This is a genomic window from Caballeronia sp. LZ032 (genome assembly GCF_031451315.1).
Taxonomy (GTDB): domain Bacteria; phylum Pseudomonadota; class Gammaproteobacteria; order Burkholderiales; family Burkholderiaceae; genus Caballeronia.
The window spans coordinates 3,233,644-3,274,248 of record NZ_JARUXP010000001.1 but is presented as its reverse complement, the minus strand read 5'-3'; the positions used below and the strand labels follow the sequence as shown (position 1 = coordinate 3,274,248).

Here is a 40,605-nt window from a genome sequence, read left to right as displayed (position 1 = left end):
TAACGTCCTGCCAGACCGCGTCAGCATCATGCTCCGCGTGTCTCTAGGTGGGGGATTTTGAGGTGCCCAAAGGTGGGGGAATTTGCCCGCCCATCGGGGGTTGAAGTCGGTTATCCGTTGCGCCCGCGCAGAAGGATTTCGGAACGGAACACCTCGCCGATTTTCATCGTCGCGGTCATCCCATCTGACTCGATAATGCTTTTTCCCATCAGCTTGGTCCACGGCGCGCGATCTCTATCTGCCAGATCTTCAACCGTTGGCCGCTCCTCAAGCTCGGCCAAAGCATCACGATTTACCCCCTGCCTGATGACAACTTGCTTCACAGGTTCCTCGTCTACCCAGACTCCCCGCGGCAATTCAATGACAGTTTCCCGCCCTCGGAATCGCCCATCAAACACCTTTGGATGATCGACCTCGTCGCGAAGCTCATCTCGCGATCTTTGATCGCGTGCCTTCATTTCTTCCTGTCGTAGGCTTTCTGCTTTGGCCGACCTTGCACGCGTTGCATCCGCCCGGCGACCGAACGGTGAAGCAACCGTTTCTGCAGTCACCTCAAATCCGGCCATGCGAAGCGCTTTGGACATTACACCGCGACTTGCGGCATCATCAGCGAAGACGAGTTGGTTTGCAGCAATCTCGAATGGATCTTCTGGCTCCGGATCTACAATCCGGAGGACACCCTCCCGTCCACCTTCAACATCAATGTCCAGACCACAGACAAGTCGCTGGCCAGTGTGTCCAGCGGGAAACAGGATTGACCGCTTCTGAGCAACGCCGCCCTTAAGGACGGGCCCTTTTGACCCAAGCTGCTTAATGCTGTACTCTGGACCGGACTGCGTACCTTTACATTCAATAACATGCCATCTACCGGCTACATCTCGGGCAACGAAATCGGGAGTTTTATTCGGTCCTCGCTTTGCGGTTCGTTTCTGAGTCGCACCGATCGACGCTGCAATTTTCTGCATGAAATATCTACCGTCGACCACTTCTGTAAGCGATAGCTTATCGAACAGCCAGAGCATCGGCACCCCCATGCCGAAGTCGTCGCTCAAGATAGTCCGCTGATGTGCGTCGAGTTCCGCGAAGCTGCGGGTGAGACTAATGTGCGACTCGTTTGATATTGCGGCCAGATATCGTACCCATGCCCAAAACTCGCTCAGGGAAACGCCCGTCGACGAAGTCGGAGTCGTCAGATACCCGATCACCATCAGCATCGCAGGAATATTTAGGTCGTAACAACTCGTCCCATTGGTGAAATTTCTCGGAAATAGCGGCCGAATTCCCGGACCCGGCCATGTCGATCGATCAATTTTTACGGCAAGTTTTCTATCCATTTGCGAGAGTCGGTTAGTTAGCGATAAGCGGTTTATGGTAAAAATCTGTCTATTATCTCGATCTGGATGAAGAAGATCAGTCACATATGTAACTAGACCGCCCACGTGACGAGCACTACCAAAAGGCCAAGTGCCTGCAGATGGCGCCTGAATACCCGCGAAGCGAAATCATGTCGCTTCTTATCCACATGGAACTCAAGCCGGGATTTCACAAGCGCCCCCTCCGATTCGACTCTCCCACTTGGGCGCACGTGTGGAGTTTTTGTTGACAAGGCTCGCCGAGTACCGATAAAAAGTCTGCATACTCGGCAAGCCTGTCACATTCAGACGACTCAAGGCGGGCGTTGCCTCAGCTTTCGATACACTCGAAAGCGCAGTCGCAAGTCTCACGCAAATAAAGTTCGGTTAACCCCGCCGACTGGCGCCTCGGGAAGACCGATGGCGACCCTGAACGGTATTTGTAGTTGCTAGAGTCGCCTTCCAAAAGCGGTCGTTTAATAGTCTTGGTGCCGGTCTCGCCTCCCTGGAGGTCCGGCACAACATTTCTGAGCCTCTGCGTGGAAGCTGCTAGGCTGAAATTTCGGAGACCATTGGACCTTCGGCGCCGATGGCCTGGAAACGATAGAACTTCGCAGCCGGTCCCATGTGACGGAACTTGTGTCGAGCGAGCTGCAACAGCTTCTCGTCGCAAGTGGAGATGACAAACTGCCGCTCGCCCTCCGGAGAACTCTGCAACCCAAGAATCAGGTCGAGTAGAGCGTACGTGTTCAGGTCGTCAAAGTGGGTGACCGGGTCATCCATCATGATGGACGAGAAGCCCGACCAAGTCTGAGAGCTGCAGGCAGTGAGGAACAGACCTAGGATGAGGGTCTGTACCTGCGACTGGCTGAAGAAGTCCGTTGGCCTCAACGTCTCCCCATTACGATGGACACGGATGCCGATGGCCGAATCCTTGCTGGCGACCTCAATTTCTCCGAAGCCATAAACAGGACGTAGTCGCTGCTGAATGACGGCCGTCCTCGGTCCGTACTCGGAGATGAAGTGCTCTGTCGCGTAGGCTTGTTGCGTGCTAAGCATCTTCTTGATCTCAGTGAAATATCTGACCCAAGGGTTAATGTTCTGCGCGCGAGTGGTTGCTTCTTGAACTACTGCGTCGTTGGCGAGAATGCGCTGCCGGATGCTATCGAAAGCAGCGGAAGTGGCCGCGGTGTCAACGGCCACCTCCAGTTCCGCGACGCGATCTTGCAGACTCAACGCCGAAACTTCGCGTGCCGTAGCGACTTCTATCTCTTGACGGAGCTGCTCTTGAGATACCGTGCTGTCGAACTTTGCAGTTGTCAGCTCCGACAAGACCGACTGGACGCGTGCTTGATGTCCAATCCAAGCTTGATCCGCCTCTTGGTGGTTCATGCGAGCGGCAGTGACGGCTGCCTTTGCTGCCGCATTGACTGCTTTCTGGATGTCGACTTGCGCGTTTGCCGCTTGAGCGGCTGCGCTCGTCACGGCCCGCTGTTCTTCGATGGCGCGCTCAGCATCGGTCAGGGCTTGTAGGCCGCTCGTTAGGTCAATGGAGCGTTGACTTGCCTGATTGAGCAATTCGGTCAGGCGCTTCTGCACATCGTTCTGCACGGCAACGGTGGCCAGCCTCTTCTCGTCAAGCGCTTGATAGTCGGCCTGAGCTGATGCGAGCGCGGCTTCAGCCGTTTGAAGGATTTGCCTTGCTGAGCCGACGGCCCCTGCGGCATTCTGTTCATCCTCATGAACTTGAACGGCGAGACTCTGCATCTGCTGCGGCGTTTGACTGGTCAGCGAAATACCAACCGAGCTCAGCGATGCTTCGACGCTTGCGCGCTGTCGCTCCAGTTGCGACCGCCGCATCTGTGCTTGAGTGAGTTTCAACTCCTCCTGCTTAATTTGTTCGGCGAGTATCTCCCGCCGACCTAAAATCGTTTGGAGCGCCGCTCGCTGTTTAGCGGCAGCCTCGCTCAATTGCACAATGCGGTCGCCGTGTTGCATTCGCCGGTCGATAGCTGCCAGCAGGTCTGCCGTGCTTCCATGGTCGTGCCCGCACAATTGACAATTGGGCCCGTCCACATGGCCGCGAAGCTCCGAAACAAGCTCCTTGAGCCTTGAGTCGCTGCTTCTTGCCTCTCTAAGATCGCGCTCAGCCTGGACAACCAAAAGATCTTGTGCTTGTTCGGCCTGCTGGGCTTCATTTAGTTGCCTGCGAAGCTGCTCAATGGAGCCCCGCATTTGAGCCTCAGCGGTCTGCAACTCTATGAAGGTTGGTGCTGCCAATTCCCACGCTGCGGCTGCGTCCCTGACCGCTTGGAAGCGAACACGTTTCTCTGTTGCAGCTTTGAACGCGGTCTCGGCACGCTGGACCGACGCTGCGGCTTCGCGTTGAGCGATCTGCGCATTCTCCAGTGGCGCCCGATGTTGGTTCACATGTGAGGATAGTGCGGTCAGCATTGCCGCCAGACTCTCAGTCTCGCGCGTCAGCCGTTCATACTCGGGCTGGACCGATACCGCCCATGTAAGCCAGTCCCGTCGAATATGAAGGCTCTGTTCTTGCGACTTCAACTGTGCCAATTGGCTGGACAAGGCGGCCAAGCTTCCCGAAGAATCACTTCGGAGAATGTTGCTCCCCTCATGAGGTCTACGAGAGCGGATCGCAGTTCTGTCGGTAGGCTTAAGATCTCAGGAGAGCTTTGCATCGAGTGCCTTCATTAACTCGTTTTCGTTCGCCGCACTTTGGTACGCATCAAGCACTTCGCGATACCCGACGCGAATGATGGCGCTGGTCGGTTGCGTGATTTTCACCTCGGTGGATGCCTCGTCTGGGACTTGGTCATAGATGGACGTGAACCGTTTGTCCCACGGATTGTTGTCTTCGTCGCGGCTTACAACTATAAGTTGGCCCTTGTGGGCTGGCAGGCTGTCAAGAACATGCTTGTCGCAGTCCTCGTGGCTGGCTCCCATCACGGCAATGACTTCCAGACTGGCTTCACCCTTCATGATGGTTGCCTGCGCGCCGTTTCCATGGAATGTCGCAGGATATTGACCCACGTCGAGAATTGAGAAAGTATGAAGTAGATGCCTCACGGCATGGTCTTCACCAGCATTCCATTCGTCCGGCGTTCCGTTGCCAGCTGTCAGGCACGCGAATTTCACAGTATTACTGAGGGCTGTCGCCGCCAGCGTTCGTAGCTCATCAACCGTTCGCTGGTGAGCTGCAACGGCCGCCGCCGTCAAGGGTAAGTGCATGTACTTTGCAGCCAATGACTTTGAAGGTTCGTCCAACTGGTCGTTCACCCACTTAACGACAGCAGGCACAGCGCCGCCAGGCGCCCTTGGGTCATCCACGCCATTAAAAGGGTGCACGGTAGGCTCGCGCATGGCAAATCGACGGCCTGCGGAGCCTGGCGGCAGCGTTGATGGGTGGATAACCACGAACGAGTGAATGCATGCTCCGCGCTCGCGAAAAACGGCGTCCCGGAAATTCTCTAGAAAGTCGCCTCCTCGCTGCGCCGCGCCCCCATTGCCATAGGTTGGCATGCATCCCGGACGAGAAAAGCGGTTCTGCGTAACGATGACGGCGGACTGCCCGAACTTCTCAGCCTTGCCTGGCGAATCCTTACCGGCGACGTTCGCCATTACCAAGCAGGTCTCGTCCCGCGTGACTCTCGGAAATTGAGCCGGATCAAAGAAAGGCGCTACCTGACCCATGAACGAGGCGTGGGACGGGGCCGGATTGCATTGCGCTATGAACAACCAAGTTAGAGGAAGCATTCCGCCAAATTGCGCCGCCCGAATGCCGATGCCTTCAAGCAGCCACTCCCATATGCGCCTAGCATCGGTTGACCCAATCCAATCAAAGCAAAGCAGAGTGGCGAACTGATACGGAGCATCAGCGTTCGAGTGGACACCCTTGAACACGTAGATTGAGCGGCCTTGGTACATCGACAAGTATTCAACGTTCAGTTCCACCCAAGCAGGGGAGAGCTTGGGTTGCACCCAACTGTGAACGTCGCCCGTCGGAAGCTTTGCCCAAGTGACCACGCAGTTCACCCACTGATGTTCCTGCACCCGGTCAAGATGGTTTCCGACGGCGTCGTATGTGGTATTCGGCCTTTGAACGAGTTCAGTGAACTGCGCCTTGGTCAACCCATCCACCCCGCCGATTACGATCGTTTCGGTTGGCCAATCGACTGCTTGCATGGCGGTAGTAATCCGGTCGACGCCCTCCAATCCTGGAAGAGCGCACTCTGGGAAAACGGTAAAGTGCGTTTTTTCTGCCCCGTGCGGGCGACCACGTGAAACCGCCAAAGTGTCATCAATGCACTGAAGTGCCCGTTGCCGTTCTGCAGGAGCCCAAGTGAAGGGCTCTTGATGTACGAAAACTACGTGAGGCTGCGCGACGACCATCGCGACCTCTCCCCGTGGAAGGCGCACGCCAAGCAAACTCAAATCAACCTCGACAACCTCAACCATGCAATCTCCCACTTGTTTTGAGATGATTTTGACACGTTTGGTATTTGTCAGGGTCATTGACGCTCTGCGCGTTTCCTAAATGGCGGCCGCCTGCACAGTGCTCTTCTCACATTCGCTTGAGCCGGATCGCCGTAGAGCAGACTTTGGCGGTCGTCTGCGGACAGCCGATTACTGCTACTCATGCATCGACATGGGTGACCCGAATCCCCTGCAGTCGACCTGTAGTCGACCTGTAGTCGAGAGTCTGCGCATGCCGCCCTCAGCGGTGCTTTGAATAACCAATAATGGCCACCCAACATTGCGCCTCGTCCCGGCTAACTATGTTGCCGCCGTCTCACCGAGTCCTTGGGAGCTTCCACTTACCGGACGGTGCATTCCGTACCATGCCGTTGGCGAAACACCTTTCTTCGATTGGCTTGCGAAAACGATCGCATCCAACACGGCAAGGTTGGCAAGATCAGCACGTTGATCCTGCACACTCAGCAGCGCTTGTCGCAAGAGGTCTTCAATGCGGATGTAGCGCGCAAGCGTAAGCGCACTGTCCTCGGACACGATCCCGTCAAGGTATTTAAGCCAACGTGAGTCGAGTGGCACGACGTTGTGCGCCAAGCCACCATTCACGAGGATGTTTCGCAACTGCTTCGGACCAATTTGCACGAACGGTGCGGCGTTGAGGCTTCTGCTGAACACGGCCGATCCTGCAAGATCATGATCGTGCACTGTGCCACGCGCGAGTTCGCAAAAGATTTTGAGCTTCTCATCGCCGTCACAACGGTCAGCGAGTCGCTGGCTCTCCGTCCCGGCCTCGATAAAATGAGCATAATTGCCGATCACGAGGTCAGCCTTATTCTCAGAGAAGCGCAGCCCACGCCCACTAATTTCGGATAGCACCCATACCGGGTCGCAGCGGTTTGCTCGAATCTTGTCAAGGTGCAGCAGCGGACCGTCCGCGTGAAGAAAAGCCGCGAGCTTGCCGTCGTCTTCGGCGTTCTCCTGACTCGAGAAACCGCAAACAACGAAGAGCCTCCAGAGGTCACCGAGCGTCTGCACGGGCGACTGCTGCAGCTTCCGACGTTCTCGTCCGTTGGCGACCGTGTCGGCGAACGGTAGCTTGAGGAGCCGTTGTGCAATCAAGTCCACAGCGTTGGGTGGCAGGACGAACTCCACCCGGTTTCCGTCCCGTTCGCTTTTCTTGATCTTGGAGTTCGACGCACGGCCATTTTTCTTGACCGGCTTCTCCGGATCAAACGCGTAGGAACTTTCGGCAAGTACTTGATCACAGAGTTCTGTGACAGCCGGATTACGTGTGAGGCAATTTCCACGAAGAACGTTGACGCTTTCGCGCGTCAACGTTCTGATCCGCTCGATCGGCCATTCATTCTTCTCCCAAGTCTCACTCATTTTTTATTTCCGCGGTGGTGGCCCCAGCCTTCACTTCCCGGTCGACTGGCAGTTGAAGCGACATGATGAATCAAAATCGCTTGATGCACCACGCTCGCCGGCACGAGCTAGTGCTCTACGCGTCGATGGATAATTTATTTGCTCGAAACCACGGTTGCAGCGCCGGCTTTTCGCTTCTTTGCCGTCTCCGCGCTACGCTTCTCGATTGCTGCCCGCCATGGTTTTAGCACGGTGGCATAAGCCAGAAGCTCATCGCCGTGCAGTCTCGGTAGCCAGTCGCTTCGCAAACGCGCTCACGTCGACGATCGTCGAGCGACGACAACGAGTCATCAGCTACGATGCCGCTGTTGCTGCCGCTCGAGCGCCCCTCTTCGAGAAAAGCACTTGGCCCTTTCGCTGAGCAACTAGGTAGCCGTGGCGGAGCATCAAAGCGTGATTTGTCTGAGTCCCTTGAAAACTGTGATTTAGGGTCCATGTCAGGCTTCCGAAAAGCCGAAATGGAAAACAACCCATGATCTTAAACACAAGCATCCGTCAAGCAATTGACGCGCTGATTGGTGCCGATGCTCCGCGCCAAGTAGCTGGAGCGGACGGAATCATCAGCAGCATTCATTTCTCACCCAACGGCGTCCAGATGCGAAACGTACGCTTCGGCGAACTCAATCGAATTGCCGACCTGTTAAGCAGCCTTTCCGACCAGGATCTAGCGATAGTCATGGCGCTTGCAAGGTACGGCGCCGGAAACGCATCGTCCCCCGAGCAGGCTACATTGCAGGAGCTGCTTGACGACGCCCGTCAACAGCTGAATGACGCCGACGGACGCAATCGCACAATCATCAGCGTCAGCGGAAAACCACTGTCAAAGTATCTGCCGATCGCGCTAAAGCGTGCCGGACTCGACTGATCGCCGTCGCTGAAAATGACCATTGCACATCGCACATCACCCGGCAGAGACCCGTGAACGCAGTGTACGCGATGCCTTCCCATCCGCTTGAACTGCTTCGCGTGCGCATAGCGATTCAAGCTTTGGCGCTTCGCCGTTATAGTTCTGCCTAAGCTTCAGTGCGTGCCGCGTTGCGGCCGTCATCAGATGTTCGCGACACCGCTCAAGCGATCGTGAGTCGGTTGAGCGGGCGATCGCTTTCTCCATGACTGTGGGGTCAACTATCACGGGCCTCACGCTTGATGCCTTGATCACGCCTGCACGTTTGGCCAGTTCGATCGTCTCGGCCAGCAACTCTGCAACGCCGGCATCGCCCAAGCGCTTCCTCAGGCGCGTCAGCGCTCGACAGGTCAATCGGCGCTTCGTTCGTAAGTGGGCTTCGCCGGTCAGCACTTGCCAGTACGGGTTCTCCACCCACTGCCAGATCACCTCTTCGTCGGACAGGTCGAACGCATGGTGCAGATGCACCAACCCGGCAATCAGCTGCGTCGACGTCGCCGATCGCCCCCCTGTGCGACACGAAGCTCTTCAGTGGTTTACTGTCACTTCTTCAGTGCTCCATGTTTCTCGAAGTTTTTGCCATCGGCTTGTTCATCAGGCAGACGTCCGACCTATCTCAAGGAATCAGCCATTCCTGCCCTTCGTGAGCATCTTGGATTTCGCGAAAGGCTTCACACGCACCATTTGGCCATCGTCCTTCGCGAAGTATCGAATGATGTAAGTGCGCAACCTCTCGAACCGGGCCGGATCGCTGTCCAGAACCGGATCAAGCGACCAACGCCCTTCACGCCGTAACTTCGCCTCGTAGACTGGATGGTGGCAATCGAACACGTTACCTAGTCCGTTCGTCAGCCGCCTCCATCGGTCAGCTGCGATCCCCCTTATCCGGTCAAAGGTCTTCGCCTTCACTCGCTTCGCATCAAGCAACAAAAGAATGTGGACGTGATACGCGCCATGCTCCGCGCCTTGCTCGACCTTCGAGATGTAACCGACCAAGTGCTCGAACAGTTCACGATCCACGCCATTCTGGTTGTCAAAGAACGATTCCCGAAACTGCAAGGCCAGTGTCGGATCAATACGCGCACTCGTCTCCCATCCCGCACCCGATGACGGTTCCTTCGACGGCACCTGCGTCCAACGCCCTTCCTCATCTGTTTGCCAGCTCATCCGAGGTATCGCATCGCTCTCGACAGCAACGGTCTTCACGAAACTGAAGTCTGCCCGCATGGCAATGATGTCGGGTTGATCGAAATGCAGGTTATCGAGATACTCCCCAATCGAAGCCTCCTGATGATCGAGACCGCGTCTCCAGTCTGACAGTTTCTTCGCTACGCATCTCGCTCGTGCTTGCTCACGCATATACGCGACAAACGCATTGAATCGTTCCGCGAGGATCGTTCCGTCCGGGTAGACCGTATTCGGGTGATTGCAAGCTGCATCACCAGTGCTCCGCCAAATAGGCGCTGCACGATAACATTCGAAGAATAGTTTCAAATCGGCGCTGAAATACCGGCTAGGCCAGTGCAAATCCATGAATGCATGACACCGTCGCAAATGGCGTGTGAGTGTAGGTCTGCTGGCTACCGCGTATTTGACTCCACAGCGATGTCGAATCTCGTAAGGAATATGTGGGTTGCTCAATACGCTGCCCATGAATTCAACGAGATCGTTGTACAGTTCCTGATACTCACCGAGTTCCCATCCCCGCATGCTGCTCTCTTGTCCAAGAGAAGAAGCATCTATCTGCTCGTCAAGATGCAGACCGTTACGTGCTTCGATTGTTCCGAACTCCTTTCCCACGACCTTCTCCGTAGTTGTCAGCTCAAGTCATTCGGATGGCATGTACTTATTTTCCTGTCCGATGATCTCTTTGTACGGCTAATACCTATCTATGATTGTTAAAAGAAGCACATCATTGAAAGACGATCCTATATTAGGAGAGCAGTAACCGCGCGACAGCAAAAGCCCCTGCTGCACGACGAAAGCGAGTCGCTCATCGCAGCGGTTACGTGGAAATCGAGCAGACATGCTTTTCGGAGTTGTCCCACTTGATCGACATCAAGCTTCCCCCACGACGTCGATCCTGCACTGCTGCGAACGCCGACGTACCTACGGTCGACACGCGGACAATTTTTACGCGTAGGGCAGATCAGCTGAGATACGACGATCACAATTGGAATGTTGCTGCCTCGGTAAAAAAACGGGCGAGGCATATCAGGCTCAAACGCGCTCTGGCGGCACGTTTTCGCACCGAGAAATTCTGCCGGTCTCCGTGAGCATATTTCGCAAAGGTTTCGTGAAAAAATTGTGCGAAATATTTCTGCGCGAAAACGGGCGGGATATTGAACGTTTTTCTGCCAATTTCCTGCAGGAATTTGTGCAATTTTCTCTGCATGAACCGCGAGGGCATTAGGGGCATGCTCCCGGCATCGCGCATCTTACGCCAAGGATGTGCCACGCAAACCACTCAGTCCTCAAAATCAGCGGCGTATATAAATCAATAGGTTAGGCATATTGGATACTGATATTCGGTGAGCCACCCCGTGTCTGCGCCACGGTCTACCCCTCCTTCGCGGCTCGCCGCATCGACCGGCGTGGCGCACGTGCCTTGCGCTCGGGCATACCAAAATACGCACCATCAGGCTCATTTTGAAGGCGCACAAGACCACGGCGCATCGCTAGGTAGCCAAGCATTTCCGTGAGCTTGCCGCGCCGCTCTGGAACGCCGGCATGAACCTCTCCATGCACCCAGTTCTGGTCATATAGCCAGAGATTCGAGTCACCCCGGTGATAGGCTCCCAAGCCTCCCGTCGCCACCTTTACCCAGTACTTGCCAACTTGGTCTGCGTGATCTTCCAGGACCGCTCCGGTATGTTCTGCTTCCGCCCTTTTGTCATCGAGAACCTTGCGCAAGGCGACGGTGTCGAACAATAGCGTAAGGTGCAGGGCATACCCACCTCCCAGCGAAGGCAAGATGGCCCATACGTATCCCGGCTGGGCGGTGAACAACGCCGGCTTGCGTCTCATCCGGTCGAAGAACTTCGCTCGGCATGCCCGTAGTGCCTGAAGCTCGCGATGCTGCTCATCCACGGGTGCCGTGATCAGGTTGACGCGCGCTCTCGTATGGAACAGGCGCAGATGCACGACGGTCAATTCACGATGCTGGGTGAACAGGCTATCCAGATAGGCCTGCAGACCGTCAACGTTCTCTCGACTGCCCAACAACCAGTTGTGCAGATCCCGCCGCAGACAATCCCGTTCCAGCATCGCCCGACGAAATTGGGCCGCGAAATCGTTATAGATTTCCGCCTTGATCGTGCCGGTACAATCGACAGGCGAATCTATATCGCTGCCGCTGTAGTTCCGGATCGGGTGACTGAATAATGTCTTCAGCAGCAACCGGAGATGGGGCGCGTGCACCAGTTGCGCGGCGGCCGGAATCTCGGCATCGAATGTCGTCGCATGGTGGTTGATAGTTGGCAGTCGCGCCGCCAGTTTCAGGGTCGCCTGGCAAAGCGGATTGGGGGACGACGTCTTGACGTAGGTCCACTGATCGGCGGCATTGACATGGCCCTGCGCATCGAACTCATGGTCACCGAGCCGGCGCAGCTCGCCCCGGATACGAAACGGCGCGAAGGTGGTTTCGAGCGACAGCCATACAAAGCGGTCAAGCTCAACCAGGCTCACGAATTGCACATCGCTCAGGATGGTGTAGCCCCCATCCAGCTCACCGCAGTAGTTAAGGTTATGCTCGACGAAATCGGTGAGCCCGGACAGGGTCTGCGGCTCGATCGTAGAGAAGGGTTTTGTCTTGCTCATGACGACATTGAAATGCGCTGCAATCGATTTGGACCGCGTTAAGGCGTCAGCAAAAAGCCCCGCCTGCCGGACGGGCACGCGAGGCTCGAGCTAGCGATCAAAGACGGATCGGCGTGTGGGTTAGCTGCTCCAGTTGCGGCGACGCGAGATCCGGATTCAGCTCGAACTTGATGACTCGACGACCGTTCTCGGTGCGAGGCAGAATCTGGGCAAACCCTGCACAGCACATCCACATCATGGCTTCTTTCATCTCCGCCTTGCTCCAGCCGTAGTTCGGGGCAAGCGCAACGATATCTGCCTCGCGCCAGCTCAGCGAAGACTGCTGGCTCTGCCGAACCCAGGTCACCAGCGTAGCGAGAAGATGCCGCCCACGTTGCACGGCGGCGGACAACGGCTTCGGCGGGAATACGGTCGCAAGCCAGCACGCGCCGAAATACTCTGCGATCGTCACCGCACGGGCCATCGTGTCAGCGGACACGGCCCCTTCATAGCCTTCGAACACGTGCATGCAGCCCGCGATCCGGCGAGCGTTGGCGCATAGGCGTGCCGAAAAAACGATCGTATCTCTCGGCGACAAAGCCTTCCCCGACATTGCGCGGAAACACTCCTTCGCCTTCCGCAGGATCTGCTCAGCCTCCGGCGCAACATCAATCACCGGCAGCTTGTCCGCCGCCATCGATTTGAGCTTGACCCGCGCACTCGTGATCAGCTCGATGATGCGGTCATCGTAGTTCAGCAGTGCGAGTTCGGGCTGCTGTGCACCAGCGCCCTCGATCGCAAGCTCGTCACACTCGATCATTAGGAGCCGGAACAGGTAGCCAGACGCCATGGCGTCTTGCCCGTAGCTCTCGAGCCACTTGCGATGCGCATCGTCTTGCACGTTCACGCAGGCCACCAGAATCGCACTTTCGAGTGCGTGTCCGGCAAGCTCTTCGTCATCGTCAGCGCGATCAAACGAAGGCATGTTGCTGTCGTAGAGGTCGCTCAGATCCTGAAACGAACGGCTGAGCGCGCCGGCCAGATGGCCGCGCCCTTCCTGCATACTAAGCATGGCCAGCACTGAACCTGCACGCAACTTGCGGAGTAACGTGGGAGGCAATACATTGTCGAACAGCCAAGGCTTTTTCCAGCCTTTCATCGCTTCGGCAACCGGTGCGTTAAGCCTGAGGTGCGCTTCCGACTTGCCGCTCAGACGCGCGCCCGCGAAACGGATGTGCAAGCTGAGCGGCATCGACCTGCCGTTATTACCGCAGATACGGAAGTTGCCCGAAACAGCGAACGAGACCTTGCCAAGTATGTTGGCGAGACTTGCGCCATAGCCTGCTCCGTATATGGCGTGGCATTCGCAGACGGAACGGTACAGATTGGGCGATAACGCGCTAACGGCCTGCGACTGCGACGGCGGGTAACATCCGTGCGGCAGGCAGTCCGGTAACGGTTGCCCCTGACCGAAAGTCGGTGAAGGCGACGACGAGGGCATAAAGCCCTCGCCGTATTGATTGGCGAGAGCGTTCATTACTCAGTCTCCTGCTTCGACGCGCCGACTTGCGACATATTTTGCCGCCCGTCAACGAACTCGCTATCACCCGATCCGTCGACGTCTACGCCCGGTACCTGCTCGCCGCGATGCAGCGCTTCCTCGGCCAGTAATTTATCGAAGACTGGACCGCTGATCGACATGCCGTGTTCGACGAGCGCCTTGACGATGGCGCTCTTCGACACCTCGGCGTTGAGTTTGTCACGGATGTCCGGATACAACTCAGCGAACTGCGCCGCACGCTCGCGTTCACGCTTCACCTTCGGCGATTCGAGTGCTTGGATGGCACCTTTGATCGCGTCGATGGCTACCTTCGTGCTTTGGCTACCAGTAGTTTTTGCCATGATCGCCCCCTTACGCCGACGCGCGCAGCTGAGCACGGGCTGCGCGCAGCTTGGTGGCGAGATCGAGTTCGCGCCGCTCCAATTCAGCGAGGGCCGTGCGAATTCGAACCAACTCTGCATCCACGTAGCCCCGCTCGTCACACTGGCGTGCAAGCGCATCACACGAAGCCATCCAATTACCAGTCGCCAGCTCGAAGCAGATGTACGACGGCTCGTGTGCCATTGCCAGTTCCTGCTTGAGCTGCTTCGCCAATTTCGCGTCCGAATTAGAAATAGCTTGCTCCACGGCCAGTTTGAGATCGGCGATGCGTTGACTGCCAGCGAACAGTTGCTGCGCGCAGTTCGGGAAGCTCTTTTTCAGCGGCTTCTCGGAGACCAACTTGTCGAGCTGAGATTTCAGTGCATCGCGGTGTGACCGCACCACCGCCGCCTTCTTGAGGTCAAGTTTCAACTGAGCACGCCGCGCGGCACACATCGCCTTTTCTGTCGTCCATTCCGCGCAATAATTCAGCAGGGCCTCGCGAGTGTCCCGCTCGATCGCCTCGTCCATGGCGGGCGTCCAGTTCTCGCCAATTAGGCGAATCATCTCGTTCAGCTCTTTGTGGCTCGGGTTCCTAGCTTTCTTGTTGCTCATTTCATACCTCCGCGCTCAGCGTCGCACGGACTTCCGCAGCCGAGAAGTACCAGCGACGACCAAAACGGCGGGGTTTGAGGCCGTGATGAGCCCCCTTGCTGCTGAGGTTTTTGCGGATAGTCTGGGGCTCGCAGCGCAGATAGGCCGCGACCTCGTTCGTCGTCCAGAACTCGCTCCATGCGACCGGCGCTGAAGTGGGCGGCGCGAAAACCGCCGCCGACGCGGCGACCTCGATGTGGTGATTGTTGCCGCACTCAATCATGGTTGCGGCCGCGGAATGCATTGTCATCATGCTGCTCCTTAAAGTTCGGGTTTGAACAATTTCGTGAAGCCGCCACCATTGATGTGGATCGACCAATGGCGAACGACTTGGAGCAAGCTTGATCTACGGTGATTTCAGAACCGGATCACCGTAGGAAAAACCCTTGTATATCAACGAGATCCATCGCGAATCACCGTAGCGGCCACAGGCTAACCTGCTGTATTACCGTAGGAGAGGCACGTTCAGAAACGCCGGGGAGGGTAGATCGATGTACAAATGCACGGCTGAGACACAGCATCAGGTGCGCGATTCACGGGCGCCATTAGGGGATGGTTAGTCCCGAAGCAGTTCAGACTCGCGACCCCACATGGGGCGCCAATCAGCAAGCTCGGCGTTTCTTTCGAATATCCCGTCCAGAATCAGCAATCTTATCCGCCGGATATTCTTCTTCTTTCCACCGTCGCCGTGAATCATCACCGGTACGCCTTGCGCAAGCATGCAAGCGATCATCACCGGATGCCAGATAGCCTCCGTTCCCTTGGCAAAATTGGACATTCTGGCCGGCGCGAGCCATACGGGAGGATCACCCAACATCGTGGACCATTCGGCTGACATCTTGACAAAGCGTCTATCGAAGCATTTGGCAATGTGCCCTGACGTAAGGTAGCGCGGCTGGTTTTCCTCGCTCAGCAACCTAGGAATGAAGTGATAGACCTTTCCCTGTTTTTCTAATTTTTTCTCATCCAGTCCGCCAGGATGAGCAGATTGCCGCGCAGATGCGGTTCGTATAATTGCCACCTGCTCGCAAGCCTCGCTCTGCGACGGTTGCCCTGCCGTATCAGAAGCGATCAGATCGGGATACAGGAACGCGAAGATTTCCTTCGTATCAAAAACGAGCGCATCGAACCACTCGCGCTCTGGCCGGCTCAACGCCACCGGGTAACGTACCGAGATCGCCGGATCAAACACTCGCTCGCCGTTAAGAACCGCCCAGAAAACCTGTCGGGCGTCCTGCGCGATCTGCCCCAACATGGACATAGCGCGGCTGTGCTCGTCCGATCGCAACCGAAGGGGATTTCCGGTGACTAGCGAGTTTCGCCAGCCCGGTTCCTCACCTTGGCGCTCCGAGAACTCGCCAAACAGAAGTGTGGCAGACATTCCTCGTCTAAAAAGATTCGCCAGCTTTGGCTCAGCCGGAAGCAGCATAGCCCTTTTGCGCTCAAGGGGTGCGAGAGAGGCCTCCCACCGGAGACCGAGCGCCGAGATAGCTTGCCCTACGTCTTGGGGAATCTCGACGTCGTACCTACCGATCCATTCGATCAGTTCGTTCAAGGAAACATACGGCTGCCACGGCATCGCGACGGATTCCAACTTTTGCGTGTCGAAGCGTTGAGATTTCGGCTGCATCACGGGTTTCTGTTTACTCCCTTCCCCAAAGACACTGCGTCACCTGACTGAAAACACCTCCAACGATCACTCCTACGGCGTTACATTGAATCGCCTCAGCATTCCGTAGATCGAGATAGATCAAGCAGGAGCAAATCCGGTTACACAGCAGTTACACGGACGCCAGAAACACAAAAGGGTTACAGGCAAATCACCTGTAACCCTTTGAATTCTATGGTGGAGGAGAGGAGGATCGAACTCCCGACCTTCGCATTGCGAACGCGACGCTCTCCCAGCTGAGCTACCCCCCCAACGAAGCAAAATAATATCACAGCGGATTGGCTGAGGTGCAAGCCATCGGACGATAGCGGCTCACCGGCTTACTTGCCAGGCGCCCCAGCCAGCACCCAAGCCACGACCGTCTTGATATCCGCATCATTCATCCGCGGGTGGGAAGGCATCGGAATCGATCCCCAGACTCCCGCCCCACCGTTCTTCACCTTCTTCTCAAGCTGCACGCTAGCCTGCGGTTGCCCCTTGTACTTCTCCGCAACTTGCTGAAACGAAGGCCCAACCAGCTTCCGATCAACCGCATGACACCCCATGCACGCATTGCTGCGAGCGATGGCCATCGCATCAGCGGCAGAAACAACCTGCTCCGCCGCCTTGGCGTCGATCGCCACCACAACCATCGCAACAACAACCACCAACCCGCGCATTCTCATTTCACCGCCGGAGCAGAGCCTGAAGAAGAAGCCCCCGGATGCACATCCGAGTTCTTCACTGGCGCAGGCGCTTGCTGATCGAGCGGACGCGACGTCACCCCGGAATCAGGCACCGTCCCCACCGTAGCCTCCGCTGGAGCCGGCGCGCTCGCCGCCGACACCGCGCTCGCATCCGATGCCGCCGCCGCCTCCAGCGCCTGTGCCTCTTCCGGCTTGATGTACTGATACACCTTCACCACCTGCTCCACGCCCGGCACGCGCGCCGCGACATCCGCGCCATGCGCACCTTCATCCTGCGTCACAAGCCCCATCAGATAAACGATGCTGCGCTCGCACACCACCTTGTAGTAGTTCGCGCGCAGATCCTTCTCGCCGACCATCGCCGTCTTCACGCGCGTCTCGAGATATGAGTCATTGGCCCGCGACGAAAGCGAGCTCGCCCCCTGCACCGACAGCTCATTGACAATGCTGCCCACATTGTTGATATCGCGCACCACGGCCTCGGCCTTCTGCTTCGCGGCATCATCCGGAACTTCGCCGGTCAGCAGCACACGCCGATTGAACACCGTCACGTTCACATGCGCGGTATCCGGCAGGTTCTCGTTGATGCGCGAAAGCGCCTTCACCTGAATCTCGCGATCCTCCGTCTGGGCACCGAGCGTGCGCCGGTCGGTCGCGATCAAGGTTCCCCCGGCCGCCGCGCCGACCACCGCAAGCGCGCAGCCCTGCAACGTCAACGCAACCCCCGACAACATGCTCAGCACCAGCGTGGCATTGGCCAAAGTCGCCTTGACGCGTGTCTTGTTCATCAACTCCGTTCCCCCTTTGAGTTTCAATCGTCGCCGAGCAGCATCGCATCGATGCCGTCGCACAGACAGTGAATGGTCAGCAGCTGGACTTCCTGGATCCGCGCCGTCCGCTCCGACGGCACGCAGATATGGATGTCGGTTTCGGCCAGCACGTCGTTCATTGCGCCGCCGCCGTCGCCGGACAGCGCGATCACGAGCATCTCGCGCCCATGCGCCTCCTGGATGGCCGCGAGCACGTTCACATCATTCCCCGACGTACCGAGCGCCAGCAACACGTCTTCCGCCTGCCCCAGCGCGCGCACCTGGTTCGAGAAGATCTGCTCGAAGGCGAAGTCGTTGCCGATGGCCGTCAGGATCGAGGTATCGGTGGTCAGTGCAATCGCCGGCAAGCCCGGACGCTCCCGCTCGAAGCGGCCAATGAGATGCGCCGCGAAACGCTGCGCATCGGCAGCCGAGCCGCCATTGCCGCACACGAGAATCTTGTTGCCATTGGCGAGTGCGCCAAAGAGCGTGTCGACGGCCGCCGCGATCGGGACCGCCAGCGCATCGAGTGCTTCGAGTGTGAGCGACGCGCTGTCGCGAAAATGCTGCTGGATACGTTCGACTGACATCGCTCTCGATCATCGGCCGCAACCTGCGGCGCCGTGCGGCATGTGAGGGTAGCGCCCGAAGCGCTGCCCGGACGAAGGTTGTTGCGCAGTTTACCGCATGCATCACGCAGCACGACGCTGCTTCAGGCTTCGTCCGCGCGAAAGGCGTCGGGCAGCCAGTGGATGCGGCCGGCATCGAAGGTGACGACATCAAAACGGCAGGCCGGCAACGCGCCGCGCCATGTCGCCAGGAAATGCTCCGCGGCACGCACGAGCCGCGCACGTTTCCTGGCATCGATACTCGCCGCCGCCTGCGCGAAGCGTCTGCTCCGCCTCGCCCGCACTTCGACGAACACCAGCGCGCCGTGCGCATCGAGCATCACGAGATCCAGTTCGCCGCCGCGGCACGTCACGTTGCGCGCGACCAGCCGCATGCGCCGCCGCTGCAGATAGTCGAGCGCGTGAGCTTCGAACGCATCGCCGAGCGTCTTGGACATGGCTTCTCCACGAAAGTTGTCGACGGAACGGCTACATCGGGCGTGGCAAAATGACGTCCTTTCCCCCGATGCCCGTCACATGTCGTCACTTCCCGCGTCACTCTCCGGCCTCGCCGATGGACAGACCTATCCGACGGGCGCCCTCTACGTGGTCGCCACCCCGATCGGCAATGTCGCGGACATCACCCTGCGCGCGCTGCATGTGCTTGGACTGGCGGATCGCATCGCCGCCGAAGACACGCGCAACACCTCGCAATTGCTCGCGCGCTACGGCATCTCGAAACCGGCGATCGCCGTACACGAGCACAACGAGAAGAGCGCCGCCGAACGCGTGATCGCGCATTTGCGCAACGGCGAGCGCATCGCCTGTGTCTCCGACGCCGGCACGCCGGGCATCTCCGATCCTGGCGCGCGTCTCGTCGATGCCGTGCGTGAAGCCGGACTTCCGGTGATCCCGATGCCGGGCGCCAGCGCGCTCACGACAGCCTTGAGCGCGGCCGGCGCCTGGGTGAAGAGCTTCACGTTCATCGGCTTCCTGCCGACCAAGGCAAAGCAGCGCGCCACGCATCTGCGGACGCTCACTCATCATCCGATGGCACTGGTCTTCTACGAAGCGCCGCACCGCATTGTCGAGACCGTGCGCGCGCTCGCCGAGGCCTTCGGCGGCGACCGGCAGTTGTTGATTGCCCGTGAGTTGACGAAGTTACATGAGAGTCTGCATCGCTGCACCCTGGCCGAAGGGCCAGCATGGCTCGAAGCCGATGCAAACCGTCAACGCGGCGAGTTCGTGCTGGTGGTGGAAGGCGCGCCCGATACCGAGGACGCCGATGACGCCCACGACGGCCTGCTTGGAACCTTGCTGGAGGAGTTATCGGTGAAGAGCGCGGCGCGCATCGCCGCGACCTTGACCGGCGCGTCGCGCAATGTGCTCTACGAGCGCGCGCTCATGCTCGCGAAGCGCGCAGGGCACGAGAGCCTCGAAGCCAATGACGAATAAAAAAACGGGCCGTCGCAAGACGGCCCGTCATGGTTCCGGAACGAAGGAAACGCGTTCAGGCAATCACTGAAACCCGCGCGATCAGTTCACGCTGTCGTCAGCCAGCGACTGCGCCTGTTCTTCACGAGCCTCGCGCGCTTCCTGCTGCGTGAGCCCTTCGATCTTCACCTTCTGCGTACCCGTGCCGCGCATGCCGAGCACGGCCGCGGCGGCATAGGACAGGTCGATCACGCGTCCGCGCACGTACGGGCCACGGTCGTTGATCTTCACGACGACCGTCTTGTGATTCGCCTCGTTCGTCACGCGAACCCACGAAGCCAGCGGCAACGTACGGTGCGCGGCGGTCATGGCGTTCATGTTGAACTTCTCGCCACTGGCAGTCTTGCGGCCATGGAACATGCGGCCGTACCACGACGCCTTGCCCTTCTGTTCGAAGCTGCCGACGTCCGGACCAGTGGTGATCGGCTCGGCGTCAGACAGCGACTGCGTCGGTTGCGCCGGCTTGTCCGCCGGAAGCGCGGACAGGTGCGAATCGAAGGCGAGCGGCCCGACCGGGCGGGCACTGCTCGTGCTGAGAGACTTTGTAGTCTGAGGATTGGATGCGACATCGCCCGAACCCGGCGCGGCGCAACCAGCCAGCACACCAACGGCTAGCAGGCTCCCGACATGTCGAATAAATCGAGCATTCATAGACGTGTACCAACGATAAAAGCGCAGCCGCGCTGCGCTGGTCGGCGCGCGCAAGGCTGCACGAGGCATGGCCGCGCCAAGGCACAAAGCCGCTCGGTCAAGCGAACGGCTGGCCCTGCACGGATGCGGCGTACTCGTGCCGCAAAGCCCGGTTATTGTTCACGTCTGGCGCAACCTGTCCCCGGCAGCCTGACCAGACCCCACATGCCGCCATCGAACATGGCATCACGCTCGTGCGCTGGACAAACCAGTAAGGCGCAGGAACGGCGGCGTAGGCCCCATCCGGCGTGACGGCAGCAAGGCCATCTGACAGACGCGCGGCGTCTGGCCGGACAAGACGTGTGCACCTACGGAAGGTGCTTGAATTGCGATTGCGAGGCTTTTGGCCCCCAACAGCGTACTGAAGGCAATTGTAAAAACGCGCTAGCGTCTGAACATTCACCTGATGACAGCATGGTGACTCCCATGCACAAGTAGTGCCATTATACAAAAAAACCGGGGTTGAGCTCGCCGGACTGTGCATACCGTCATTAATTTTCACTATGACCGTAAGAATTGCCGGTTCCCGCCTCGTTTTCCGTCACAAACCGCGGCCCATCGCTCCCCAATGCGGCTCGGTACAATGGACGTTTTTACAGCCTCACTGGTACCCACGACAGTCATATGAAAGTCATTCTCGTTCCCGTGACGCCGTTCCAGCAGAACTGCTCCATCGTCATCTGTGAGACGACGCGGCGCGCGGCGGTCGTCGATCCAGGCGGCGACATCGAACGCATCATCGCGGCAGTCGAGCAGCAAGGCGTAACGGTCGAGAAGATCCTGCTGACGCACGGCCATCTCGACCATTGCGGCGGAGCGAAAGCGCTCGCGGACCACTACGGTATACAGATAGAGGGCCCGCATCGGGAAGACGCGTTCTGGATCGACCAGTTGCCAGAGCAGACGCAGCGCTTCGGGTTTTCGAATGCCGAAGCCTTCACCCCCGCCCGCTGGCTCGACAACGGCGACACCGTGCAGTTCGGCGACGAAACCATGGAGGTCTATTTCTGTCCCGGCCATACGCCGGGTCATGTGATCTTCTTCAGCCGGGCTCACGAGGTGGCGTTCGTCGGCGACGTGCTGTTCGCCGGGTCCATTGGCCGCACCGACTTCCCGCGCGGCAATCACGCCGATCTCGTGCGCTCGATCCGCGAAAAGCTCTGGCCGCTCGGCGACGACGTCACCTTCGTGCCAGGCCACGGCCCAGCCTCGACGTTCGGCGAAGAACGCCGCAGCAATCCCTACGTCGGCGATGGAGTCCCCGCGTGAATGCCATTCCCGAAATCTACGTCAGCACCGACGTCGAAGCCGACGGCCCCATTCCCGGTCCGCATTCGATGCTGAGTTTCGCGTCGGCCGCCTTCACTGCCGATAAGCAACTCATCGCCACGTTCTCCGCGAATCTCGAAACGCTCGAAGGCGCAGCGCCGCATCCGGTGCAGGCCGCCTGGTGGAAGACGCAGCCCGACGCGTGGGCCGCCTGCCGCAAGGACCTGCAGAAACCCGAGCCGGCACTGCGGGCCTATGTCGAATGGGTGGAAGCCCTGCCGGGCAAGCCGGTGTTCGTCGCTTATCCGGCGGGCTTCGACTTTACCTATATGTTCTGGTACATGATGCGCTTCGCCGAGCGCTGCCCGTTCTCGTGGTCGGCGCTCGACATCAAGACGCTCGCCTTCGCGATGACGGGCCTGCCGTACCGCAAGGCCATCAAGCCGCGTCTGCCCAAACACTGGTTCGACGAATTGCCGCATACCCACGTCGCGCTCGACGACGCCATCGAGCAAGGCGCCCTCTTCTGCAACATGCTGGCGGAGTTGCGCGCCACGCAAAAGGCGGCTGGCGTCACGGCCGGGGCACCCGGCGACACGGAAGGTAAAACCGCGCAGTGAGGCCAGCGAGTTAGGGAAACTCCCTCAGTGCAGCCGCATTGCATTGCGTTTCTTTTCCGAGGCCTCTACCATAAGAGTCAGATCGCGACCGAACGGAGGCGCAGTTGACTCTCGATACATTCTCACAAAAAATCCTGCGTCTTCTGCAACTGGATGCACGACGCTCCGTTCAGGAAATTTCGGATCAGGTCGGGCTGTCGAGTACGCCATGCTGGCGTCGCATCAAGGACATGGAGCAATCTGGTGTGATCCAGCGCTACACCGCGCTGCTCGACCGCGAAAAGCTCGGCCTGCACGTCTGCGCACTTGCCCATATCCATCTCACACGGCACACGGAAGGCGGCGTCGAGCAATTCGAGCGCGAGATCGCCACCTGCCCCGAAGTGACCGAGTGCTACAGCACCACCGGCGAATCGGACTACATCCTCAAGATCGTCGCGCCGGACATCAAGGCCTACGACGCATTCCTGCACGACCGCATTTTCAAGATTCCGGCTGTCGCGCAGGTTCGCACCAGCGTCGTGCTGCGCGAGATCAAGTTCGATACGCAGTTGCCGCTTTGAGTCGAAACACCGGCGCTCTGGCCTGACGCTTCAGGTTGCGCGGTCGGGATGCGGAGCGCGGGAAACGTCGAGCGCCTGTGTCAGGCGAATTTCACGCGCGCCGATCCGTCGGGCGAGTGCCTCGAAGTCAATCGCACCGAGCCTTGCTTCGGTGTCATGCGCGGCCGGCGCCGGCAAGACGATCTCGACGGCAAAGCCGCCGCTCAAATAATGCAGGCCCAGCGACTGAACCGTTAAGCCATGCTGAGCAAACGCACTGCGCACGGCTTCGCTGACCACCGACCGCAAGGGGAAGTTGCCCGGCAACGGATTGAGCTCATCGCTTTCCGGATCGACGTGAATGAGCGCATCGAGCACGCGCGGGTCGGCGCGGACATGGGCGCGCGCCGATTCCGCGATGAAATGACCTTCCGAAACCGATATCAGCGGATCCACGAGAATATGAGCATCGACCATGGCGAGATCGCCCATTTTTCTCGTGCGTAGTTCATGCACTTCCCGCACGCCGGGCGTGTTCAGCAAAATCACACGCAAATCATTCGTGGTGGTTTGATCGAGCGCGCGATCGGACAAATCCTGCAACGCGTCCCACGCGAACGTCCATCCCATTTTCGCGATCAGAAACCCCACAAGCGCTGCGGCAATCGGGTCGAGAATACGAAATCCCGCCAGACTGCCGACAATTCCCAACGCAACCACCAGCGAAGAAGCCGCATCAGAGCGCGCATGCCATGCATTTGCGACCAACATGGCCGAACGAACTCTTTCCGCAGCACGGAGCATGAATCGAAACAATGCTTCTTTCGAAATCAATACAACGATTGCCACCGGCAAGGCGATGGCGTGAACCGGCGGAATATCCTGAAGGTTCACGAGTCGGGTTCCCGCGCGCCATAACATGCCGACTCCGACCGCGATCAACAATCCGCCGAGGAATAATGACGCAACCGTCTCATAACGGCTATGCCCGTAGTTATGATCGAGGTCTGGCGCGGCGGCCGCATGCCGATTGGCGACCAGAACAATGAAATCAGACACAATATCGGCCAGAGAGTGAATGCCGTCCGCAATCAAGGCCTGGGAGTGAGCAAGAAAACCGACGACGAGTTGCGCAATCACGAGTCCGCTATTCAGCCCAATGCTCGCCCAGGTCGTCCTGCGGGCAACTGCCTGCTTTTCAGCAACACTCGAACTCGAAAGTGACATGTGATTGCGTCCTGCTTGTTCAGACGGTCACTTTAACGCGCCGCGCGCAAATAATGCCGGGTTCGCATCGTATGTTTGAAGCTGGCCTGCAAGAATTTCGGACAACTCTACTGCGGCATTCGTCGCCGCAACAAAACCTGCGCGACAAAAACAGAAAGGCCGTGTCCCTGCGGACGCGGCCTTTACCGACAATCTTGACGCAAAAAGTTACTTGCTGATCAGGAAGCTGTCGCGGTCCTGTCCGGCAATCCATTTCGGCGGCTTGCCGCGGCCAGACCACGTGCTGCCGCTTTCCGGGTCGCGATACTTCGGTGCGACGCCCGAACGGCTGCGCGATGCCTTTGACACCTTTGCACCCCGGCCGCCAGCGAGTTCCTGAAGCGTGATGCCGTAATCCGCCATTTTCTGCTTGATCTCATTAAGTACTTCGGCGTATTCGCGCGACTTTGCTTCTTCAATCTGGCGTTCAAGAGACTCGCGCTGTGCGAGCAGTTCCTTGTATGAAGGCATGGCAATTCCCTAAGTGGTTTGCTGATTTACGAATCGACTCGCTCGCTTGCAGTTTTCGGTATAGCCTCGGACTGGCACGCAGATTAACACAGTTCCGATTAACGCGGCACATGCGGTTTGCCGCTTAATAAACTTTTGCAGCTTTCTTCGTAAGATTTGCCGATAATTCCGAGCGCCGAAGCACTGTCCATTAAGCTTAAAAAGATGCAGCGCAAACAAAATACACGCGTCGTGCTGCCATCGCATGATAACAATCCGCCTGACACACCTCGAACGTTTCATGGAATGACAGCTTGGTGAGCTTCTCACTGGATTTTGTAATGTCCATGAGAAGCCTCCGGCTCTTTTACCATTCAGTGGGAATTCAGACGTTTCGCTCGAAACAATCGATAAGCGCAAGCTTCAGTTCATTCCTTGTTTCCTTGGGCTTATCGAATGTAAAACGATTGCGACAGTCTTCATGCTGCAAATCGCATCCGTAACGGTCAATCCCCATTAATCGGGTTCCGGCAGGCCGGCCGGGATAAGCGTCGAAATATTCACACAACGATGATTCGTCATCGTATGAAAGCGGCTCGAGCGGATCCAGCTGGTCCTCGCCGAGCCAGCCCATCGCGCCAAAGCCGCCGATATAACGCATCCGCGCCAGTTTCATCACCCAGAAAGAGAAGTCGCCCAATTCCAGATAACGCGCCGCTTGCGGGTGATAGCGCAGATAGCGTCGGGCGAGCCGGTCGCTCTCTTCCGGCGCCGCGGGCGAGAAAGCGCCGAGCATCGTCAGACGCTGTCCCTCCAGCACGTCGCCGTGTCCCGCGTGCGCGACCAGAAAGCCCGCCTGTGCATTGGCTTGCAGGTTGCGCGTGTGTTCGGCGAGACGGCTGATCAGCAGCATCGGCAGGTGCTTCGCGGTCAGTGCAAACGGCAGGGCGGTCGGATACGGAAAGCCCTCGGGTTCGCGCGAATGCGTGGCGAGCGTGCCTTCCGCGACGTGATGCAGCAAATGAAGCGGGGCTTGCGACGGAATATGCATTGAATCCTCGTACGGCTGCGATATGTCCACGCGATGGTAATGCAGCGCCCTCAAGCGTGTCTCCTGGCCGTTCGATAGAATCGAAAGCCTTCGCGCAAGCAGGCAAGCTGTCAGGTTGCCCTGCGTTGCGCCCTACTCCAGAAGCCCTCCCGTGTCAGATTCGACCACCGCCTCTTCCGCCGTCCGCGAAACCAGTCCGGCGCTCGCGCTGCATCGCAGCCTTCCCTACGCCACGCGCGTGCGCGCCCGCTACGCGACGATGGCCATCTTCTTCATCGCCGGCATGATGTACGCAACGTGGGGCGTCCACGTGCCGACGGTGCGCGACAGGTTCTCGCTCAGTCCCGGCATGCTGTCCCTCGCGCTGTTCGCGGTGGCAGGCGGCTCGATTTTCGCGATGCTCACCGCCGGCTCGTGGATCGCGCGCGCCGGCACGCGGACCGCGTGCATGACGGGCGGCGTCCTGATGATGGTCTGCGGCGCGCTGGTGCTCGTGACGCCGTGGTTTTGGCTGCTGCTGCTCGTGCTCGCCCTGTTCGGCTTCGGCATGGCCACGCTCGACGTCGCGATGAACGCCGAGGCCAGCGCGGTCGAAGAGGCGCTGGACCGGCCGATCATGTCGTCGCTGCACGGCATGTTCAGCATCGGCGGGATGGCGGGCGCGGCGGCGGGCGGCGCGCTGCTCGCCCACGGACTCGCGCCGGCGGCGCATTTCGCGCTGGCCTCGGGCGTGAGCCTGCTGGTGCTGCTCGTCTCGATCCCCGCCACGCTGCCGCACGTGCCGCATCACGATGAACACGCGAAGGCGTCGTCGTCGAAACGCTGGCGCTCGGGCGCGCTGTGGGCGCTCGGCGGCCTGGCGCTGATCGCGCTGATCGCCGAGGGCGCGATGTACGACTGGGCCACCGTCTACATGCGCGACGTGGTGCAGGCGACGCCCTCGGTATCGAGCGCCGCCTACGCCGCCTTCTCGGGCGGCATGGCGGCGGGCCGCTTCGGCGGCGACGCGGTGCGCGCGCGCTTCGGTGCGCCGCAACTGATCTTCGGCAGCGCGGGGCTCGCGTTCGTCGGCATGGTGATGGCGCTCGTGTTACCGAACACCGTCTTCACGATGACCGGCTTCACGCTGATGGGACTCGGTCTCGCGAACATGATGCCGGTGCTGTTCGCGGCGGCGGCGCGCGTCGAAGGCGTGACGCCCGCCGAAGGACTCGCGCAGGTCGCGGGTCTCGCTTATTTTGGGCTGTTGCTCGGGCCGGTGCTGATCGGCGGCGTTGCACAGGTCACCAGTCTGCCCATCGGCCTGTGCGTGGTCGCCGCCTGCTGCGCGATCATCACGCTGATCGGACCGAAGATCCTCAGACGGCTGAAGATATAAAAAACGCGCGGCCCTTGCGGCGCCGCGCGTTTCTCAGGACCGAAGTCCCGTGTGACTTACATCTTGACGACGTCGAGCAGGGTCTTCTTGCCCTTCTTGTAGTCGTACAGCGAGATCACGCCGTGCTTCAGGTCGCCCTTCGAATCGAAGCTCGTCTGACCGATCACGCCCTTGTAGTCCGTGTTCGGCATCGCAGCGAGGATCTTCGCCGGATCGGTCGAGTTCGCGCGCTTCATCGCGTCGACGATGATGTACACCGCGTCATACGTGAACGGCGCGTAGATCTGGATCGGCTGGCCGAAACGCTTCTGGAACTTGGCCGCGAATGCCGCGCCGCCGTCCATCTTTTCCAGCGCCATGCCGGCTTCCGAGCACACGACGTTGTCGGTCGCGTCGCCGGCGAGGTCAGCCAGCTTCTCGGTGCAGACGCCGTCGCCGGCCAGAACCTTCGCGCGCAGGCCGAGCTGCTTGGCTTGCTTCGCGAACGGGCCGCCGGTTGCGTCCATGCCGCCGTACATCACGGCGTCGGGGTTTTCGCCCTTGATCTTCGTCAGAATCGCGCGGAAGTCGACAGCCTTGTCGTTCGTCGCGTCATGCGAGATCACCTTCAGGCCGAGCGACTTGGCCGTCTTCTCGAACTCGTTCGCGAGACCCTGGCCGTAAGCGGTCGAGTCGTCGACGACGGCAACCGTCTTCACCTTCAGGTTCTTCGCCGCGTAGTTGGCGAGCGCCGGGCCCTGTTGCGCATCGGTCGCGACGACGCGGTACGTCGTCTTGAAGCCTTGCTGCGTGTAGGCCGGGTTCGTTGCCGACGGGGAAATCTGCACGATGCCCGCATCGCTGTAGATCTTCGACGCCGGGATCGAGGTGCCGGAGTTCAGGTGGCCGACGACGGCCACGACCTTGTCATCGACGAGCTTCTGCGCAACCTGCGTAGCGGTACGCGGGTCAGCGGCGTCGTCTTGCGGGTCCAGTTGCAGCGTGATCTTTTCACCGCCGATCGTGAGACCCTTTGCGTTGATCTCTTCGACTGCCAGCCGCGCGCCGTTTTCGTTGTCCTTGCCCAGGTGAGCAATGCCGCCGGTCAGCGGAGCGACGTGACCGATCTTGACGACCTGGTCGGCTGCTGCGGTCGTTGCCAGCGTGGCGAACAAAACAGCCGCGGCGCTGATCGGCAACAGTTTGTGAAGCTTGGTGTTCATGTAAGTCTCCAGTTTCGGTCCCAAAAACAACGTAATCGCCCTGTGCCCCGTCTTTCATCTCGATCGCTCAGTCCCGTGGACGACCACGCCGGATGCATCGTCATGCACTTGGCAAGTCCTTCCGGCGGGCCGTTCGTGGCGGCCGCCATCCGCACTGCGCGCAAGTGTAGGGTTGTCAAATTAATTTAGGGAAGTTTTTTAGGATACTGGTGTCACTACCGATTAACGGCCAGTTGTGAGCGCCGTCGGTTTGTGCTGGCGTTTGCGCGAAGACGCCCTGTTCATGCGGGTTTCCGCGACATCGGCTCACAGTCTTTTGAGCGTCATTCAAGTTTCATCACACGACGCCGATAATCTCCGGCCGTCAGATCATTAGCCCGGTTTTAAAGCCCCGCTTTTAGCCGGCGATTAGGCTCGCCGCTCTAAAAATGCTTCACGTGGTCAAGCATCGTGCCAGGCAGCGCCGAACCGGCACAGGGCGGCTGAAAGGGAAAGCTGGCACACTCACCCGCCTCGGCATCTCACACACAAGGAGCTTCGACGTGACCGTACCCGTGACATCCCGCTGGATCGACATTCCCGCCGATGGCGGCAGCTTCCAAGGCTATCTCGCCCTGCCCAAGACGGGCAGCGGACCGGCCGTCATCATCCTGCAAGAGATCTTCGGGGTGAATGGCCACATCCGCAGCGTCGCGGATCAATATGCGGCCGATGGCTATGTCGCACTCGCACCGGACGTCTTCTGGCGCACGCAGCCGCGCGTCGAGCTGGGCTACGAAGGCGCGGATCGCGAGAAGGCGATGGAACTGCTGCAGAAGACCAAGGTGGAAGCCGCGGTCGCCGACGTCGGCGCAGCGGCCAAGGCGCTGCGCGCATTGCCGGAAGTGACGGGCAAGGTGGCGGCGATCGGTTACTGCTTCGGCGGCCGGTTGGCCTATCTGGCGGCGGCGCAGGGATCGTTGGATCTGGCAGTGGCGTATTACGGCGGCGGCATTCAGAACGCGCTCGATCAGGCCGACCAGGTCAAGGTGCCGATGCAGTTCCACTACGGCGAACTCGACGCTCACATCCCGGCGGACGCGGTGGATGCCGTGCGGCAGAAGTTTGCCGCACGCAAGGATTCGGAACTGTATGTGTATCCGCAAGCCGATCACGGCTTCAACTGCGGCGATCGCGCTTCGTACAATGCGAAGGCATCGGCGCTCGCGCACGGACGCACGCTGACCTTCCTCGGCGAACACCTGTAAGCACTCGACGGCGCGCGCACGAAAACGCGCGCCGGTCAGGCGTGGAACAGCCTGCGGGACTGCCGGGCCGGCGCTAGATCAGCGCAGGCAGTCCTTCGACCAGCAGGAACGCGGCGAGCACGCCGAGCAGCGCACCGCACACGCGCAAGGTGTTGTTCTTGAAATGCGTTGCGCAGGGAATGGCCCCGAGGAACAGGGCGCCGGCGAGCGCCATCGGAATGATCAAGATGAAGTCGCCGATCGTGAAATACGTCATGGTGCGTCTCCCTTCGTCCAGCTTGTACCTGGGTTGTCGCGCGCTGAAGTTCTGTTCTGTGCGTCGACATTTCGAGTATAGGCGGCGCCTCGAAGGGCGTCGGGCCTTCTTCGTTCGGCGAGAGACAAGCGCAATCGTAAAACCCTTGCGCGACAAGGGCTTGCAGTCAATTTTTTTAAGCGCCCGCGTAAAAACCCTTACTTTCTTCGTATTTCAACTGGCTTTCTGATTGACGCATGGCCTATCGCGCGGGTGCAGTTCCGATCTTCCGCTCCCTGCGATCGAGATACACCGCAGCCGCCAGCCCAACCAGCAGCAGCGCGCCGATGAGTCCGGCCACGCCCGGCCAGCCCAACGCGGTCCAGAAGTGGCCGCCATATGAGCCGATCACGCTCGAGCCGATGTAATACGCGAGCAGATAGAGCGCCGCCGCCTGACCTTTCGCCTGCGCGGCGAGCCGTCCGACCCAGCCGCTCGCCACCGAATGGCCGGCGAAGAAACCGAACGTCAGGCAGGCGATGCCCGCGATGATCACCGGCAGCGACATCGACAGGGTCAGCGCGATGCCGAGCATCATCAGCAGAAGACTGGCGATCAGCACACGGCCGCGCCCGAAGGCATCGGCCAGCTTGCCGGAACTGGGCGAAGCGATGACTCCCGTCAGATAGACGGTGAAGATCGCGCCGATCTGGGTCTGGTTCAGGCGGAACGGCGCGCCGAGCAGGCGATAGCCGACGTAGTTATACAGCGTGACGAAGCTGCCCATCATGACGAAGCCCAGCAGGAACAGGAACGGCAGGCCGCGATGGCGCACGTGTCCGGCCAGCGAGCGTCGATGCTGCGTAAAACCGACGCCGCGCCGGGGCTGAAAGCGTTGCGACGGCGGCAGCAGCGCGCGAAAGATCAGCATGGCGAGCAGTCCTAGCACCCCGATTCCGCCGATCGCCACGCGCCAGCCGAACAGGTCCGCCAGCACGCCGCTGATCACGCGCCCGGCCATGCCGCCGATGGCCGTTCCGCCAACATAAAGTCCCATCGCGAGGCCGAGACCCTTCGGATGCACTTCCTCGGCGAGATAGGCCATTGCGACGGCGGGCACGCCGCCGAGCGCAAAACCGGCCAATGCGCGCACGATGAGCAGCGCGTGCCAGTCCGGCAGCACGGCCGCGAGCACGGTCAACACCGACGACGCCAGCAGCGAAAGCGTCATCAGCCGATGACGGCTCCAGCTTTCAGAGACGAATCCCGCGATGAAGATCGCGATCGCCAGGGCGGCCGTGCTGACCGACACCGCCAGCGCGCTGACTGCCGGGCTGACGCCGAACGCCTTCGTGAACTCCGGAAGCAGCGGCTGCACGCAATACAGCAGCGAAAAGGTGGCGTAGCCGGCGAACAGCAGCGCGAGCGACGCCCGCCAGTAGGCCCGCGAGCCGCGTTCGAGATACGGGGGCTCATCGACATCGCCTTCCGGAGTTTGCCCGGCCGAAGCAGCGCTCATTTTTTAAGTATTCTCTGACAAACCTTCAACGATACGCCGCGCCGAGGGTTTTGCCTAATGCGCGGAACGGTTTGGCGGAAGATCAGCGAGTAATTACTTCCAACCGTCTGCGCTCGACAACATAAGACGGCAATTGGCGTCGCGTCGGCGCGCCGCGATGCGCTAAAGTAAGCGCACAATCGTTCATGATCGCCGCGCGCCGACCCCCTTCGCGCAAGGCTGACGCAGCGAAAGTGTGGTGCACGAGCCGTCAGAAGCCTGTGCTTGTTGCGATATTTTTTGACCGGCGCATCATCCTCAGCCGGCGTTGAAACGGGGATTCATCATGCAAATCGGTTCGATTGTCCGCTCAGTGCATATCGCCGTGCCTCAGGGCGCGCGCGGCATCGTCATGCGCATCCTCGGCGACATGGCCATGGTCGCCTGGTACGCAGGCGAGCCCGGCGTCACCCAGCTCCTCAACACGGAGCCGTTCTTCCTTGAAGACCTGATCGACACCGGCGACATCGTGCGGCCGGCGAACACCGTCGTTCACTGAGTCTCGCTGAAAACCCGCCGTGCTGATGCCGTCCGCGCGCCGGCGCGGCACAATGCCGGGATGAACCCGATCGATCCCGACTCCCACGGCGCGCCCGTTCCCCGCGATGGCGACGCGCCCCCCTTCGCCGGCCTCACGCCCGAGCGCGTGCTCGATGCACTCGACAGCGTCCTGATTCCCGCAGGCACGCGTACCGACGGCCGCCTGCTGCCCCTGAACAGCTACGAGAACCGCGTCTATCAAGTGGGCGTGGAGGACGGCCCGCCGGTTATCGCGAAGTTTTATCGGCCGGAACGCTGGTCGGACGGCGCGATCCTCGAAGAGCACGCGTTCGTCGCGAGCCTCGTCGCACGCGAGATTCCGGCCGTGCCCGCGCGCGTGCTCGAAGGCGCCACGCTGCACGCGTTCGGCGGCTTCCGCTTTTCCGTGTTCGAGCGGCGCGGCGGACGCGCGCCCGATCTCGATCGCACCGATACGCTCGAGTGGCTCGGGCGCTTCATCGGGCGGATTCACGCGGTGGGCGCAATCGAGCCGTATCGCGAACGTCCGACGCTCGACATCACCACCTTCGGCTACGAACCACGCGACTATCTGCTCGCGCACGACTTCGTGCCCGCCGACGTGCGCGAGGCATGGGAAACGGTCGTCGCGATGGCGCTCGAAGGCGTCGCGCACTGCTTCGAGCGGGCGGGCGACGTACAGCATCTGCGCCTGCACGGCGACTGTCATCCGAGCAACGTGCTGTGGACCGATTGCGGCCCGCATTTCGTCGATTTCGACGACAGCCGCATGGGCCCCGCCATCCAGGATCTGTGGCTGCTGCTGCCGGCGGGCCGCGCGGACGCCTCGCGGGCGCTGACGGACCTGCTCGCCGGCTACGAGGACTTCTGCGAGTTCAATCCACGCGAATTGCATCTGATCGAAGCCCTGCGCACGCTGCGCCTGATCCACTATTCGGCGTGGCTCGCGCGCCGCTGGAACGATCCGGCCTTCCCTGCCGCGTTTCCGTGGTTCAACACGCAGCGCTATTGGGAGGAGCGCATCCTCGAATTGCGGGAGCAGGTCGGCGCCATGCAGGAAGGGCCGCTCTGGCCCGTCTGAAATCTTTCGTGACACCCCGGGCGTTTTAAACAATCACAAACGATTGCAAAGCCTTTTAGCGCGTGTAACGATAACGATTCTCATCTTCCCGCCTCCTGTCGATCGCCGTTCTTGCGATCGGGGGCGGGCTTGTGCATCCGTTTCGAAATCCTGGAGAGACGCTTGAACGCGCCCGACACCCTCAATCCGCAGCCGCCTGCAGCGAGCGGCCCGGCCCACTATCGTCCGCATGGCCGTCTGATCGACGACGCCGAGCAGTTCGTGCGCAAGAACCGCTCGCGCCGCTCAACTTTTCTCAAATGGCTGCGCAAGGTGCATGGCTGGATTGGTCTGTGGGGTGCGCTGCTCGGTCTCCTGTTCGGCGTGACGGGCTTTCTGCTGAATCATCGCGCGCCGCCACTGCGCATCTCGACGGGCGAGCCGCAGGTGTCGCAGCTGCAAATGCCGTTGCCGGCGGAAGGCTTCAAGACGCCGCGCGACATGGGCGCCTGGCTCAAGCGCGAACTGAAGCTCGACGGCAATCTCGGCCGCACGCGCCGCGAACCGTCGCATGCCGTGGGCTGGGGCGACAAGAGCACGATGCAGCCGGAACAGTGGTCGGTGATGGTGGCTTCGCCGGGCGGCAACGTGATGGCCGAATACTGGGTGGGCAACAACTTCGTTTCGGTGAAGCGCACCGACAACACCTTCCTCGCGATGATGACCAACCTGCACAAGGGCGTGGGCCTGAGCGTCGGCTGGATCCTGCTCATCGATACCTTCGCGGGCAGCATCGTGCTGCTGTCGCTGACGGGCGTGCTGCTCTGGACCGAACTCAACAAGAAGCGCACGGCAGGCGCGGTGATCGTGGCGGCTTCGCTGATTGCGGCGATCGTCTGCGGGCTGATCTGAGCGCTCCGTCACGCGATGAGCGTTCTCACGACGCTCACACGCCGCACACCTCTCCTTTGCCCGCCACTTCACGCGCCGCCTTTGCGCCTTCCACCTGCAGCAGTTCCGGCAGCGAGACGCCGTTCTTGGCAGCGGTGACTTCGGCGAGTATCGATACCGCGATCTCCGGCGGCGTCCTGCTGCCGATATAAATGCCTACGGGCCCATGCAGCCGGGCCAGTTCGGCTTCGCTGAGATCGAACTCCTTCAGCCGTTCGCGCCGCGCCGCGTTATTGCGCCGCGATCCCAGCGCGCCGACATAGAACGCCGGCGTCTTCAGCGCTTCCATCAGCGCGAGGTCGTCGAGCTTCGGATCGTGCGTCAGCGCGATCACCGCGCAGCGTTCGTCGAGCTGCATCTCCATGACGGTGTCGTCGGGCATGGTGCGGACGATCGTCGTGCCCGGCACGTTCCACTCTTCCGTGTATTCCTCGCGCGGGTCGCACACGGTCACCTGATAATCCAGCCCTACGGCGATGCTGCACAGATAACGCGACAACTGCCCCGCGCCGATCACCAGCATCCGGTAACGCGGGCCGTGGATCGTCAGCAGTTGCTGGTCGTCGAAGAGGACGCCATCGGTGGCCTGGGCCGGTTCGAGACGCGCGGCGCCGGTTGCCATGTCGAGCGTGCGCGCCACCAGCCTGCCGCTTTCCACGGCCGCACACAGCTCCGCGATGCCGCTCGCGCGCGTGAGCGGCTCCAGCACGAGCTGGATGGTGCCGCCGCACGGCAAGCCGAAGCGATGCGCCTCTTCGGCGCTGATGCCGTATTTCACCGCCTCGGGCGCGGTCTGCTCGATGCCCCGCTGCCGCACCCGCTCGATCAGATCATCCTCGATACACCCGCCCGATACCGAACCGACCACGTGTCCATCGCCGCGCACGGCAAGCATCGCGCCTTCGGGCCGTGGCGACGAGCCCCATGTTTTGACGACCGTGACGAGCAGTGCGCGATGGCCTTCTTCGAGCCATCGCGCGCTGTTCTTCAGGACTTCGAGATCCACGCTGTCCATGATTTCTTTCCCTTTTGCTGCACGTCCTGTTCTTCGGGCGCATCCGGCGCCTCGCCGCTGCCCTCGGCTGCGGCATCCTGCGGCGCCTGACCGCCCTGAAGCTGCGCGCCGAAGCGCTTGAAAAATTCTGCCGCAATTTTGCGCGCCGCGCCGTCGACCAGACGCGAGCCGATCTGCGCCAGCTTGCCGCCCACCTGCGCGGTGGCCGAATAGCTGAGCTTGGTCGAATCGGCTTCGTCGCCGGGTTCGAGATGCACCGTCGCGCTGCCCTTGCTGAAACCCGCCGCGCCGCCCTGCCCTTCGAACACGATCGTATAGGTACGAGGCGCGTCGATGTTCGTCAGCTCCATTTTGCCCTTGAAACGCGCCTTCACCGGACCGACCGCCGCCGTCATCGCAACGGCGTAGGTGTTTTCGCCGTCGGCTTCGATGCTGTCGCAGCCCGGAATGCAGGCTTTCAGGATCGACGTGTCGTTCAGCGCTTCCCACGCGCGTTCCTGCGTGACGGGCAAGATGTGCGTTTCGGTCAGTTCCATCGCGGGCCTCCGGAGGGCGGATGTTGCGACAAGGCAGCAAGCTCGCGTCCGACGGCCGCGAGACTGTCGAGGTTATGCGCCGCGAGCATCGCATCGACGTGCGGCAGGATCGCGCGCGCACCCCGCGCGCGCGGCGTGAAACCGGCGTAGCGCAGCAGCGGATTGAGCCACACGAGCCGATGTGCGAAGCGCCTGAGCCGGTGCATCTCGGCATCGAGCACGTCGATGGCTTCATGATCGAGGCCATCGGTCACGAGCAGCACCGTTGCGCGTCCCGCCAGCACGCGGCGCGCCCAGCGCCGGTTGAACTCCGCGAGCGCCGCGCCGATGCGCGTACCGCCCGACCAGTCCGCGACGCTCTGGCCGAGCGCCGCAATCGCGATATCGGGATCGCGTTCGCGCAACGCGCGCGTGGCGTGAGTCAGGCGCGTGCCGAACAGGAAGACCTGTAGCCGTTCACGCGACTGCACGAGCGCGTGGCAGAAATACAGCACCGCGCGCGAATAGGCGCTCATCGAGCCCGAGATATCGAGCAGCAGCACCAGCGGAGGCCGGCGCTCGACGACCGCGCGATACTTCCACACGGTCCAGTCGCCGCCTGAACGCACGGCATGCCGCGCGCTCGCTTTGAGGTCGGCGTGCGTGCCGCGCGACGCAGCCTTGAGCCTGCGGGTCGGCTCGGTCGCGAGCGGAATGCGGTGCGCGCGAATCTGATGCCGCAGTGTGCGCCATTCGTCGGCGCTGAGCGTGTCGAAGTCGCGGTGACTCAGGCGCTCCTGCGCGCTGAACGTGATGCGCGCATGCGCCTGCTCCGGCTGCGCGTCGGCAGGCGGCGGCTGCGGGGTCTGCACTGGCGCGGCGCGCGCCGCCAGCGCATCGGCGAGACGGTTGTTGCGCTTCGGCGGCGGCATGCCGTTCGTCACCTTCGGCAACAGCAGCGCGCGCAGCTTGCCTTCCCAGTCGGGATCGCGCCAGAACAGATCGAAGGCTGCGTCGAAGATCTCGCGCTCGTCGCTCGCGTGCACCAGCAGACAGGCGAGCGTCGCGCGGACATCGTCGCGCCGGCCGAGATCCACATGGCGCAATGCGTCGATTGCATCGACGGCCTGCGCAGGCGACATGCCGAGCCCCGCGCCGCGCAGCAGCCTCACGAAATGCACGACATTGCGCGCGAACGGTCCCAGCGTCATGGCGCCGCCGCGAGACAGCGCGCGAGCGTATCGGCGTCCATGCGCGCGAGATCGTCCTGGTACTTGAGCAGCACGCCCAGCGTGTCCTGCACCGATTGCGGATCGAGCTCCGACACCGACAACGCCGCCAGCGCGCGGCACCAGTCGATCGTCTCCGCCACGCCCGGCGCCTTGAACAGGTCCAGCGTGCGCAGCGCGTGGACAAAGGCGACAGCGCGCGCCTGCAAGTCTTGCCCCGCTTCAGGCGCGCGCGCCGCGACGATCGCCAGTTCCACGTCACGCGCCGGATAGCCGATCCACTGATACAGGCAGCGGCGCTTCAGCGCATCGTGGACTTCGCGCGTGCGGTTCGACGTCATCACGACGAGCGGCGGCCGGGCGGCGCGTACGGTGCCGTACTCGGGAATCGACACCTGGAAGTCCGACAGCAGTTCCAGCAAAAAGGCCTCGAACGGTTCATCGGCGCGGTCGATTTCATCGATCAGCAGCACGCGGCGGGCTTCCGGATGCGCGGCATCGGGCAGCAAGGCCTGCAGCAGCGGACGCTTGAGCAGAAACTCGCCGCGATACAGCGATTCGTTCGACGGCGTCTCGCCCGCCGCTTCCGCCAGCCGCAGCGCCATGATCTGCCGCGGATAGTCCCATTCGTACAGCGCGCTCGCGGTGTCGAGTCCTTCGTAGCATTGCAGCCGCAGCAGCGTCGTGCCGCATACGCCGGCCGCCGCCTTCGCGAGCTCGGTCTTGCCGACGCCCGGCTCGCCTTCGAGAAACAGCGGGCGCTGCAGCTTCAGCGCGAGAAAGAGCGCCGTCGCGAGTTCGCGGGTCGCGAAGTACTGCTGCTCGCGCAGGCGCGCGAGCGTTTCGTCGATGGAAGCGGGGTCGTCCTGCATCGCGGCTAGAAGGACAGCGCACGTTCCACCGCGCGGCCCGCGAGCACCGGTATCAGGTGCGCGCGGTATGCGGCGCTGGCGTGCATGTCGGCGTTGAGTTGATCCGGCGCGATGGTCACGCCGCGCGCCGACGCCACCGAAAAGTCCCTCGACAACGCCGCCTCCAGCTCGGCGGACCGGAACACCGACGGCGCCGCGCCGGTCACGCCGACGCGCACGCCATCCTTGAACTTCGCGACGAACACGCCGACCAGCGCGAAGTGCGACGCGGGATTGCGAAACTTCTCATACGCCGCGCGCTCGGCCAGCGGAAACTCGACCGCGGTGATGAGTTCATCGGGTTCGAGCGCGGTCTGATACATGTCGATGAAAAAGTCGTCGGCGGCGATGCGCCTGCGGTCCGTCACGACGGTCGCGTTCAGCGCGAGCACGGCGGACGGATAGCACGCGGCGGGATCGTCGTTGGCGAGCGAGCCGCCGATGGTCCCGCGTTCGCGCACCTGGCGGTCGCCGATCCGGCCCGCGAGATCCGCGAGGCCCGGCAATGCCTGCTGCACGTCGGGGTTCGCCGCCACGGCGGCATGGCACACGGCGCCGCCGATGGTGAGCGTGCCGCCATTCAACGTGACGGCTTTCATCGACGCGATGCGCGTCACGTCGATCAACGCCGACGGCTGTGCGAGACGCAGGCGCATGGTCGGCAGCAGGCTCTGGCCGCCGGCGAGGAACTTGGCCTCGTCGTTTGAGGAAAGCGCCGCGACGGCTGCCTGCGCTTCGCCCGGCCGTTGATAGTCGAATGAGTACATGGCCGGTCTCCTTATGCGGGTTGGGCGGCGTGCATCGCGGTCCAGACGCGGTGCGGCGTCGCGGGCATCTGCAAGTCCTTCACGCCGAGCGGCGCGAGCGCGTCGAGAATCGCGTTGATGACGGCGGGCGGCGAGCCGATCGCCCCCGCTTCGCCGCAGCCCTTCACGCCGAGCGGATTGTGCGTGCACGGCGTGCCTTTCGCGGTCTCCACGGTGAAGTTCGGCAGATCCACGGCGTGCGGCATCGCGTAGTCCATGAACGAGCCGGACAGCAACTGGCCGGTGCTGTCGTCATACACGCAGCGTTCGAGCATCGCCTGCCCGATGCCCTGTCCCAGCCCGCCGTGCACCTGGCCTTCGACGATCATCGGATTGATCACGTTGCCGAAGTCGTCGACGGCGGTGAACTTCTGGATGCGCGTCTCGCCCGTGTCCTGGTCCACTTCCACTTCGCACACGTAGGCGCCGGACGGATAGGTGAAGTTGGTCGGATCGTAGAACGCGTTCTCGTTGAGGCCTGGCTCCATCTGGTCGAGCGGGAAGTTGTGCGGCACGTAGGCGGCCAGCGAGACATCGACGAAGGTCTTGGTGCGGTCCGTGCCCGCGACCCGGAACACGCCGTTCTGGAACTCGATGTCCTCCACCGCCGCTTCCAGCAGATGCGCGGCGATCTTCTTCGCCTTCGACTCGACCTTGTCGAGCGCCTTCATGATCGCCGAGCCGCCGACCGAGATCGAGCGCGACCCGTACGTGCCCATGCCGAAGGGAATGCGTCCGGTATCGCCGTGGATGACCTCGACGTTTTCGATCGCGATGCCGAGCCGGTCCGCGACCACTTGCGCGAAGGTGGTTTCGTGGCCTTGGCCGTGACTGTGCGAGCCGGTGAAGACGGTGACCGAGCCGGTCGGATGCACGCGCACTTCGCCTGCTTCGAAGAGACCGGCGCGCGCGCCCAGTGCGCCCGCCACGTTCGACGGCGCCAGTCCGCACGCCTCGATGTAGCACGAATAACCGATGCCGCGCAGCTTGCCGTTTTGCTTCGATTCCTCGCGCCGCGCCGCGAAACCTTTCACGTCGGCGAGTTCCAGCGCGCGATCGAGGCAGGCGTCGTAATCGCCGGTGTCGTAGGTCAGGCCGACCGGCGTCGCATACGGAAACTCGCGGATGAAGTTGCGGCGCCGCAGTTCCACCGGGTCGATGTTCAGCTCGCGCGCCGCCGTTTCCACCAGCCGCTCGACCACATACGTCGCTTCCGGCCGGCCCGCGCCGCGATACGCATCCACCGGCACGGTGTTCGTGAACACGGCTTTCACTTCGGCGTAGATGGCGGGCGTCGTGTACTGGCCGGCGAGCAGCGTCGCGTAGAGCACGGTCGGGATCGACGAGGCGAAGGTCGACAGATACGCGCCCATGTTCGCCGTCGTATGCACGCGCATGCCGATGAACTTGCCGTCCCCGTCGATGGCCAGTTCCGCCTTCGTGACGTGGTCGCGGCCGTGCGCGTCGGAGAGAAAGGCTTCGGAACGTTCCGCTGTCCACTTGACCGGCCGCCCGACTTTCCGGGATGCCCACGTCAGCGCGACATCTTCCGGATACAGGAAGATCTTCGAGCCGAAGCCCCCGCCGACGTCCGGCGCGATCACGCGCAGTTTCGACTCCGGCAGTTGCAGTACGAACGCCGCCATCAGCAGACGTTCCACGTGCGGGTTCTGGTTCGCGACGTAGACCGTGTAGCTCTCGTCGTGCTTCGAGTAGCTCGCGTTGACGGCGCGCGGTTCGATGGCATTCGGCACGAGACGCTGATTGACGATATCGAGCGTCGTCACGTGCGCGGCCTGGGCGAAGGCGGCGTCGGTCCGGGCCTTGTCGCCGTGGCCCCAGTTGTAGCAGATGTTATTCGGCACGCTGTCGTGTACCAGCGGCTGGCCGGCGTCGGATGCGCTGCCGGTATTGACCGTAGCGGGCAGCTCGTCGTAATCCACCTCGATCAGTTCGAGCGCGTCCTTCGCCTCCTTGACCGTCTCCGCGATCACCAGCGCCACCTGATCGCCCACATGCAGCACCTTGTCGTGGGCGATGACCGGGTGCGGGGGTTCGTGCATCGGTGAGCCGTCGGTGCTGTGGATCAGCCAGCCGCACGGCAGGCCGCCGACGTTCTCGCCCGCCAGATCCCGGCCCGTGAAGATGCCGATCACGCCCGGCGACGCCTTCGCCGCCTCAATAGTCGGACCTGCAAAATTGGGTTTTGTTCGTGGACGCCTCGGGGCATTCATCAGGTGGCCTTGTACTTTTCGAACTCAGGCAGTTGTAGGAGGTGCG

38 protein-coding genes, 1 tRNA gene and 2 pseudogenes are annotated in these 40,605 nt (G+C 61.0%); 10 read left to right on the top strand and 31 right to left on the bottom strand.

What is annotated here, in order from left to right; genetic code table 11:
* Positions 1–110 precede the first annotated feature (110 nt).
* The 4 genes from QCE69_RS15370 to QCE69_RS15355 form a co-directional block, all read right to left on the bottom strand.
* Entirely contained in the window at positions 111–1,334 is a 1,224-nt protein-coding gene (locus QCE69_RS15370; RefSeq protein ID WP_309931437.1) for a hypothetical protein, read from the bottom strand.
* Positions 1,335–1,901: 567 nt separating this feature from the next.
* Positions 1,902–3,938 (bottom strand): hypothetical protein, encoded by a 2,037-nt coding sequence (locus QCE69_RS15365; protein WP_309931435.1) that lies wholly within the window; start codon positions 3,936–3,938, stop codon positions 1,902–1,904.
* 96 nt (positions 3,939–4,034) lie between these two features.
* The gene (locus QCE69_RS15360) at positions 4,035–5,885 is read right to left on the bottom strand and encodes a hypothetical protein (RefSeq protein ID WP_309931433.1); all 1,851 of its coding nucleotides are present in this window, start codon (positions 5,883–5,885) and stop codon (positions 4,035–4,037) included.
* Positions 5,886–6,146: 261 nt separating this feature from the next.
* Positions 6,147–7,229: a hypothetical protein gene (locus QCE69_RS15355; protein WP_309931431.1), complete on the bottom strand. Its 1,083-nt coding sequence runs from the start codon at positions 7,227–7,229 to the stop codon at positions 6,147–6,149.
* 511 nt (positions 7,230–7,740) lie between these two features.
* Here QCE69_RS15355 and QCE69_RS15350 point away from each other — a divergent pair.
* Positions 7,741–8,133, top strand: coding sequence for a hypothetical protein (locus QCE69_RS15350; RefSeq protein WP_309931428.1), 393 nt, complete (start codon positions 7,741–7,743; stop codon positions 8,131–8,133).
* 1 nt (position 8,134) lies between these two features.
* Here QCE69_RS15350 and QCE69_RS15345 read toward each other — a convergent pair.
* The 14 genes and pseudogenes from QCE69_RS15345 to QCE69_RS15280 all read right to left on the bottom strand — a co-directional run.
* Positions 8,135–8,679, bottom strand: a pseudogene (locus tag QCE69_RS15345) (transposase); the annotation flags it as partial.
* A gap of 117 nt (positions 8,680–8,796) precedes the next feature.
* A complete protein-coding gene (locus tag QCE69_RS15340; protein ID WP_309931426.1) occupies positions 8,797–9,972 on the bottom strand; it encodes a hypothetical protein in 1,176 nt (391 codons plus the stop codon).
* 367 nt (positions 9,973–10,339) lie between these two features.
* Complete coding sequence (locus tag QCE69_RS15335) at positions 10,340–10,630, bottom strand: hypothetical protein (RefSeq protein ID WP_309931424.1); 291 nt, start codon at positions 10,628–10,630, stop codon at positions 10,340–10,342.
* Positions 10,631–10,731: 101 nt separating this feature from the next.
* Positions 10,732–12,069, bottom strand: coding sequence for a hypothetical protein (locus tag QCE69_RS15330; protein ID WP_309931422.1), 1,338 nt, complete (start codon positions 12,067–12,069; stop codon positions 10,732–10,734).
* 19 nt (positions 12,070–12,088) lie between these two features.
* The gene (locus QCE69_RS15325; protein WP_309931421.1) at positions 12,089–13,507 is read right to left on the bottom strand and encodes a DUF3987 domain-containing protein; all 1,419 of its coding nucleotides are present in this window, start codon (positions 13,505–13,507) and stop codon (positions 12,089–12,091) included.
* Complete coding sequence (locus tag QCE69_RS15320; RefSeq protein ID WP_309931419.1) at positions 13,507–13,872, bottom strand: hypothetical protein; 366 nt, start codon at positions 13,870–13,872, stop codon at positions 13,507–13,509. Before QCE69_RS15320 ends, QCE69_RS15325 begins: the two co-directional genes overlap by 1 nt.
* 10 nt (positions 13,873–13,882) lie before the next feature.
* On the bottom strand, positions 13,883–14,506 hold the full coding sequence (locus tag QCE69_RS15315) for a hypothetical protein (protein WP_309931416.1): 624 nt from the start codon (positions 14,504–14,506) through the stop codon (positions 13,883–13,885).
* 1 nt (position 14,507) lies between these two features.
* Entirely contained in the window at positions 14,508–14,798 is a 291-nt protein-coding gene (locus QCE69_RS15310; protein ID WP_309931413.1) for a helix-turn-helix domain-containing protein, read from the bottom strand.
* A gap of 303 nt (positions 14,799–15,101) precedes the next feature.
* Positions 15,102–16,175: a hypothetical protein gene (locus QCE69_RS15305; protein WP_309931411.1), complete on the bottom strand. Its 1,074-nt coding sequence runs from the start codon at positions 16,173–16,175 to the stop codon at positions 15,102–15,104.
* A gap of 214 nt (positions 16,176–16,389) precedes the next feature.
* Positions 16,390–16,465, bottom strand: a tRNA-Ala gene (locus QCE69_RS15300).
* A 69-nt stretch (positions 16,466–16,534) separates the two neighbouring features.
* Entirely contained in the window at positions 16,535–16,879 is a 345-nt protein-coding gene (locus tag QCE69_RS15295) for a c-type cytochrome (RefSeq protein WP_409021189.1), read from the bottom strand.
* Positions 16,876–17,688 carry a BON domain-containing protein gene (locus QCE69_RS15290; RefSeq protein WP_309919429.1) on the bottom strand — a complete coding sequence of 271 codons (813 nt, stop codon included), beginning with the start codon at positions 17,686–17,688 and terminating at the stop codon, positions 16,876–16,878. Before QCE69_RS15290 ends, QCE69_RS15295 begins: the two co-directional genes overlap by 4 nt.
* A gap of 23 nt (positions 17,689–17,711) precedes the next feature.
* Complete coding sequence (locus QCE69_RS15285) at positions 17,712–18,299, bottom strand: phosphoheptose isomerase (RefSeq protein WP_309919426.1); 588 nt, start codon at positions 18,297–18,299, stop codon at positions 17,712–17,714.
* 122 nt (positions 18,300–18,421) lie between these two features.
* Positions 18,422–18,775, bottom strand: coding sequence for a YraN family protein (locus tag QCE69_RS15280; protein ID WP_309919423.1), 354 nt, complete (start codon positions 18,773–18,775; stop codon positions 18,422–18,424).
* Between the two features lie 79 nt (positions 18,776–18,854).
* Here QCE69_RS15280 and rsmI point away from each other — a divergent pair, with 79 nt between their 5' ends.
* On the top strand, positions 18,855–19,772 hold the full coding sequence (gene rsmI, locus QCE69_RS15275; RefSeq protein WP_309931409.1) for a 16S rRNA (cytidine(1402)-2'-O)-methyltransferase: 918 nt from the start codon (positions 18,855–18,857) through the stop codon (positions 19,770–19,772).
* A gap of 81 nt (positions 19,773–19,853) precedes the next feature.
* On the opposite strand, the gene QCE69_RS15270 is transcribed toward rsmI, so the two are convergent.
* Complete coding sequence (locus QCE69_RS15270) at positions 19,854–20,462, bottom strand: septal ring lytic transglycosylase RlpA family protein (RefSeq protein ID WP_309919417.1); 609 nt, start codon at positions 20,460–20,462, stop codon at positions 19,854–19,856.
* Positions 20,463–21,125: 663 nt separating this feature from the next.
* Here QCE69_RS15270 and QCE69_RS15265 point away from each other — a divergent pair.
* The 3 genes from QCE69_RS15265 to QCE69_RS15255 all read left to right on the top strand — a co-directional run bounded on the left by QCE69_RS15265 (position 21,126) and on the right by QCE69_RS15255 (position 22,953).
* Entirely contained in the window at positions 21,126–21,770 is a 645-nt protein-coding gene (locus tag QCE69_RS15265; RefSeq protein ID WP_309931407.1) for an MBL fold metallo-hydrolase, read from the top strand.
* Positions 21,767–22,390, top strand: coding sequence for an exonuclease (locus QCE69_RS15260; protein ID WP_309919411.1), 624 nt, complete (start codon positions 21,767–21,769; stop codon positions 22,388–22,390). Before QCE69_RS15265 ends, QCE69_RS15260 begins: the two co-directional genes overlap by 4 nt.
* A gap of 104 nt (positions 22,391–22,494) precedes the next feature.
* Positions 22,495–22,953: an Lrp/AsnC family transcriptional regulator gene (locus tag QCE69_RS15255; RefSeq protein ID WP_008352298.1), complete on the top strand. Its 459-nt coding sequence runs from the start codon at positions 22,495–22,497 to the stop codon at positions 22,951–22,953.
* Positions 22,954–22,983: 30 nt separating this feature from the next.
* On the opposite strand, the gene QCE69_RS15250 is transcribed toward QCE69_RS15255, so the two are convergent.
* The 3 genes from QCE69_RS15250 to QCE69_RS15240 all read right to left on the bottom strand — a co-directional run bounded on the left by QCE69_RS15250 (position 22,984) and on the right by QCE69_RS15240 (position 25,699).
* Complete coding sequence (locus QCE69_RS15250; protein WP_309931404.1) at positions 22,984–24,159, bottom strand: cation diffusion facilitator family transporter; 1,176 nt, start codon at positions 24,157–24,159, stop codon at positions 22,984–22,986.
* Positions 24,160–24,366: 207 nt separating this feature from the next.
* Positions 24,367–24,669, bottom strand: coding sequence for an H-NS histone family protein (locus tag QCE69_RS15245; RefSeq protein ID WP_309811155.1), 303 nt, complete (start codon positions 24,667–24,669; stop codon positions 24,367–24,369).
* Between the two features lie 364 nt (positions 24,670–25,033).
* Positions 25,034–25,699 (bottom strand): pyridoxamine 5'-phosphate oxidase family protein, encoded by a 666-nt coding sequence (locus QCE69_RS15240; RefSeq protein ID WP_309931402.1) that lies wholly within the window; start codon positions 25,697–25,699, stop codon positions 25,034–25,036.
* A gap of 151 nt (positions 25,700–25,850) precedes the next feature.
* Here QCE69_RS15240 and QCE69_RS15235 point away from each other — a divergent pair, with 151 nt between their 5' ends.
* Positions 25,851–27,077 carry an MFS transporter gene (locus QCE69_RS15235; RefSeq protein ID WP_409021188.1) on the top strand — a complete coding sequence of 409 codons (1,227 nt, stop codon included), beginning with the start codon at positions 25,851–25,853 and terminating at the stop codon, positions 27,075–27,077.
* Positions 27,078–27,133: 56 nt separating this feature from the next.
* On the opposite strand, the gene QCE69_RS15230 is transcribed toward QCE69_RS15235, so the two are convergent.
* Positions 27,134–28,279: a branched-chain amino acid ABC transporter substrate-binding protein gene (locus tag QCE69_RS15230; protein WP_309919399.1), complete on the bottom strand. Its 1,146-nt coding sequence runs from the start codon at positions 28,277–28,279 to the stop codon at positions 27,134–27,136.
* 542 nt (positions 28,280–28,821) lie between these two features.
* Here QCE69_RS15230 and QCE69_RS15225 point away from each other — a divergent pair.
* Entirely contained in the window at positions 28,822–29,526 is a 705-nt protein-coding gene (locus QCE69_RS15225; RefSeq protein ID WP_309919397.1) for a dienelactone hydrolase family protein, read from the top strand.
* Positions 29,527–29,599: 73 nt separating this feature from the next.
* Here QCE69_RS15225 and QCE69_RS15220 read toward each other — a convergent pair whose 3' ends face one another.
* Complete coding sequence (locus QCE69_RS15220) at positions 29,600–29,782, bottom strand: hypothetical protein (protein WP_309811135.1); 183 nt, start codon at positions 29,780–29,782, stop codon at positions 29,600–29,602.
* Positions 29,783–30,023: 241 nt separating this feature from the next.
* Positions 30,024–31,280 carry an MFS transporter gene (locus QCE69_RS15215; RefSeq protein WP_309931400.1) on the bottom strand — a complete coding sequence of 419 codons (1,257 nt, stop codon included), beginning with the start codon at positions 31,278–31,280 and terminating at the stop codon, positions 30,024–30,026.
* A 325-nt stretch (positions 31,281–31,605) separates the two neighbouring features.
* Here QCE69_RS15215 and QCE69_RS15210 point away from each other — a divergent pair, with 325 nt between their 5' ends.
* The 3 genes from QCE69_RS15210 (at position 31,606) to QCE69_RS15200 (ending at position 33,810) form a co-directional block, all read left to right on the top strand.
* Complete coding sequence (locus QCE69_RS15210) at positions 31,606–31,818, top strand: hypothetical protein (protein WP_309811131.1); 213 nt, start codon at positions 31,606–31,608, stop codon at positions 31,816–31,818.
* A 60-nt stretch (positions 31,819–31,878) separates the two neighbouring features.
* The gene (locus QCE69_RS15205) at positions 31,879–32,919 is read left to right on the top strand and encodes a serine/threonine protein kinase (RefSeq protein WP_309919393.1); all 1,041 of its coding nucleotides are present in this window, start codon (positions 31,879–31,881) and stop codon (positions 32,917–32,919) included.
* Positions 32,920–33,081: 162 nt separating this feature from the next.
* Positions 33,082–33,810, top strand: a complete 729-nt coding sequence (locus QCE69_RS15200; protein ID WP_309919390.1) for a PepSY-associated TM helix domain-containing protein — start codon at positions 33,082–33,084, stop codon at positions 33,808–33,810.
* Between the two features lie 34 nt (positions 33,811–33,844).
* Here the strand turns inward: QCE69_RS15200 and QCE69_RS15195 are convergent, their stop codons facing one another.
* The 6 genes and pseudogenes from QCE69_RS15195 to QCE69_RS15170 all read right to left on the bottom strand — a co-directional run.
* The gene (locus tag QCE69_RS15195) at positions 33,845–34,864 is read right to left on the bottom strand and encodes an XdhC family protein (protein WP_309811122.1); all 1,020 of its coding nucleotides are present in this window, start codon (positions 34,862–34,864) and stop codon (positions 33,845–33,847) included.
* Entirely contained in the window at positions 34,837–35,400 is a 564-nt protein-coding gene (locus tag QCE69_RS15190; RefSeq protein ID WP_309919387.1) for a carbon monoxide dehydrogenase subunit G, read from the bottom strand. The genes QCE69_RS15195 and QCE69_RS15190 overlap by 28 nt, the downstream gene beginning before the upstream one ends.
* Entirely contained in the window at positions 35,391–36,590 is a 1,200-nt protein-coding gene (locus QCE69_RS15185; RefSeq protein ID WP_309931398.1) for a VWA domain-containing protein, read from the bottom strand. The genes QCE69_RS15190 and QCE69_RS15185 overlap by 10 nt, the downstream gene beginning before the upstream one ends.
* Complete coding sequence (locus tag QCE69_RS15180; RefSeq protein ID WP_309811114.1) at positions 36,587–37,480, bottom strand: MoxR family ATPase; 894 nt, start codon at positions 37,478–37,480, stop codon at positions 36,587–36,589. Before QCE69_RS15180 ends, QCE69_RS15185 begins: the two co-directional genes overlap by 4 nt.
* Before the next feature lie 5 nt (positions 37,481–37,485).
* Positions 37,486–38,286 carry a xanthine dehydrogenase family protein subunit M gene (locus tag QCE69_RS15175; protein WP_309919382.1) on the bottom strand — a complete coding sequence of 267 codons (801 nt, stop codon included), beginning with the start codon at positions 38,284–38,286 and terminating at the stop codon, positions 37,486–37,488.
* Between the two features lie 11 nt (positions 38,287–38,297).
* Positions 38,298–40,505, bottom strand: a pseudogene (locus tag QCE69_RS15170) (xanthine dehydrogenase family protein molybdopterin-binding subunit); the annotation flags it as partial.
* Positions 40,506–40,605: the final 100 nt, after the last annotated feature.

Coding starts and splice junctions, on each gene's coding strand:
- QCE69_RS15185 (WP_309931398.1), bottom strand. CDS start 36,590: ATGACGCTGGGACCGTTCGCGCGCAATGTCGTGCATTTCGTGAGGCTG.
- QCE69_RS15315 (WP_309931416.1), bottom strand. CDS start 14,506: ATGAGCAACAAGAAAGCTAGGAACCCGAGCCACAAAGAGCTGAACGAG.
- QCE69_RS15250 (WP_309931404.1), bottom strand. CDS start 24,159: ATGTCACTTTCGAGTTCGAGTGTTGCTGAAAAGCAGGCAGTTGCCCGC.
- QCE69_RS15360 (WP_309931433.1), bottom strand. CDS start 5,885: ATGACCCTGACAAATACCAAACGTGTCAAAATCATCTCAAAACAAGTG.
- QCE69_RS15240 (WP_309931402.1), bottom strand. CDS start 25,699: ATGCATATTCCGTCGCAAGCCCCGCTTCATTTGCTGCATCACGTCGCG.
- QCE69_RS15215 (WP_309931400.1), bottom strand. CDS start 31,280: ATGAGCGCTGCTTCGGCCGGGCAAACTCCGGAAGGCGATGTCGATGAG.
- QCE69_RS15245 (WP_309811155.1), bottom strand. CDS start 24,669: ATGCCTTCATACAAGGAACTGCTCGCACAGCGCGAGTCTCTTGAACGC.
- QCE69_RS15270 (WP_309919417.1), bottom strand. CDS start 20,462: ATGAATGCTCGATTTATTCGACATGTCGGGAGCCTGCTAGCCGTTGGT.
- QCE69_RS15295 (WP_409021189.1), bottom strand. CDS start 16,879: ATGAGAATGCGCGGGTTGGTGGTTGTTGTTGCGATGGTTGTGGTGGCG.
- QCE69_RS15325 (WP_309931421.1), bottom strand. CDS start 13,507: ATGAACGCTCTCGCCAATCAATACGGCGAGGGCTTTATGCCCTCGTCG.
- QCE69_RS15280 (WP_309919423.1), bottom strand. CDS start 18,775: ATGTCCAAGACGCTCGGCGATGCGTTCGAAGCTCACGCGCTCGACTAT.
- QCE69_RS15310 (WP_309931413.1), bottom strand. CDS start 14,798: ATGATGACAATGCATTCCGCGGCCGCAACCATGATTGAGTGCGGCAAC.
- QCE69_RS15190 (WP_309919387.1), bottom strand. CDS start 35,400: ATGGAACTGACCGAAACGCACATCTTGCCCGTCACGCAGGAACGCGCG.
- QCE69_RS15175 (WP_309919382.1), bottom strand. CDS start 38,286: ATGTACTCATTCGACTATCAACGGCCGGGCGAAGCGCAGGCAGCCGTC.
- QCE69_RS15305 (WP_309931411.1), bottom strand. CDS start 16,175: ATGCAGCCGAAATCTCAACGCTTCGACACGCAAAAGTTGGAATCCGTC.
- QCE69_RS15265 (WP_309931407.1), top strand. CDS start 21,126: ATGAAAGTCATTCTCGTTCCCGTGACGCCGTTCCAGCAGAACTGCTCC.
- QCE69_RS15290 (WP_309919429.1), bottom strand. CDS start 17,688: ATGAACAAGACACGCGTCAAGGCGACTTTGGCCAATGCCACGCTGGTG.
- QCE69_RS15350 (WP_309931428.1), top strand. CDS start 7,741: ATGATCTTAAACACAAGCATCCGTCAAGCAATTGACGCGCTGATTGGT.
- QCE69_RS15230 (WP_309919399.1), bottom strand. CDS start 28,279: ATGAACACCAAGCTTCACAAACTGTTGCCGATCAGCGCCGCGGCTGTT.
- QCE69_RS15370 (WP_309931437.1), bottom strand. CDS start 1,334: ATGGATAGAAAACTTGCCGTAAAAATTGATCGATCGACATGGCCGGGT.
- QCE69_RS15220 (WP_309811135.1), bottom strand. CDS start 29,782: ATGACGTATTTCACGATCGGCGACTTCATCTTGATCATTCCGATGGCG.
- QCE69_RS15195 (WP_309811122.1), bottom strand. CDS start 34,864: ATGGACAGCGTGGATCTCGAAGTCCTGAAGAACAGCGCGCGATGGCTC.
- rsmI (WP_309931409.1), top strand. CDS start 18,855: ATGTCGTCACTTCCCGCGTCACTCTCCGGCCTCGCCGATGGACAGACC.
- QCE69_RS15210 (WP_309811131.1), top strand. CDS start 31,606: ATGCAAATCGGTTCGATTGTCCGCTCAGTGCATATCGCCGTGCCTCAG.
- QCE69_RS15355 (WP_309931431.1), bottom strand. CDS start 7,229: ATGAGTGAGACTTGGGAGAAGAATGAATGGCCGATCGAGCGGATCAGA.
- QCE69_RS15320 (WP_309931419.1), bottom strand. CDS start 13,872: ATGGCAAAAACTACTGGTAGCCAAAGCACGAAGGTAGCCATCGACGCG.
- QCE69_RS15205 (WP_309919393.1), top strand. CDS start 31,879: ATGAACCCGATCGATCCCGACTCCCACGGCGCGCCCGTTCCCCGCGAT.
- QCE69_RS15180 (WP_309811114.1), bottom strand. CDS start 37,480: ATGCAGGACGACCCCGCTTCCATCGACGAAACGCTCGCGCGCCTGCGC.
- QCE69_RS15285 (WP_309919426.1), bottom strand. CDS start 18,299: ATGTCAGTCGAACGTATCCAGCAGCATTTTCGCGACAGCGCGTCGCTC.